The organism is Rhizobium sp. RSm-3, assembly GCF_001854685.1.
GTDB classification, from domain to species: domain Bacteria; phylum Pseudomonadota; class Alphaproteobacteria; order Rhizobiales; family Rhizobiaceae; genus Rhizobium; species Rhizobium ecuadorense.
This window is the reverse complement of record NZ_MAWZ01000024.1, coordinates 338,710-393,623: the sequence shown is the minus strand read 5'-3', so window position 1 is coordinate 393,623 and position 54,914 is coordinate 338,710. Positions and strand designations below refer to the sequence as shown.

The window sequence follows — 54,914 nt, the reverse complement described above, 5'->3', positions numbered from 1 at the left end:
GAGACGATCGGCATTGCCCGCAAGGTCGAACTCAGTGCGCTTTCGGTCGACGGCGTCCGCCATGTCCGCAACAGACTGCAGCTGACCGGCGTCGACGCGCATATCCCGAACGAAGACTGATCAGGCATCAGAAACGATAGTCGGCGGAGGGCGGCAATGCCTTCCGTCGCCGCGGTCTGTCCTTTGCAACATTACCAAAAGTTAACAATTACAGATTGCATCGCAATGTGTGTTCGGCGATACGGTATTTTATGATTTTGCTTAGGCGGCTGGCGTAACGCGAACGTCAATTTCGGTGACAACACTGTGATTTCATTTGGACAAAAGGTCGCGGCTGCGCCGCCGTTCCATCACAAAATTGCCTGAATTGCGGCGCGAACTTGGATGCGCCAGGGGTTGGTTTTATGTTGTGAAATTCAACAGCAGATTGAGGAGATAAACCCATGCGCATCAAATTTGCCCTTGCCGCGTCCCTGTTCGCCGTCAGCCTTGCAGGCGCCGCCTTCGCCCAGCCGACCTATTCGGACGACTATACCAACGATAGCGACGGCTTCTCACCGAGCCCGATGGCCAAACCCGCCCCTGTTCACTACACGAACCGTAAGGCCCCGGCCTATTCCAGCGACTACACCAACGACAGCGACGGCTTCGCCCCGAGCGCCATGGCCGCCCCTGCCGTCGACAAGACCGCCACGGCGAGCATCGCTCCCCTGCCCCCATGCCATAGCATGATTGGCCCGAAGGGCTCTCACACCAAGGGTGCCGACAGCGGCGCCTCCCGTACCGAAGCGTGCCGCGCCACGCATTGATCCAACGAGAAGGGGCCGGAAAATCGGCCCCTTCCTGTTAATCCGCTTCCATTACCTCAGAACACGAATGGAACGAGCCGGTAACGGGTCCTGGCCATGAAGGCGGTATAGGCGGGATCCTCTTTGAGCAGACGTTCCTCCGCCAGAAGGCGCAGACATTGCGCGGCAAGAGCCGTCGCATAAATGGCGAAATTCAAGATCGCCGGATTGGCCAGGAAAAAGCTGACATGCGTCATCAAATAGCCCGCATACATCGGGTGGCGGACAAACCTGTAGGGGCCGCCGATCTTGACGCCACGATTGGCCGGCACCAGACCGAAGCTTCGCCGCAATACCAGCTTTGCCGATATTTGCAGGATGAAGCCGAGGCACATCACTACTCCACAGAGCCAAAGCGGTACAAGCGGCTCCAACGTCGTTGGCGAGACGAGCAGTGGGAAGAGCGTGCCGATGGCGGTGACAGTCCAGTCATAGACCCGTAGGGACGCATTCCTCGTCGGTCGGCGGGTCAGGATCAGAAAGGCGGCGGCTCCTTCCGAAACGATCAGCAGGCCATCGATGATCGCCCTGTTGCCCTGCATCTGGGGCAAGATACGCATGACGATCGCAACGAATAAATAGCAGATCAGGACCTTTTCGACGATATCCAGAACGAAATGGATATCGAGAAACGACCAGTTTGCCGCTGCTTTTTTTTTCATATTCCGCAAGACTTCCACATCATAAGATGTTGCAAGCTATATCTGCGTTGTCGATAATTATGGGTTAAGGCGTTCGCTCATATCTGAGGGAGCGGCGGTTGTTGCTTTGCCGATTCTGACTGCAGAGCGCCGCAGCAATGACAGGCCGGATCGGCGTCAGCTTTCGCGCACCGTTTCACCGAAAACCGCCTCAAAGGCGGTGCGCAGCCGGATATCGACATCGGCCATCATCACCGGCAAGCCGAGATCGACCAGGCTGGTCACGCCATAGGCCGAGATCCCGCAGGGCACGATGCCGCCGAAATGATCGAGATCGGGATCGACGTTGAGCGACAGTCCGTGGAAGGTCACCCATTTCCGCAGCCTGATGCCGAGGGCGGCGATTTTGTCCTCGGCCATCGTTCCATCGGCAAGCAATGGCTTTTCCGGCCGCCGCACCCAGACGCCGACGCGATCTTCACGCCGCTCGCCACGCACATTCATCATGTCGAGCGTGCGGATGACGACGTCCTCGAGGGCGGCGACGAAGGCGCGCACGTCCTGGCGCCTGCGTTTCAGGTCGAGCATGACATAGGCGACGCGCTGGCCGGGTCCATGATAGGTATATTCACCGCCGCGCCCCGTCGCAAAGACCGGGAAACGGTCAGGCTGGACGAGATCCCCGGCATTGGCGCTGGTACCGGCGGTATAGAGCGGCGGATGTTCGACGAGCCAGACGAGCTCGTCGCCGCCGTCTGATATCACCGCCACCTCGCGCTCCATCGTCTCCACCGCCTCCTCATAGGCAACGAGGCCGTCGGCGATGCGCCAGCGCACCGGGCGGGTACCGGGATTCGGGAGCATGGAGAATTCGAGATCGGTGCGCAGCATGGCCATTCCTTGCCGCTCTCCCCGAAATGCCTGATAAAAAGGGGCGGCAGGAGACCTATATGGACCCGTTTCAGGGCCAATTCAAATGCTGTGACCGGTTTTGAAAAAAACTGTCACATCGCCCTTGTGCACCCCAAATCCTTTTGCTACATGCTGCCCCGCCGACGCAAATCGGCACCTACCACGATGCGGTCGTGGCGGAATTGGTAGACGCGCAGCGTTGAGGTCGCTGTGGGGCAACCCGTGGAAGTTCGAGTCTTCTCGACCGCACCATCTCCCTTCAGGGAAACGCTTTCGAAGCGACGATTTCGATTTTTCCTCGACGCTATTTGCGGTTGCTCGGCTTGATCGGCCGGCCGTCGCATGGTTGATGGCGTCATCCCCGTCACGAATCGGCCGCCATGTCAGAGCATCCAGCCCATCAAAACTCCCTGCAGGGCATGGCGATCATGTCCGGCGCCATGCTGATCCTGCCGACCATGGATGCCATCGCCAAATATATGGCGACTTTCGAGGCGATGTCGCCGGGTCAGGTAACCTTCTACCGATTCTTCTTCCAGATCGCCTGCACCCTGCCGATTCTCCTCGGCCTTTTCGGACTGAAGGCGCTTTCGGCCAAGCGGCCATGGATGAACCTGCTGCGCGGCGTGCTGCATGGCGCCGCCAGCCTGCTTTTTTTCGTTGCCGTCAAATACATGCCGCTTGCCGACGTCTTCGCCATCTATTTCGTCGAGCCCTTCATGCTGACGGCCATGTCGGCGCTGTTCCTCGGGGAGAAGGTCGGTTGGCGGCGCTGGATGGCGATCGTCGTCGGTTTCGGCGGCGCGATGATCGTCATTCAGCCGAGTTACGAAATATTCGGCCTAAAGGCGCTGCTGCCGGTCGCCTGCGCCTTTCTGTTCTCACTCTATCTTTTCCTCAACCGCGCCATCGGCGAGGCCGATTCGCCGCTGACCATGCAGACGATGGCCGGCATCGGCGGAACGGTTTTCATGGCCGCCGCCCTTCTCGTCGGCAGCGGTTCCGGCAATGCCGATTTCGCCGTCTCCCTGCCCGGCTCCGGCCTTGGTCTTGTCCTGCTTCTCGCGCTGGGTTCGATCTCCGGATATGCGCATATGCTGATCGTCCGGGCTTTTCGGCTCGCGCCGCTGTCGCTGCTTGCGCCGTTCCAATATTTCGAGATCATCTCGGCGACCGTTCTTGGCTATGCGCTGTTCAACGATTTCCCGAACTTTTCCAAATGGGTCGGCATCTTCATCATCGTCGCATCGGGCCTGTTCATCATCTGGCGCGAGCGGCTGCAGGCACGATCGCTAAAATCCTCCTGATCCCGGGAAGATTGGATTAACTCCGCTTCTTGAGGGATCGTCAATTCGCAGACGGTAAAACTGTACCCGGCTTCATGATGAAGCCTGGAGCTAAAACATGAGCGAATTCCGTCTCGCTTTCCCGGCCTGTGTGGTGGCCGGCAAGCATCGGCTGACAGCCGAAGATATAGTCCTGTTGCGCAAACATGCTTTCCCGGAGGGAATCCGGACATCCGACGATGTCGTGGCGATGTTGGCGCTCAACAATTCCTGCCCTGAAAAATGCGCCGCCTGGAACATCTTCTTCGTCGAGCAACTCGCCGGCTTCATCGTCCATTACACCTATCCGCAAGGCTCGCTCGACGAAATCAACGTCGCCTGGATCATGCGCATGTTCACGACCGATGGTGTCGTCAACTCGGCGCTGGAACTCGAGCTCATTCTCCATGTGATGGAGCTTTCGGCCGATGTCCCGGGTGAATTGCGAGCGCTGGCACTGGATCAGCTACGCCTGGCGATCACCGACAATATCGGTGGCTACAAGCTGTCGCGCGCCGTCGATCGCCGGGGCATTACCCGCCAGGATGTCGATTTCGCCATGCGCATCTTCAGAAGCGTCGCTGAAGGCGGTGTCATCCCCGTCTCCGCGGTCGAATACGGCGTGCTCCAGCAGATCGATCAGGCGACGCTGCCCGGCGCCAATCACCCGCATTGGGCCGGCATCATGGCCGCCGCCGAGCTGCGCGACTATGCCGAGCCGCGGCGCAGCCGCTGGCTGCGCATCGTCGACGAGGAACCCGTCTCGGAAGCGGCCGTCGCCTGAAGCTCCTCAAGCCTGCCACTCCTCAAGCATGATTGTGCGTTCCGGTGTTTTGTGCGTAAAACTCCGGAACGCATTTCTGGGTGGAGTCTCGATGTTCAAGAAAATCCTGATCGCGAATCGCGGCGAAATCGCCTGCCGCGTGATCAAGACTGCGCGCCGCATGGGCATTTCGACCGTCGCGGTCTATTCGGATGCGGACCGGGACGCGCTGCATGTCGAGATGGCCGACGAGGCCGTGCATATCGGCCCTGCCGCCGCCTCAGAGAGTTACCTGGTTGCCGAAAAGATCATCGCCGCCTGCAAGGCGACCGGCGCCGAGGCGGTGCATCCCGGTTATGGCTTCCTGTCCGAGCGCGCCTCCTTCTGCGCCGAGCTGGAAAAACAGGGCATCGTCTTCATCGGCCCGAAGCCGAAGGCCATCATGGCGATGGGCGACAAGATCGAATCGAAAAAATTCGCCAATGCCGCCGGCGTATCCACCGTGCCAGGCCATCTCGGCGTCATCGAGGATGCCGCCCATGCGGAAGTGATATCGGGCGGCATCGGTTATCCCGTCATGATCAAGGCATCGGCCGGCGGCGGCGGCAAGGGCATGCGCATCGCCTGGAATGAGGCGGAGGTGCGCGACGGTTTCGAGCGCGCCCGCTCCGAGGCGAAGAGCTCCTTCGGCGACAACCGCGTCTTCATCGAGAAATTCATCGTCGAGCCGCGCCACATCGAGATCCAGGTGCTGGCCGATGCGCATGGCAAGGTCGTCTATCTCGGCGAACGCGAATGCTCGATCCAGCGGCGGAACCAGAAGGTGGCGGAAGAGGCGCCCTCGCCCTTCCTCGACGAAAAAACCCGCAAGGCGATGGGCGAACAATCGGTGGCGCTGGCCAGAGCCGTCGATTACCAGAGCGCCGGCACCGTCGAATTCATCGTCGACCGCGACCGCAACTTCTATTTCCTCGAAATGAACACCCGCCTGCAGGTCGAACATCCCGTCACCGAACTGGTCACCGGCATCGATCTCGTCGAGCAGATGATCCGTGTCGCCGCGGGCGAGCCGCTTGCCCTCGCCCAGGACGATATCAGGCTCGACGGCTGGGCGATCGAAAGCCGGCTCTATGCAGAAGACCCCTACCGCAACTTCCTGCCCTCGATCGGCCGCCTGACGCGCTACCGCCCGCCGGCCGAAGGCCGCACCGGCAATGTCGTGGTCCGCAACGATACCGGCGTTTTCGAGGGCGCCGAGATCTCGATGTATTACGATCCGATGATCGCCAAACTCTGCACCTGGGCGCCGACGCGGCTGGAGGCGATCGAGGCCATGGGCCGGGCGCTCGACGGCTTCGTCGTCGATGGCATCGAGCACAATGTCCCGTTCCTGTCGGCGCTGATGAAACATCCGCGCTGGCGCGAGGGCCGGCTTTCCACGGGCTTCATTTCAGAGGAATATCCCGACGGCTTCGCGCCGATGAAACCGGACAGGACGGAAGAGGCTGTGCTGGCTGCCATTGCGCTATCCGCCTGCCTGATCGAGGCGAACCGGCGCGAGCGTTTCGCCGATCGCTTGCGCGCCGCCTCGGGCGCCCTGCGCGAGCACTGGGTGGTCAAAACAGGCGACAGCCATGTCGCCGTCCGATTGCTCGACGGCCTCGTCACCATCCCTTTCGATATGGAGATGGCGATGGAGGGCGAAAACAGCAGCGTTGTCACCGATTGGAGACCCGGTGATCCCGTCTGGAGCGGCAAGGTCGGCGGCCGGGATATCACCGCACAGATCCGCCCCGTGCTCAATGGGCTGCGCATCGACTGGCAGGGGCTTTCGGTGACGGCCAAAGTCTTTTCGCCGCGTCATGCCGAACTCGAACGGCTGATGCCGGTGAAGCTGCCGCCCGATACCTCCAAGCTGCTGCTCTGTCCGATGCCCGGCCTCGTCGTGTCCATCGCAGTCGCCGAGGGCCAGGAGGTCAAGGCGGGTGAGACGCTGGCGATCGTCGAGGCGATGAAGATGGAAAACGTGCTGCGCGCCGACCGCGATCTCATCGTTTCGAAGATCAATGCCGCGGCCGGCGAAAGCCTGGCGGTCGATGCCGTGATCATGGAATTCGCCTGAGAGCAAAAGACCGCCGGGCCGTTTTCGCTTGAGCGCGGCTTGCCAGCCATGCCAAGGTCAGCCCCAATAAAATTGTCAGGGAGATTGTGAAAATGGACGTTCGCGCCGCCGTAGCCGTTCAGGCCGGAAAACCGCTCGAAGTGATGACCGTGCAGCTGGAAGGCCCGCGGGCCGGCGAAGTGCTGGTCGAGGTCAAGGCGACCGGCATCTGCCACACCGACGACTTCACGCTGTCGGGCGCCGATCCGGAAGGCCTGTTTCCGGCCATCCTCGGCCATGAGGGCGCCGGCATCGTCGTCGATGTCGGCCCCGGCGTCACCTCGGTCAAGAAGGGCGACCACGTCATTCCGCTCTACACGCCGGAATGCCGCGAATGTTATTCCTGCCTTTCCCGCAAGACCAATCTYTGCACCGCGATCCGCTCGACCCAGGGCCAGGGTCTGATGCCGGAYGGYACCTCGCGTTTCTCGATCGGCAAGGACAAGATCCATCATTACATGGGCTGCTCGACCTTCGCCAATTWCACCGTGCTGCCGGAGATTGCCCTTGCCAAGGTCAATCCCGACGCCCCCTTCGACAAGATCTGCTATATCGGCTGYGGCGTCACCACCGGCATCGGCGCGGTGATCAACACCGCCAAGGTCGAGATCGGTTCGACGGCGATCGTYTTCGGTCTTGGCGGCATYGGYCTCAACGTGCTGCAGGGCCTCAGGCTCGCCGGYGCCGACATGATCATCGGCGTCGACATCAACAATGACCGCAAGGAATGGGGCGAGAAGTTCGGCATGACGCATTTCGTCAATCCGAAGGAGGTCGGCGACGACATCGTCCCCCACCTCGTCAACATGACCAAGCGCAATGGCGACCTGATCGGCGGYGCCGACTACACCTTCGACTGCACCGGCAACACCAAGGTGATGCGCCAGGCGCTTGAGGCCTCCYATCGCGGCTGGGGCAAATCGATCATCATCGGCGTTGCCGGCGCCGGTCAGGAGATCTCCACCCGTCCGTTCCAACTGGTCACCGGCCGCAACTGGATGGGCACCGCCTTCGGCGGCGCGCGCGGCCGCACCGACGTGCCGAAGATCGTCGACTGGTACATGCAGGGCAAGATCCAGATCGACCCGATGATCACCCACACCATGCCGCTCGACGACATCAACAAGGGCTTCGACATGATGCACAAGGGTGAAAGCATCCGCGGCGTGGTGGTCTACTGACCACACATGGATTTCCTGAAGAATTGGAGATTGAAGTTGCGATACGGAAAGCTGAAAACGGCTTTCCGTCATTTTGCCGTCATTGCAGACGGAGAGGTCGTCACATCCAATGTCGATTTCGGCACGACGGCCGGCTCAGCAGCTTTTTTCTCCATGCAGGCTTGGGCGATCGACAGCGAACAGGCCACTGATATGGTTGTGACGATTGGCCGGGACGTAGGATTTGAAGCATCTGGACGAGTGTATGTTTACTCGACCGAGCCACAGCAGCCTCCAGGACAAAATCCCTATGCCTACGGCCTGAACTTTAATCAATACCTGCGCTAGGACGAGCCGGTCTGCAGGCAACCGGCCGCATCCGGCAGCAACCATTTCCTTTCTTGAAGTCAGCCGTTCTGTCGTACATATACGGAAAGCCTAACAGCTCCCGCATTCCGGCGGGAGCATTCCTGGCGTGGTTTTATCAATGGCTTCGATTCCCTACACGGCCGACCTCAAGGGCCTCCACGAGCTCTCCCCGCGGGAGCTCTACGACCTGCTCAAGATGCGTGTCGATGTCTTCGTCGTCGAGCAGAACTGTGCCTATCCCGAACTCGACGGCAAGGATATCGATGCCCTGCATCTACGGCTGCTGGAGAACGGCGAACTCCTGGCTTCGGCGCGAATCCTGAAGCCGCGCGGGCTGCAGGATCCGTCAAAGATCGGCCGCGTCGTCGTCTCGCCGGCCCATCGCGGCCGGCGTCTCGGCGATGCATTGATGAGCGAAGCGATCTCCGCTTGCGGGCGGCTTTATCCGGCAAGCCCCATCGCCCTGTCGGCGCAGGCCCATCTGCGACGCTTTTATGAAACCTTCGGTTTCATCGTGGCATCCGGGGAATATCTGGAAGACGGCATTCCCCATCTCGATATGGTCCGCCAAGTGTCAATTCGGCCGGCGAGTATATTGTCATGATCTACGTCGATGCCGATGCCTGCCCGGTAAAGCCGGAAGTGCTGAAGGTCGCCGAACGACTCGGCCTCGAAGTCACCTTCGTCGCCAATTCCGGCCTGCGCCCATCGCGCGATCCGATGATCCATAACGTCATCGTCTCCAACGCCTTCGACGCCGCCGACAATTGGATCGCCGAGCACGCCGGTCCGGGCGACGTCGTCGTCACCGCCGACGTGCCGCTCGCCGTGCGCTGTGTCGCCACCGGCGCCTTCGTCAGCGGCCCCACGGGCCGCGTCTTCGACGAGACCAATATCGGCATGGCGAGCGCCATGCGCGATCTCGGCGCGCATTTGCGCGAAACCGGTGAGAGCAAGGGCTACAACGCCGCCTTCAGCCCGAAAGACCGTTCGCGTTTCCTGGAAACCTTCGACCGCCTCTGCCGCCGCGCCAAGAGCCTTTCCAAGGAGGCTGGCGGGCAGCCCTGATCCGCGCGGCATGAAACGGGTGGCATAGCGGCCATGCGGATTCCCACCTTGAACACAGCCGTTCTCTCGCGCATATAGACACGATCGCAGACGACTGCGGCGTCCTGAGGATGCAACGTCGCGGGGACGGCCTCGCTCTTGAACAAGGAGAGTCGTATGGCTTGGTTTCTGCTTTTTCTCGCTGGTCTTTTCGAATGCGGCTGGGCGATCGGCCTTAAATACACCGATGGGTTCACACGGCCGCTGCCGACCGCATTGACCGTCATTTCAATGGTGGTGAGCATCGTGCTGCTCGGCCTGGCGGTGAAGCACCTGCCGATCGGCACCGCCTATGCGGTCTGGACCGGCATCGGCACGGTTGGCACCGTGCTCCTCGGCATCTGGCTGCTTGGCGATGAGGCAAGTGTCTCCCGTCTTGCCTGCATCATGCTGATCGTCGGCGGCATCGCCGGTCTCAAGCTCACTGCCTGACGAAGGAAATGCTGCGGGGCATCGTAACGCCCCGCAGCTAGAGCAAATTCCAGGAAAAGTGCGAAGCGGTTTTCCGTCCGGAATTGCGTCAAAACAAAAGGTTAGAGCGGTTCTACGCTTCCATGAAAAGTTGAACCGCTCTCGGCTCAGGCTGCCTTACGATTATCGACGGCGAACGCGCCGGGACCGGAGAAGAACAGGTAGAGGAAGACGAAGCAGAACAGGATCGCGGCATCGCCCTGGTTGACGGCCGGGAAGAAGCTGCTCGGAGCATGCGCCATGAAATAGGCAACCGCCATTTCGCCGGCGAGCAGGAAGGCGACGGGGCGCGTCAGCAGGCCGATGAGAATGAGGATGCCGCCGACAAGCTCGAGAACAGCCGCGAAAAGCATCAGCGGCGGCAGCGAGCCGGACATCTGCGACGCCGGGAAGCCGAAAAGCTTCATCGTGCCGTGTTCGATGAACAGCAGCGCAGTGATGATTCTGAGAGCGGCCAGCCCATAGGGGCGATAGGCAGCAAGACGCTCGAAAGTTGACATAAAACCTCTCCATTAAAAGAATACTGGCGAGCGTTAGCTCGTCACCGACAGGGATTGAACACACGGATCACTGACGGCCGTTCACTTTTTCGACAGCAGGCAAACAGCCGAGCCGGCAGCTTTATTCATTTTCGAATATCAGAGCGGAATGTTGTCGTGTTTCTTCCACGGATTGGCGAGGTCCTTGTTGCGCAGCATCTTCAGCCCCCGCGCCAGCCGCCGCCGCGTCGAATGCGGCATGATCACCTCATCGACATAACCGCGCTCGGCGGCGACGAAGGGCGAGAGGAACCGGTCCTCGTACATTTTCGTATGGGCAGCGATCTTTTCCGGATCGGCGATATCCTTGCGGAAGATGATCTCGACCGCGCCCTTGGCCCCCATCACGGCGATCTGCGCCGTCGGCCAGGCATAGTTGAGATCACCGCGCAGATGCTTCGACGCCATCACGTCATAAGCGCCGCCGAAGGCCTTGCGGGTGATGACGGTGAGCTTCGGCACCGTCGCTTCGGCATAGGCAAAGAGCAGCTTGGCGCCGTGCTTGATCAGCCCGCCATATTCCTGCGCCGTGCCCGGCAGGAAGCCCGGTACGTCGACGAAGGTGACGATCGGAATGCTGAAGCAGTCGCAGAAGCGCACGAAGCGCGCCGCCTTGCGCGAGGCGTCGCTGTCGAGCACGCCGGCCAGCACCATCGGCTGGTTGGCGACGAAACCGACGGTGGAGCCTTCGACGCGGCAGAAGCCGCAGACGATATTGCCGGCAAAGCTTGCCTGGATCTCGAAGAAATCCCCCTCGTCCGCCACCTTCCGGATCAACTCCTTGATATCGTATGGCTTGTTGGCGCTGGCCGGCACCAGCGTATCGAGCGACATGTCGACTTCTGTCACCGACTGGTAACATTCGATCTCGGGCAGCGGCGCGGTATTCGAAAGCGGCAGGAAATCGATCAGCCGGCGCACCTGTAGCAGCGTTTCCACATCATTCTCATAGGCACCGTCGGCAATCGAAGAGCGCGTCGTGTGGACCACGGCGCCGCCGAGTTCTTCCGCCGTCACCGTCTCGTTGGTGACGGTTTTCACCACATCCGGTCCGGTGACGAACATGTAGGAGGTATCGCGCACCATAAAGATGAAATCGGTCATGGCCGGCGAATAGACGTCGCCGCCGGCGCAGGGACCCATGATCACCGAGATCTGCGGGATGACGCCGGAAGCGAGCACATTGCGCTGGAACACTTCGGCGTAACCGCCAAGCGCCGCCACGCCCTCCTGGATGCGGGCGCCGCCGGCATCGTAGATGCCGACGATCGGCGCGCGGTTCTTCAGCGCCATGTCCTGCACCTTCATGATCTTCTCGGCATGCGCTTCCGAAAGCGAGCCGCCGAAGACGGTGAAATCCTTGGCGAAGACGAATACCGTGCGGCCGTTGACCGTGCCCCAGCCGGTGACGACACCGTCGCCGGCAACACGGCTCTTGTCCATGCCGAAATCGGTGGAGCGATGTTCGACGAACATGTCGAACTCCTCGAAGGAGCCTTCGTCGAGGAAAAGGTCGATGCGCTCGCGCGCCGTCAGCTTGCCGCGCTTGTGCTGGGCGTCGATGCGCGCCTTGCCGCCGCCGAGGCGGGCGACGCCGCGGCGCCGTTCCAGTTCTTCGAGAATTTCCTTCATGCGATCTCCCTCGCCTTTATTTCTAGCATGTCGTTATCGCCGCGACATGCTTTAGAACAGGATGATTTCAAGCCAGTCGGCTTAAATCCTGTTCCAAATTAATTAGTTAGAGCGTGATGTCACCCGAAAACCGCTGACACTTTTCGGCATCATGCTTTAGTGCCCACGCCCGCTGAGCGAGAAAACCGAGCGTATTCTTGCTGCGACGTCCTCGGCCAAAATCTCGTCGGCAAGCTTGGGATCGGCGGCGATGCTGGTCACGTCGAAAGCGCTGACGGCGATGACCGAGCCGTCCTCGACCGAGGCTGCGTCGATACTGACCTTGGCGATGTTGCGGTCCTTCTGGAAGCCGAGACCCTTCTCGATGGCGACGACGCGGATCGTCAGCACCACCCGCGGCAGCACGGTGTCGCGCACCGTGGCATTGATCGCGGCGTTGACGCGGTCGTTGATGCCGGAAAGCAGCTCGGCCGGCATGTTCGGGCCGGAGACGACGACGGCGCTGCGCACATCATAAACCGGCGATGCCGGCTTCGTGCCCGTGAGGCTGACGCAGGCCGTAAGCGCGACACAGACGAGTGCGGCCCGGCAAAAACACGACCTCAGCCAATTCATTGCAAAATCCCGCACGACCCCGTTGGAGTCGCAGATTTCGTCATAATGGCGGGGAAGGCAATATGTTTCAGGCGCTTAGGGCTAAAAAAACGTCCGTCGCCGCCTTGAAGTCGGCAAAGCGCTTGGCCCGCCGCTCCTCGGCTTCCTCGTCGCTGCCCCAATGCTCGATCGTCCAGTCCTCGTCGAGATGGGCAAGCGACCACGCTTCCTCCATCGTCACCCGGCCGCAGGCGAAGGCGAGCGCCAGGATCGCCGAACCAGTGAGCGTGGTGACGGTGTGGAGTGCTGCGAGCGCGATCGGGTTATCATATCTGGCGAGCGTGACGGCGAAGGCGGCGGTCGCCTCGCGCGGCTGCTCACGCGGCATCACGCCTTCGATGAGGATGAAGCGGGCGCCGAGATCGTTCGCCGCCCAGTCGATGACCGGATCCCAGCGCTCGGCCTGGCGCTCGACCAGCAGTTCCGGCCCATCGGCGCGGTAGCAGATAAGATCGCTTGAGGAAAAGCGCAGGATATCTTCAAGGATCGCCTGCGTGTTGCCGGTAATGCCGTCGAGCGCGGTGTTGACGAGCCGCGTCATGGGCATCGTCATGGGATCGATCTCCTCACCCTGCGCCTGCCATTCGGCGGCGACAAGCCGCGCCAGCGCCTGCGTGGGAACCGCGAGAATCACCCGTGCCGGCGTGCGCACCATTTTGCCGTCGAGCGTGATCGCAAAACCACCCTCGTGCCCGGCAATGGCGACATCAGTGTAAAACCGCTTCGGCAGCGGCTTCTTCATCTGGATCTGCGCCCGGCGGATCGGATCGGGATGGCTCAGGCCTTCGGAAAGATCGTTCAGCAGATCGCGCATGGCATTACCTCAGGAAAAATGGCGCAATATTTCGTTTGGATGATAGGCGATCGCATCGGCGCCGTTGGCGATCAGCTCATCCACGCTGGCATAGCCCCAGGCAACGCCGATCGCCTTGGCGCCGGCAGCCTTAGCCATCTGCATATCGTAAATCGCATCGCCGATGACAATGGCATCCGCGGCATTCATGCCGGTTTCGTCGCAGCATTCCGTCACCATGGCCGGATGCGGCTTGGAAGGGCAATCGTCGGCGGTGCGCGCCACGGTGAAATAGCGGTCGAAGCCGTGCGTCTCCATCACCAGGTTCAGCCCGCGTCTGGATTTGCCCGTCACCGCACCGATCAGCAGATCCTCGCGCCCGGTAATCACGTCGATCATCTCGCGAATGCCGGGAAACAGCGGCTCCCGGTAGTCGAGATCCTGGCGCACGACCGAGAACAGCGATTTGTAATGCGCCGTCATCTCGATATCTTCCTGCTCGACATGCGGCCTGCCCTGCATGCGGGCGATCGCGATATCGAGCGACAGGCCGATAATCGCCTTGGTGTCCTCAAACCGAGGTGCCGGCTTGCCGAATTTCCCGAAGGTGCGGCGCATGGTTTCGTGGATCAGGCCGGCGCTGTCGACCAGCGTGCCGTCGCAATCGAAAAGAGCGAGTTTCATTCGCTATCCCTTTCGGCGCCGGCAAGGTCGAGGCCGAGCAGGTTCCAGGTCTGCACCATATGCGGCGGCAGCGGCGCGCTGACGCGCAGGCGGCCGCCCGATGGATGCGGGATGTCGATGTGGCGGGCGTGCAGATGCAGCTTCTTCTGGACGCCGCCCGGAAAATCCCAATTCGGATCGTCGTCGAAATATTTCGGGTCGCCGATGATCGGGTGACCGATATGCAGGGCATGGACACGCAGCTGATGGGTACGGCCGGTATAAGGCTCCATCTCAAGCCATGCGAGGTTCTGAGCCGCCGTCTCCACCACGCGGTAGAAGGAAATCGCATGGTCAGCGCCGTCCTCGCCGTGTCTGGCGATGCGCATGCGGTCGCCATCGGCTGTCGCTTCCTTGACGAGCCAGGTCGAGATCTTGTCCTCGTGCTTGCGCGGCACGCCCTTGACCAGCGCCCAATAGGTCTTCTTGGTGTCGCGCTCGCGGAAGGCGGCCGTCAGCTTCTGTGCGGCGCCGCGGGTGCGGGCGATGACCAGAACACCTGATGTGTCGCGGTCGAGGCGGTGAACGAGCCGCGGCTTTTCGCCCTTCGGACTGGTCCAGGCCTCAAGCATCTGGTCGATATGCCGGGCCACACCGGAGCCGCCCTGCACCGCGATACCGGGCGGCTTGTTGAGCACGATCACCTTATCGTCCTCATGCAGCACCATGCGCGACAGGAGCTCGAAATCCGACGAATGCTTGAGATCCTTGCCGGCGATCGGCCCGGACTTCTTCGCATCGACATCCAGCGGCGGCACCCGGACCGTCTGGCCGGGCTGCACCCGCGCATCCGATTTGACCCGGCCGCCGTCGACGCGCACCTGGCCGGAGCGCAGGAGCTTCTGCAGCGGGCCGAAGCCGAGCCCGGGAAAATGCACCTTGAACCAGCGATCGAGCCGCATGCCCGCTTCGTCGGCTTCAACCTTGATATGTTCTATGCCAGCCATAAAAAATCTTTCGGAAATTGCAGCACGGGCCAAGCCGGCGTTCTTGCCGCAGCCTTTAGAGCATTTTCACGCAAAACGGAAACCGGAAAAGAAATCAGGCCCAAGTGCGCATGACGGCGAGGCCCGCCATGACGGCTGCCATCGAAAGCCCGACGCTGGCAACGATGTAGACGCCGCCGGCCACCGCCTCCCCGCGCTCGAACAGCGAGATCGCATCCAGCGAGAAGGCCGAGAAGGTGGTGAAGCCGCCGAGAAAGCCGGTGATCAGCAACAGGCGCAATTCCACCGACGCGTTGAACCGGCGCGCGATCAGCTCGGCGAAGACGCCGATAACGAAACAGCCGACGATATTGACGGCAAGCGTGCCCCAGGGAAAGGCCGGGCCCATGAGCCGCAGAGACCACTGGCTGACATAATATCTGAGAAGGGAACCGATGGCGCCGCCGACGGCGACGAGGAGAGCCTGGATCATCAGCCGGATTTATCGCAACTCCGCTAGGATTCCAATCGTCACGGAATGAATTCTTACCATCCGGTAAAATGCCAATGATTTTCTTATGATGGCGCCAAGATCATGCCGATACCGTGACACTATGACCCAGCTCCTATCCATATCGGCCAACACCGCTGCCGTTGCCTTCGAATCGCTGCGGATTCCCCAGCGCGTCGCGACAAGCACCGCCGCCCGCGATGCCCGCCGCATTGCCGACCGGCAATTGAAGGCCGATAGCCCCGATCAGGTCGAGGAGCCCTCCAACATTATCCAGTCTACGGAAGTGGCGCTCGACCTGATGGCCAAAGGCAACCGCCAGCCACAGGCCGGCCTCAGGCAGGCACTGCAATCCTACGAAGACGTCTGAGGCGACCGCCTTCCAAATGAAAGCCCGCGGCTGCGATCACAGCCGCGGGCTTTGCTGTTTCGATCGGAACGCGCTTATTTGCCCTGCGCCGACAGCACCTGCAGCACCAGCTCGACCTTCCCGGCCTTTTCGAAAGTCAGCGTCACCGGCACCGTATCGCCCTGCTTGAACGGCGTCTTCACCTTCTGGAACATCAGATGCAGGTTGCCGGGCTCGAGCTTGAGCGTCTGGCCGGCGGCAATGGCGATACCTTCATTCAGCTGGCGCATCCGCATGACATTGTCCTTCGTCACCATCTCGTGGATCTGAACCTCGCCTGCTGCGGGCGATGTCACCGACACCAGGCGGTCATCCGTCTGGCCGTTGTTCTTCACCGTGAAGAAGCCGCCGCCGACCGGTTGGCCGGGCAGCATCGCCTTGGCGAACCCGCCGGAGACTTCGAGATCGCCGGCCTTGACCGCTTCGCCGGCCGGCGCCGCAGTCCCCATGCCGCTCATACCGGACATGTCCATGCCGGTTTTACCGGTCATGTCCATGCCGGCCATATCGTCATGATCGTGACCATGGTCTTCGCCGGCAATGACCTTCAACAGCGGCGCCGGGCTTTTCATTCCATGCGCGTCACCGCCCTCCTTCGCCACCTGATCCCAGGCCTCGACCGTGTCGCCGCATATCTGCGTCACCGGAAAGGCGAGCGAGGTGCCGGCCTCGACGCCCGATACCTTACCCTGGATGACGAAGGTGTCGTAGAAATCGTCGGAGAGATTGCCGTTCTTCCAGCGGATCTCGACCGCGCCCGTCTTCACCTTGTCGCCGTGATTGTCGTAGCTCTTCTGGTAGTCGCCCTTGATCACCTCGAGCTCCCAGCCGGTCTTCGGCTGCGGCTTGGCGAAGACGAAACCTTCCGGCAGCTTGACCCGCACCTCAGTGGTCGCCTTGCCGTCGCAACCATGCGGCAGCTGCAGCGTGGCGAGAATAGTGGCCTCTGCAGTCGCCTCCTTGTCCAGGAAGGTCACATGCGCCTCGGCGCCGGCAATGGCGGTCGCGGAAAGAAGGGCGGCAAGCGCGAACGTCTTGCCATATGTCTTGCTAATCTTCATCGGATATCTCCTCGCCGGCCGCAAACTTCTCTCTGGCGGACCGGCATGCTGCATCATCGGTGCGAAGGCAGATCAGGCGAGGATGGGCGGCGCGCGGGAGTTCGGCCGGCTGACGGCAGAGGCGCCGGCAACGGCCGACGTTTCGACCGGCGAGTTGACGAGCGAGGCAAACTTGCCTTCGAGCCAGAAGCCCGCAGCCGGTGCAGGCAGGATGACGGAGGCCGACAGCCGGCAGGCTTCGCAATTCGGCTTGAAGGCGACGCTCCTGCCATCGGCGTCCTTTACCGTGACGCAGAGCGAGGCGAAGGTGCCGTCGGGCAGCACATAGGCGCTCGCATCGTAACCTTCGGCGGCAACAGCCTGTGGCGGCTGATGGGCAAGGCCGAGCAAAGCCAGGCTCAAGGCGCAAAGCATGCGCAGGAAGAGCGTCGCTTTCAATCCGGTCCGCCGCATGAGATCCCCTTCAACAGCAAGCCGCGATAGCCGGTTTCGTCCCCGAATGCAAAAGCAGATTTGCCGCAGTTCAAGGCCTGATCGGAATAAGACGACAAAAATTTGCTCGCCGACGACATTTGCCGCTTGCCAAGTGCCGCTGCCGCCGGATAATTGCGCCAACCTTGTTGGGAGAATCCGGTGCTTGTCACCACCGGTGCCGAAGGAGCAACCGCCCCGGAAACTCTCAGGCCAAAGGACCAGCAAGGGGCAGACGGAACTCTGGAGAGAAGCGTTCTCGAAACGCTCGCCGAAGGGATAACAATCTCAGGCGTCAAGGACAGAGGGGGCTCAGGAGAGAAGTGCGCAGCCGCGCCTTCAGATTTGAGCCCGCGCCTTCGTGAAGAAGGCGCAAACCCCGGAGGCGTCTTTTGGACGATACTGCTGCCCTGAAGAAAACCCCGCTGCATGCCCTGCATCTCCAGCTCGGTGCCCGAATGGTGCCGTTTGCGGGTTACGACATGCCGGTGCAATATCCGGCAGGCGTGATGAAGGAGCACCTTCATACTCGCACCGAAGCCGGCGTCTTCGATGTCTCCCATATGGGCCAGGTCATCGTGAAGGCGAAATCCGGCAGCTACGAGGATGCCGCTCTGGCGCTCGAAAGCCTGGTGCCGGTCGATATCCTGGGCCTTGCCGAAGGCCGCCAGCGCTATGGCTTCTTCACCGACGACAGCGGCTGCATCCTCGACGATCTGATGATCACCCATCTCGACGACCATCTTTTCGTCGTCGTCAACGCCTCCTGCAAGGAGGCCGACCTCGCCCATCTGCAGGCCCATATCGGCGACACGTGCGACATCACCCTTCTCAACCGCGCACTGATCGCGCTGCAGGGACCGCGTGCCGTCGAGGTTCTTGCCGAGCTCTGGGCCGATGTTGCGGCGATGAAATTCATGGATGTGCGCCACTGCCGGCTGCACGATGTTTCCTGTCTTGTCTCGCGTTCCGGCTATAGCGGCGAGGACGGTTTCGAAATCTCGATCCCGGCTGATAAGGCCGTGGATGTCACCATGCGGTTGCTCGAGCATCCCGATGTCCAGGCAATCGGCCTCGGCGCCCGCGATTCGCTGCGCCTGGAAGCCGGTCTCTGCCTCTACGGCAACGATATCGACACCACCACCTCGCCGGTCGAGGCGGCGCTGGAATGGGCGATGCAGAAGGCGCGGCGCGCGGGCGGCGCCCGCGCCGGCGGCTTCCCGGGCTCCGGCCGCATCCTTTCCGAACTCGAAAACGGCGCCGCCCGCCGCCGCGTCGGCCTGAAGCCTGAGGGAAAGGCGCCGGTGCGCGGCCATGCCAAGCTCTATGCCGATGCCGAGGGCAAGGTTGAAATCGGCGAAGTCACCTCGGGCGGCTTCGGCCCCAGCGTCGAAGGCCCCGTCGCCATGGGCTATGTGCCGATCTCCCATGCTGCGGCCGGCACGCTCGTCTATGCCGAGGTGCGCGGCAAATATCTGCCGATCACCGTCAGCGCCCTGCCCTTCGTCACACCGACCTACAAACGCTAAATCTTTTCCAGAGAGGACGAACAATGCTGAAATTTACCGAAGAACACGAATGGCTGCAGATCGAAGGCGGCGTTGCGACGGTTGGCATCACCAACTATGCCGTCGATCAACTCGGCGACCTGGTTTTCGTCGAACTGCCGGAAGTCGGCGCGACCTTCTCCAGGAACGGCAATGCCGCGACCGTCGAATCCGTCAAGGCGGCGTCCGACGTCTATTGTCCGCTCGACGGCGAGATCACCGAGGTCAATCCGGCCATCGTCGCGGATCCGTCGCTGGTCAACTCCGATCCTCAAGGGTCGGGCTGGTTCTTCAAGCTGAAGCTTGCCAATCCCGCTGATGCCGACGGCCTGCTCGACGAGGCCGCCTATAAGGAGCTCACCGCGTAATGACGACGCCGACCGAATTCCAGTTCACCGACTATCAGCCTTACGATTTTGCCAATCGCCGTCACATCGGCCCGTCGCCGGCCGAGATGACCGACATGCTGAAGGTGATCGGCTATAACAGCCTCGACGGCTTGATCGATGCGACGCTGCCACCCGCAATCCGCCAGAAGGCGCCGCTCGTCTGGGGGGCGCCGATGACCGAACGCGAGGCGCTCGACAAGCTGCGCGAGACCGCCAACAAGAACAAGGTGCTGGTCTCGTTGATCGGCCAGGGTTACTACGGCACGATCACGCCCCCCGTCATCCAGCGCAACATCCTGGAGAACCCCGCCTGGTATACGGCCTATACGCCCTACCAGCCGGAGATCAGCCAGGGCCGCCTGGAAGCGCTGCTCAACTACCAGACCATGGTCTGCGATCTCACCGGCCTCGATGTCGCCAACGCCTCGCTGCTCGACGAAGCGACCGCCGCCGCCGAAGGCATGGCGATGGCCGAGCGCGTCTCCAAATCGAAGGCCAAGGCCTTCTTCGTCGACGCCGACTGCCATCCGCAGACCATTGCCCTGATCCGCACCCGCGCCGAGCCGCTCGGCTGGCAGGTCATCGTCGGCAATCCCTTCACCGATCTCGATCCGGTCGACGTCTTCGGGGCGATCTTCCAGTATCCCGGCACGCACGGTCATGTGCATGACTATACCGGCCTAATCTCCCGCCTGCACCAGACGGGCGCGATCGCCGTCGTTGCCGCCGATATTCTTTCTCTGACGCTTTTGAAGTCGCCGGGCGAAATGGGCGCCGATATCGCCGTCGGCTCCTCGCAGCGCTTCGGCGTTCCCGTCGGCTATGGCGGCCCGCATGCGGCCTATATGGCAGTCAAGGATGCCGTCAAGCGCTCGATGCCCGGCCGCCTTGTCGGCGTTTCCGTCGATGCCCGCGGCAACCGCGCCTATCGCCTGTCGCTGCAGACCCGCGAGCAGCATATCCGCCGTGAGAAGGCGACCTCCAACATCTGCACCGCCCAGGTGCTGCTCGCCGTCATGGCCTCGATGTATGCGGTCTTCCACGGTCCTGATGGCATCAAGGCGATCGCCCAGCAGGTGCACCAGAAAGCCGTGCTGATGGCCAAGGGCCTGGAAAAGCTCGGCTATAAGGTTGAACCCGAAAGCTTCTTCGACACCATCACCGTCGATGTCGGCCACATGCAGGGGCTCATCCTGCGCGCCGCCGTCGCCGAAGGCGTCAATCTGCGCAAGGTCGGCGAAACCGCAATCGGCATGAGCCTCGACGAGCGCACGCGGCCGGCAACACTCGAAGCCGTCTGGCGCGCCTTTGGCGGCAATTTCACCATCGCCGATTTCGAGCCGTCCTACCGGCTGCCGAAGGGCCTGCTTCGGACCAGCGACTACCTCAGCCATCCGATCTTCCACATGAACCGCGCCGAAAGCGAGATGACGCGTTACATCCGCCGGCTCTCCGACCGGGATCTGGCACTCGACCGCTCGATGATCCCGCTCGGCTCCTGCACGATGAAGCTCAATGCGACGGCGGAGATGCTGCCGATCACCTGGCCGGAATTTTCCGACATCCATCCCTTCGTGCCATCAGACCAGGCGCTCGGCTACCGCGAGATGATCGACGACCTGATCGAAAAGCTCTGCGCCGTCACCGGCTACGACGCCTTTTCCATGCAGCCGAATTCCGGTGCGCAAGGCGAATATGCCGGCCTGCTGACGATCCGCAACTTTCATATCGCCAATGGCGAGGGTCATCGGGACGTCTGCCTGATCCCGACCTCGGCGCATGGCACCAATCCGGCCTCGGCCCAGATGGTCGGCATGAAGGTGGTGGTCGTCAAGGTGCGCGAGAACGGCGATATCGATCTCGACGATTTCCGCGCCAAGGCCAAGGAGCATGCGGCAAACCTCTCCTGCTGCATGATCACCTACCCCTCGACGCACGGCGTCTTCGAGGAGACCGTCAAGGAAATCTGCGATCTCGTTCATCAGCACGGCGGCCAGGTCTATCTCGACGGCGCCAACATGAATGCCATGGTCGGCCTGTCCCGTCCCGGTGACATCGGCTCCGACGTGTCCCACCTCAACCTGCATAAGACCTTCTGCATCCCGCATGGCGGCGGCGGTCCCGGCATGGGACCGATCGGCGTCAAGGCGCATCTGGCGCCCCACCTGCCCGGCCATCCCGAGACCGACGGCCGTCCCGGCGCGGTTTCGGCCGCAGCCTTCGGCTCCGCCTCGATCCTGCCGATCTCGTGGAGCTACTGCCTGATGATGGGCGGCGAGGGCCTGACGCAGGCGACCAAGGTGGCGATCCTCAACGCCAACTACATCGCCGCCCGGCTGAAGGGCGCCTATGACGTGCTCTACAAGTCGAAGACCGGCCGCGTCGCACATGAATGCATCATCGACACCCGCCCGTTGGTCGACAGCGCAGGCGTCACCGTCGACGACGTCGCCAAGCGACTGATCGACTGCGGCTTCCATGCGCCCACAATGAGCTGGCCGGTGGCCGGCACGCTGATGATCGAGCCGACCGAGTCTGAGACGAAGGCCGAACTCGACCGCTTCTGTGAAGCGATGCTGGCGATCCGCGAGGAAGCCCGCGCCATCGAAAACGGCAGCATGGACAAGGTCAACAACCCGCTGAAGAACGCTCCGCACACGGTGGAAGACCTCGTCGGTGAATGGGACCGTCCCTATTCGCGCGAACAGGCCTGCTTCCCGCCCGGCGCCTTCCGCGTCGACAAATACTGGTCCCCGGTCAATCGCGTCGACAATGTCTACGGCGACCGCAACCTGATCTGCACCTGCCCGCCTGTGGAAAGTTATGCCGAGGCGGCGGAGTAACGGCGCCGCCCGCTGTCCGGCTCGTACCCAGTATCTGCCCCTCACCCTAACCCTTTCCCCGTTTTACGGGGAGAGGGGACGTTCCCTGCGAGAGGCTGGTGAGGGCCGAGAGGTTGCGGCATATCCCCTTCGCCCCGCGCGCGGGGAGAAGGTGCCGGCAGGCGGATGAGGGGCGACCTCGCCGGTTGTAAGCGTTGCCGTAAGCGATTTCAAATGCCACTTTCACGACAATAGGTTCAAATTTAACCTTTCTTAGCAAGTCTCTGTTAGCAATTGAAAATGGGCGGTTTTTCTCCAGCGGGAATATTGCCGTCGACCTTTTGTTTTGCGTGCAGGTTCTCATGCGTCCATCGGCTTTGCCAGCAATCCTCCTTGCCGCCCTGGTCCTGTCGGGATGCGCCGCCAGTTCCGGCGCCGAAGATGTGCTCACGCCTGTGCCTTCGGCGGAAACGACCAATGCAATCACCAAGCCGAATGGCCCGATACCGGCCGCCGCCGTCGGCGACACGGCACAGACAGGCGCGCCGCAGGAAGCGTTGAGCTGGACCGGGCCGATTCCCGAACCACAGGCGCTCGTCCCCGCGGACAGGCCGGTCGGCATGCCGATGCCGACGGAAAGACCTGTGGCGATGCTGATGCCCGCCAACCCGGAAGCCGATCCCGATGCCGGCAGGAAATCACCGTCACGCGGCCAGATCTACGGCCACCGCTTCCGCGACGCCAAGCCGATCAACTTCGGCTCCACCTCACCGAGAAAGCTTGCCGTGCACGGCGTCGACGTATCGCGCTGGCAGGGTGAAATCGACTGGGAGACGTTGAGGAAGCAAGGCGCAAACTTCGTCTACATCAAGGCGACGGACGGCGGCGATCACCTCGATCCGATGTTCAGGAAGAACTGGCGCCGGGCCAAGGAAGCCGGCCTGAAACACGGCGCCTATCATTTCTTCTACTGGTGCCGGACGGCCGGCGAACAAGCCGACTGGTTCATCCGCAACGTGCCGAGAGAAGCAAACGCGCTTCCACCCGTCATCGACGTCGAGTGGAACGGCGAATCGAGCTGCAAGCGGCGCATTTCCCCCGCCCGCGTCCGGGAAAAGATGCAGGTGTTCATGGACAAGCTGGAGCGCCATTACGGCCAGCGCCCGATCATCTACACGGCGCCGGATTTCTACCGCGACAATTTGAAGGGCCAGATGCTCGACTATCCCTTCTGGCTGCGTTCGGTCGCAGCACACCCCTCCAAGGTCTATCCGGGCCGCAAGTGGCTGTTCTGGCAATATTCCGGCTCCGGCCTTTCCGACGGTGTCGACGGCAAGATCGATCTCAACGTCTTCAACGGCAACGAAAGCGATTGGCACGACTGGGTAGCGTCGCGCTAGCGATGGTCTTTCGTGCCAATCCGGAACAGCCGGCACGGCAGGACGCACTCCTGTAGGTCTTTGCTAAGGCAACGCCTTCAGCATTCTCTAAATCCTTGCGGGTAAAAGACGATCATCCAGTTCTGGGGAAACGGCTGATGAGCATATCCGGCATTACGAATACTGCTCTTTCGGGAATGCGGGCGCAGACGACGCGGATCGGCGCGATCGCCAACAACGTCGCAAACAGCAGCACACCTGACTACGCCAGGCTGAACACCAGCCTCACTTCAGATGCATCAGGCGGCGTCCAGGCAACCGTCAGCCCGACGGCGTCGGATGTGGATCCGGCCACCGAACTGACCGACTTGCTCGAAGCCGAACAGAGCTACAAGGCGAACGCCGTGGTCTTCGAGACCGGCGCCGACATGTGGGAAATGTTGATGAGCATCAAGCGGGACTAAGCGCGCTTTCGTAACATGACGCGCCGCCACTGACGTAGCGCCGGTGGCCAATTTAACGGCTTAGGAATGCACCGGCTCGCTTTGGCGCTGCGCGGCAAGGGCCGCGAGATCGGCGGGCTTCAGTTCGACGGATTCGCCGCAGCCGCAGGCCGATGTCTGGTTCGGGTTGGTGAAGGTAAAACCGGAGCGCAGCGTCGTCTGCTCGAAGCCCATTTCAGTGCCGAGCAGATAGAGCACGGCCGATGGTTCAACCCAGACCATGGCGCCATCGCGCTCGATCAGGTCGTCCTTGGCATTGGGCTCGGTCACCAGATCGATGGTATATTCCATTCCGGCGCAGCCGCCCTTCTTGATGCCGACGCGCACGCCCTTGGCCTCCGGCCCGGAATTTTCGACGATCGCCTTGACGCGGGCCGCAGCCCCGTCCGTCATGCTCATCACTGCAAAGCCCATGGGCTCGATCTCCTTCCACAACCGGGGTCAAGATCCGGCGCTTCGTGATTCAAATGTAGTCGTCGCAAGTAAACGGATCAATACCACGGTACTGGATCAGTACCAGCCGACCGCGACCTGCGCCTCTTCGGACATGCGATCAGGCGTCCACGGCGGATCGAAGGTCATTGCCACTTCGACGCCGGACACGCCTTCGACGGCGCCGACGGCATTTTCAACCCAGCCCGGCATCTCGCCGGCAACCGGGCAGCCGGGGGCGGTGAGCGTCATCATGATCTTCACCATCCGGTCGTCCTCGATGTCGATCTTGTAGATCAGGCCGAGTTCGAAGATATCGGCAGGAATTTCCGGATCGTAGACGGTCTTCAGCGCGCTGATGACGTCGTCGCTAAGCCGCGCCAGTTCATCGGCCGGAATGCTGGAATGCACGATGCCTTCGCGCACGTCGATCTTCTGTTCGCTTTCGTCCAGGCTCATCACGGACACTCCTCAAGCAAAGAACTTGCGCGCATATTCAAGCGCATCGGCCAGGGCATCGACCTCGGCGCGGGTATTGTACATGCCGAAGGATGCACGGCATGTGGAGGTGACGCCGAAGCGTTTCAAGAGCGGCATGGCGCAATGCGTGCCGGCCCGCACCGCAACGCCCTGCCGATCGATCACCATCGAGACGTCGTGCGCATGAATGCCGGCAAGCTCGAAGGAAAAGATGCTGCCCTTGTCGGGCGCCGTTCCGAACACCCGCAGCGAATTGACCGATTTCAGCCGCTCGACGGCGTAGGCCGCAAGATCGGCCTCATGCCGGGCAATCGCCTCACGGCCGACCTTCTCCATATAGTCGAGCGCGTAGCCGAGCCCGATCGCCTGGACGATCGGCGGCGTGCCGGCCTCGAAGCGGTGCGGCGGGTCATTATAGGTGACTGCGTCCTCAGCAACTTCGAAAATCATCTCGCCGCCGCCCTGGAAGGGACGCATCTGGGAAAGCCGCTCCTTCTTGCCGTAGAGCACGCCGATGCCGGAGGGCCCGTAAAGCTTGTGGCCGGTCATCACGTACCAGTCGCAATCGATGTCCTGTACATCCACAGGCAGATGCACCGCACCCTGGCTGCCGTCGATCAAGACCGGAATGCCGCGCTCATGCGCAATGCGGCAGACCTCCTTGACCGGAACGATCGTGCCGAGCGCGTTCGACATATGGGTGATGGCGACGAGTTTGGTGCGCTCCGTCAGGCTCTTTTCGAAATCCTCGATATGGAAGGCGCCCTCGTCATCGACGGGCACCCAGACGAGCTTGGCGCCCTGCCGCTCGCGGATGAAGTGCCAGGGCACGATATTGGAATGGTGCTCCATGATCGTCAGGACGATCTCGTCGCCTTCGCCGATCTCAGGCATGCCCCAGCCATAGGCGACGGTATTAATCGCCTCCGTCGAATTCTTGGTGAAGACGATGTCGTTGACCGAAGGGGCATTGAGGAAACGGCGCACCTTCTCGCGCGCCGCCTCATAAGCATCCGTCGCCGCATTGGAGAGATAATGCAGGCCGCGATGCACATTGGCGTATTCGTGGCTATAGGCACGCGAGATGGCGTCGATCACCGCCTGCGGCTTCTGGGCCGAGGCGCCGTTATCGAGATAGACCAGCGGCTTGCCGTGCACCTTCTCCGCCAGGATCGGAAAATCCCGGCGGATGGCTTCGACATCGTATGGCGTGGCCGGCACGATCTTGTCCATTGTTATATCCGATCAGGCGTGCTTTTCGAGCCAGGCCGAAATCACGCCTTCCAGCGCCTCGACCAGGGCCTCGTCTTCCAGTTCCTCGACGATCTCGGCGACGAAAGCGTTGACGAGCATCGCCCGCGCCTTGTTCTCCGGAATGCCGCGCGCCATCATATAATAGAGATGGTTCGCGTCGATATCGGTCACCGTCGCGCCATGGCCGCACTGCACGTCGTCGGCGAAGATCTCAAGCTCGGGCTTGACCGAGAATTCGGCATCGTCGGACATCAATAGCGTGTTGCAGGCCATCTTGGCGTCGGTCTTCTGCGCATCGGGCGCCACCCGGATCATGCCCTGGAAGACACCCTTGGCACGGTCGAAAACAACGTTGCGGATCACTTCGGTCGAGCCGGTGTGGGGCACGTCGTGGCCGAGCACCATCGTCACGTCCGTATGGCTGTCAGCCCCGAGCAGGTTAATGCCGCGCAGCGTCAGGTCCGCACCCTCGCCCGTCACCTTGATATGCAGCTCCTGGCGCACCAATTTGCCGCCGGCATTGATGACGAACAGGCGAAGCTTGGCGTCAGCACCGAGATCGATGCGGATCTGGCCGAGATGCGTATCCTCGGCCCCCTGCTGCTGCAGGATGATCCAGGTCAGCTCTGCGCCCTCGCCGACTGTGATGTCACTGACATGGGACACCAGCGCCGCGTCACCGGTCACCGCACGGTGACGCTCGATGACGGTTGCCTTGACACCGGCGCCAAAGGCAACGGGAAGACGTGTATGCGCCTGCCCGCCGGCATGGAGGAACTGGATTTCGAGCGGAGCATCAAGCTCGGTCTCGGCGGGCACGTCGACGACATAGCCGTCGCGGACGAAGCTGCCGTTGATGCGGCCGACCGCGTCGTCGCTGCCGAGCGCATCGAGCCCCTCTGCGGCCGAGCCGTCGAGCAGCCGCTCTGAATAGGCTGCAATGCCAAGACCGTCGGCGGCAGCCTTCTGGTCGGCATGGCCCTGGATCACCGCCAGCGCCGTCGAGCCGGCAACCAGCGGCTCAAGCGCGTCGGAGCCGGCGTCACCGGCCTGCGGCGGCAAGGCGCGCAGCAGATTTTTCAGATCGGTGTAGTGCCAGGCCTCGATGCGGCGCGTCGGCAGGCCGGCCTTCTTCAGATCGTCGAGAAGCCGGTCGCGCAGCGCCGTCACCGCGCCATTGCCCGGCAGATCGCCGATCTGATGGTTGAAGGCCTCGATCAGCGCCGTTTCGGCCGCAGTCAGGCGGCTCGTCGTCTGCATGTTCATGGACGTCGTCCTTTCCACCTGAACTCAGGCCGCCGCGCCGATGATGTCGGCATAGCCGTTGGCCTCGAGCTCATGCGCCAGCGTCTTGTCGCCCGACTTGATCACCTGGCCCTTGTAGAGCACGTGGACGGTATCCGGCACGATATAGTCGAGCAGACGCTGGTAGTGGGTGATGACGACGACGGCGCGATCAGGCGAACGCAGCGCGTTGACGCCGTCGGCGACGATCTTCAGCGCGTCGATGTCGAGGCCGGAATCGGTTTCGTCAAGCACGCAGAGCTTCGGCTCCAGCAGCGCCATTTGCAGGATTTCGGCGCGCTTCTTTTCGCCGCCGGAGAAGCCGACATTGAGCGGCCGCTTCAGCATCTCGGTGTTGATCTGCAGTTTGCCGGCAGCATCCTTGACCCGGCGCATGAAATCCGGCGTCGTCAACTCGTCCTCGCCGCGCGCCTTGCGCTGCTCGTTCATCGCCACCTTCAGGAACTGCATGGTGGCGACACCCGGAATTTCCACAGGATACTGGAAGGCGAGGAAGACGCCCTTAGCGGCGCGTTCGGCCGGATCGAGCTCGAGAATGCTCTCACCATTGTAAAGAATGTCGCCCTCAGTGACTTCATAGTCGCTGCGGCCGGACAGCACGTAGGAGAGCGTCGACTTGCCGGAGCCGTTCGGTCCCATGATCGCGGCAACTTCGCCGGCCTTCACCGTCAGGTTCAGGCCACGGATGATCTCGGTGCCGTCTTCGGCAATGCGGGCATGGAGGTTTCTGATTTCAAGCATCTTTGTCTTTCCTGTTATCCGGCGGATTTCAAGGACCCGCCCAATTGACCGTTCGCACCGGTCTAGATCGTCATCCTCGGGCTTGTCCCGAGGATCTAAGCCCTCAATTGTAATCGCTCCACTCCCGCGTATTCGGATGCGGCCGATAGACATTCTCAATTTCATCAATCCGCTCGTAGAGGTCCATCCAGGTCGGATTGAGTTCCTCTATGAGCTTGATTTTCCATTCACGCAGGTAGCGCTTCAGAGACTTCTCTCGCTGGATCGCCAACACGATATTCGGATGGTACTCAAACCAGACGAGATTTTTTGCTTTGTACCTCTGCGTGAAACCCTTCTGGATTTCGTTGCGGTGCTCCCATATGCGACCGTGCAAATCACTGGTGACGCCGGTGTAGATCACGCCACGAGGCTTATCGGACATCATATAGACGAAACCAGTCATCCTTGTCCTCTGGCCGCAGCAGATCCTCGGGACAAGCCCGAGGATGACGGAGGTTGTGTTAGCCGACACTCCCCTCAAGCGAAATGCTGATCAGCTTCTGCGCCTCGACGGCGAATTCCATCGGCAGTTCCTGCAACACTTCCTTGACGAAGCCGTTGACGATCAGCGCGATCGCCGCTTCTGTCGGGATACCGCGCTGCAGGCAGTAGAACAGCTGGTCCTCGGAGATCTTCGAGGTCGTCGCTTCATGCTCGAACTGCGCCGTCGAGTTCTTCGCCTCGATATAAGGCACCGTATGGGCGCCGCACTTGTCGCCGATCAACAGCGAATCGCACTGGGTGAAGTTGCGCGCATTCGAGGCCTTGCGGTGGGCCGAGACCTGGCCGCGATAGGTGTTGTTGGAAACGCCGGCGGCGATGCCCTTGGAGACGATGCGGCTCGACGTGTTCTTGCCGAGATGGATCATCTTGGTGCCGCTGTCGATCTGCTGGTGACCGTTGGAGACGGCGATCGAGTAGAACTCGCCTCTGGAGTCGTCGCCGCGCAGAATGCAGGACGGATATTTCCAGGTGATCGCCGAGCCGGTTTCGACCTGCGTCCACGAGATCTTCGACCGGTCGCCGCGGCAATCGCCCCGCTTGGTGACGAAGTTGTAGATGCCGCCCTTGCCTTCCTTATCACCAGGATACCAGTTCTGGACGGTGGAATATTTGATCTCGGCATCGTCGAGAGCCACGAGCTCGACCACGGCGGCATGCAGCTGGTTTTCGTCGCGCTGCGGCGCCGTGCAGCCTTCGAGGTAGGAGACGTAGGCGCCCTCTTCCGCGATGATCAGCGTGCGCTCGAACTGGCCGGTGCCCTTCTCGTTGATGCGGAAATAGGTGGAAAGCTCCATCGGGCAGCGAACGCCCTTCGGCACGAAGACGAAGGAGCCGTCGGTAAAGACCGCCGAATTCAGCGTCGCGTAATAATTGTCCGAAGTCGGCACGACCGAGCCGAGATATTTCCGGACGAGATCGGGATATTCACGGATCGCTTCCGAGATCGACATGAAGATCACGCCGGCCTTCTTCAGCTCGGCCTTGAAGGTGGTGACGACCGAGACACTGTCGAAGACGGCGTCGACGGCAATCTTCGGCTTCTCGACGCCGGCCAGGATCTCCTGCTCACGCAGCGGAATGCCGAGCTTCTCATAGACCTTCAACAGCTCCGGATCGACCTCGTCGAGCGACTTCGGACCCGGCGTGCTCTTCGGTGCCGCGTAATAATAGATGTCGTTGAAATCGATCTTCGGATAGTCGACGCGCGCCCAGGTCGGCTCTTCCAGCGTCAGCCAGCGGCGATAGGCCTCGAGACGCCATTCCAGCATCCATTCCGGCTCCTGCTTCTTGGCCGAAATGAAGCGGATGATGTCCTCGGACAGGCCTTTCGGCGCCTTGTCCATTTCGATGACGGTCTCGAAACCGTATTTGTACTGGTCGACATCGATCAGGCGGACCTGGTCGATCGTTTCCTGCACGGCAGCCATTTCGTTCTCCAATCTCGCCGGATACAAGGTCCGGCAGCTTGTAACGTACGGGCAATTTCTTGCCCTTGATGTCGGGCAAGCTCTTGCCCTTGATGTAAGAGGCCAAAAGGGACTTTTCAGCCCGGTTGGCAAGCAGAAATTTGCGTTTCCGCAAGTTTATGAGGCGATCAGGCCGCCTCGCCCGCCGACCTGCGCCGGCAGGCGATCTTCGCAAAAGCGGCAATCGCCCGGTCGATATCTTCTTCCGTCGTCGAAAAGCCGAGCGAAATGCGCAAGCCCCCGAGCTTGGCGTCGCGGCCCATCGCCGTCAGCACATGGCTTTCGCCGAGCCGGCCGGATGAGCAGGCCGAGCCAGCCGAAAGCGCCACGCCTTCGAGATCGAAGGCGATCTGTCCGGTCTCGGCCTTCAGCCCCGGCAGAGTGAAGAAGATCGTATTGGCGACCCGCTCGCCGCCCTCGCCATGGATCACGACATCGGCTGCCGCCTGACGCATGCCGGCTTCCAGCCGCTCGCGCAGCACAGCGATCGCCGCATTGCGCGCCTCGACTTCGTCGGCCGCGACTTCCGCCGCCGCGCCGAAGCCGATCAGCGCCAGTGAATTCTGTGTCCCCGAGCGGTGACCCCGCTCCTGCCCGCCACCCTGGATCAGCGGCCGCGGCATCAGCGCTTCGCCGCGGGCAATCAGCGCCCCGGCGCCCTTCGGTCCGCCGATCTTGTGCGAGGAAACGATCATGAAATCGGCGCCGATCCTGCCGATATCGAGCCCGATACGGCCGGCCGCCTGAACGGCATCGACGACGAAGAGCCCGCCATGGGCGTGGACGATCTTTGCCGCCGCCTCCACAGGCTGGACGATGCCGGTCTCGTTGTTGACGAGCATGATGGCGACCATCGGCAGGCCGGCGGCCTTGTCATGCGTATCAAGCAACGTGCCCAGCGCATCGAGATCGACGATGCCGGCCGAAGTGACCGGAATCTCCGTCATCTTCTCCCTGGCAAAACGGCCGCCTTCGCGCACCGCCGGATGCTCTATTGCTGAGAAGTAGAGGCGGCCGAGCTGAAGCGGCGTGCGGCCCATGCGGAAATCCGGCGTCAGCACCAGATTGGCGGCCTCGGTTGCGCCGCTGGTAAAGATCACATTGCCGGCGTCGGTGCCGACCAGCGCCGCCACTTTGCGCCGTGCACATTCGATTGCGGCGCGGGCGGCACGGCCTTCGCCGTGAACGGAATTCGGATTGCCGAAAATGTCGATGGCGCGCATGATCGCCTCGCGGGCTACGGGGTGCAGCGGCGCTGTGGCATTCCAGTCGAGATAAAGGCGTGGCGGCGCCATGATCTTCAGTCCTGCGCTTGACGAGCTTGCTTCAGCACCCGCGGCTCATTTTTCTTGAAATTTCGGCCGGGCTTGCCTTATGACACATTCACGATGCGTGGATCGCCATGCAAGTTTCGAATTGTTCTAAACTGCGTTTTAGAAAAGCTGACAACACTAGTCAAGTCATGTTGTCGTCTGACGCAGCGCGAACGCGAAATAAAACCCGGAGTACCAATGCCCGAAGTTATTTTCAACGGCCCAGCCGGCCGTCTTGAAGGCCGCTACCAGCCCTCCAAGGAAAAAAGCGCGCCCATCGCCCTGATTCTGCATCCGCATCCGCAGTTCGGCGGCACGATGAACAATCAGATCGTCTACCAGCTCTTCTACATGTTCCAGAAGCGCGGGTTCACGACGCTGCGCTTCAATTTCCGGGGCATCGGCCGCAGCCAGGGCGAATTCGACCACGGCGCCGGCGAACTTTCGGATGCCGCCTCGGCGCTCGACTGGGTGCAGAGCCTGCATCCTGATTCGAAGACCTGTTGGGTCGCCGGCTATTCCTTCGGCTCCTGGATCGGCATGCAGCTTCTGATGCGCCGGCCGGAGATCGAAGGCTTCATGTCGATCGCCCCGCAGCCGAATACCTACGACTTCTCCTTCCTGGCGCCCTGCCCCTCCTCCGGCCTGATCATCAACGGCGAGGCCGACAAGGTGGCGCCCGAAAAGGACGTCAACGGCCTGGTGGAGAAGCTGAAGACCCAGAAGGGCATTCTCATTACCCATCGCACCGTTTCCAACGCCAACCACTTCTTCAACGGCCAGGTGGAAACGCTGATGGGCGAATGCGAGGATTATCTCGACCGCCGCCTGAACGGCGAACTGGTGCCGGAACCGGCCGCCAAGCGAATTCGCTGACGCCATAGCGCTCACATCTATCTCATGCGGCGCGATCCGGGCCGCATGGGTCGATTGTCCCGAAACAGATCATCTACCGTGTTGCAATACATATTGCAGTGCGGTAGGTTCCTCGCGATCCTAACTAAAGCGAGGTCCGCAATGACCAAGTCGTTCGGGGAAGTCCTGGATAAGTATAGGGGTATTGGTCCGGGGTTCGACTTTCTTCGAATTGGGCTCGCCTTTTCTATCGTATTGACCCATTCCTTTTTGCTGACAAGGAATGATGCCTTCATCAGGGGCTCGGTATTCTGGTTCACCGAATACGCTCTTGTTCCGATGTTTTTCGCGTTGAGCGGATTTCTGATCGCCGGCAGCGCCCAGCGCCTGAGTCTACGAAATTTCCTGATCAATCGCGGCTTGCGCATCGTCCCGGCACTGGCCGTCGATATCGTCGTTTGCTCGCTGATCATCGGGCCGATCGTCACGATCGTCTATCACGCCGACTATTTTACCGATCCGCGATTTTTCAAATACTTCCTGAATATCGTCGGCTGGATCCATTACGAGCTGCCGGGTGTTTTCCAGGACAATCCCAGCCAGCGTGTCAACGGCGCTCTCTGGACGGTTCCCTGGGAAATCTTCTGCTACATCATCATGTCGTTCCTGATGATCACCGCCATCGTGAAGACGCGCTACAAGCTGCTCGCCGTAACGGCCGCCTATATCGTCCTCGGCCTGATCGTGCAGAAGATGCCCTATCTGTTCCCGGGCTCGATCAAGCCGATCGCGCGCTTCCTGTTCATGAGCCGGGGCTCGCAGCTGATAACGGCGTTCATGATGGGCATCGTCGCCTTTCAGTTCAAAGCGGTCATTCCGCATTCCCGCTGGCTATTCGCCGCCGCCTGCCTGGTCTGCATCACCGCCATTCTCACCCTCGACAGCCGCGCGGTGGAGTCGGTGATTAACCGGCCGATCGTCATCACTTCCCTTGTTTATATCACCGTCTTCATCGGCCTGTCGGAGGTGCCGATCCCAGCCTTCTTCAGGAAAGGCGATTATTCCTACGGCGTCTATCTGTACCACGATCCGTTCCTGCAGATCTGGATCAGCGCGTTCCCCTCGGTCTTTCTCTTTCCGAAATATGGGGCGCTGGCGCTCTATCTCGTCGGCCTGCCCTCGGCTCTCGCCGTCGCCGTTCTGTCCTGGCACTTCATCGAGAAGCCGATCCTCGGCCTTCGCAAGAAGTTCTCGTTCATCGCCCAGGTCAGAGGCGTCGAGGACGGCAATCAGGCTGGGCGCGGATCCAATGTCCGGCCAGTCGCCGTAAAAAGCTAGGGCCTTGCCGGCCGCATATCGGCGGTTAGCCGCGGCGTCTTCGGGATGATCGTTGCGCTCATGGCCTTGCGAGCATTCCCCCACTGACAGGAGCGCCGACCCCCGTCGTGCCGGGAAACGTCAATGGAAGCCCGTCCAGCGAGCGGACAGCGAGATAGGCCCAGGCCTCGGCCTCCATCGCGTCGCCGTCGAAGCCAGCCTGCTCGGCGGTCAATACCTTCGATCCCAGCGCTTCGGCCATGGCCGAAAACTCCGCCATCAAAGTGACGTTCAGCCGCCCGCCACCGCAGACGATATAGGTCGACGGGCTCTCGGGCAGAAAACCGGCGCATTTGACGATCGAGGCGGCGGCGACATGCGCCAGCGTCCGGGCGCCGTCTTCAAGGCTCGCCTCGCCCCGATGAAGCGGCGCAAAATCGCCGCGATCGAGCGAGCGGCGGACATTTCCGCGGAAGAATGGGTTATCAAGATAGCGCTCAGCCAGCGCGACCACGACCTTGCCGCGTCCGGCGATCTCGCCGCCGGGATCATAGGTTCTGCCGGTCTGCATCTCCACCCACTGGTCGATCAGCGTATTGCCCGGGCCGCTGTCGAAGGCCGATATCCGCCCGTCCGTGCCGATGAAGGTCAGATTGGAGATGCCGCCGATATTGACGAAACAGACAGCCTCCCCGGCCTGCTGGAATTTTCCGGCAAGTGCAGCATGATAGGCCGGCACCAGCGGCGCGCCCTGGCCGCCGTGGACCATATCGTTGGCGCGCATATCATAGACCACCGATATGCCGGTTCGGCGCGCCAACTCCCCGCCGTCGCCGATCTGAATCGTCAGCCCCTCATCGGGTCGATGCAGCACCGTCTGACCATGGAAGCCGAGAACATCGACGGCATCGGTAGCAAACCCGAAATGCTCCAGGAATGCCGTAACGGCAATTGCGTGCCGTTGGGTCAACTCAAGCTCGATGTCGCGAAGTTCAGCGGGGCGGCCGTTCCTGTCGGTCAGCGGCCGCGCCACTTCCAGCGCCCGTTTGAGCCGCCCACGGAAATCGGCCTCATAGGGCACGCCCATGAACGGGCCGCGCTCGATAAAGCCGCGGCCGTCGGTCCTGATCAACGCCACGTCGATTCCGTCCATCGACGTGCCGCTCATCAGGCCGATCGCGGTTCTGATGACATCCATGCGGCTTGCCTCCCATGCGATTCCCGGATGCACTTTTATAAAAACAGTGCTAAACGCGCCGCGACAGATCAACAACAACGAACTTGCGCGAGGCCACCGGTCAAGCGCAGACACCAAGAGACGAAAGCCATGTCCGAGTTCAAGTCCGATTTCCTCCGCACGCTGAAAGAGCGCGGCTTCATTCATCAGGTCTCTGATGAAAGCGGCCTCGACGACCTGTTCGCCAAGGAAACCGTGACGGCCTATATCGGCTTCGATCCCACGGCGCCCAGCTTGCATGCCGGCTCGCTGATCCAGATCATGATGCTGCATTGGATGCAGAAGACCGGTCATCGCGCCATCTCGCTGATGGGCGGCGGCACCGGCATGGTCGGCGATCCCTCCTTCAAGGAAGAGGCCCGCCAGCTCATGACCGTGGATACGATCGAAGGCAACATCGCCTCGATCAAGCGTGTGTTCTCCAGCTACCTGAACTACGGCGACGGTCCCAAGGACGCGCTGATGATCAACAATGCCGAATGGCTGCGCTCGCTGAACTACCTCGAATTCCTCCGCGATGTCGGCAAGCACTTCTCGGTCAATCGCATGTTGTCCTTCGACAGCGTGAAGACACGCCTTGACCGCGAACAGTCGCTGTCCTTCCTGGAATTCAATTACATGATCCTCCAGGCCTACGACTTCGTCGAGATCGCCAAGCGCTACGACTGCCGTCTGCAGATGGGCGGTTCGGACCAGTGGGGCAACATCGTCAACGGTATCGACCTCGGTCACCGCATGGGGACACAGCAGCTCTATGCATTGACATCACCGCTGCTGACGACGTCGTCGGGCGCCAAAATGGGCAAGTCGGCGACGGGCGCTGTCTGGCTGAACGCCGACATGCTGTCGGCCTATGATTTCTGGCAGTACTGGCGCAACACCGAGGACGCCGACGTCTCGCGCTTCCTGAAGCTCTACACGACGCTGCCGATGGATGAAATCGCTCGTCTTTCGGCACTCGGCGGTTCGGAGATCAACGAGGTCAAGAAGATCCTCGCGACCGAAGTCACTGCGATCCTGCACGGCCGTCCGTCCGCCGAGCAGGCCGCGGAAACGGCGCGCAAGACCTTCGAAGAAGGCGGGCTCTCGGAAAACCTGCCTTCGGTCGATATCCCCGCCACCGAACTCGACGGCGGCATCGGCCTGCTCTCGCTGATGGTCCGCGCCGGCCTTGCCGGCTCGAACGGCGAAGCCCGCCGCCACGTTCAGGGCGGCGCGGTGCGCATCAACGACGAGGCGGTCAGCGACGAGCGCCGCTTGATCGGCAGCAACGAAATCAGCGCCGACGGCGTCATCAAGCTCTCGCTCGGCAAGAAGAAGCACATCCTGATCCGCCGCGCTGCGTAAGCGGATTCAATCTGAACAGATATCAAAGCCGGCGTCCGCGCCGGCTTTTCCTTGCCCAACTCCCGAGTTGGCGCGCAAGCCTCACTCTACTCCGGGCCGCGATGTCGCATCCGTTCGTTCGGCCTCCCGGAAGACATAGGGTGGCGGATTGACGCCGGGTGCGCGCGTCACGCGTGACCACCAGCTGATCGAGAAAGTCGGCGGTGTCACTGTCGCGTCGAGGGGAACGAGGAGGATGTGGCCGGAGCGGATGTTCTCGGGCTGCTTCAGACGCTGACCTTTCTCCGCGGAATACGAAGCCTGATGGCCGACCGTGACGACGATCATGGCGGCCGATGCAAGAGAGACTGTCCGGGAGCACTGCATGGCATTCTCCGCCGGCCATTGTTTCCGGGCCGAATGCGAATACTACATCAGAACTCCCTAAAATACGTCATGCGTCGATGACAAAAATTGCCTGCCGGGCGCAACCTGCGCAATAGCCTTGCCCGCCTCACTGGAATTCGAAGATCTGCCGGAAGACACCCGGCGCGATAATCGACAGCGGATTGATCTGCAGGTTCGGATGGTCGAACTTGCCTGTCAGCTTGAAGGTGATGCCGATCAGGCCGCGGTCGCTGCCATTGCCGAGGATGATGCCGATCAGCGGCAGTTCGGCAAACAGCCGGTTGAGGCCATAGGCCGGCATGAAGGTGCCGGTCATGTCCATGTTGCCCTTGCCGTCCCGCACTATGCCCTGGAATGTCGCGCCGATTTGGTCGCCGCGCAGCACGCCGTTTTCGATGCCGATCATGCCACCCCGCGAAACGACCCGGGCAAAGCCACGCTGAAAGCGCTGCGACGAGGTGTCGATGTCGCGCTTGACGGCTTCGTTGAGGCTGCGCTGTTCATTTCCGACAGGCGTCGATACGATCGATTGCAGCCGTTGCTCGTTGACGATCGAGAAACGGCGCACGTCGAGCGAGCCGTCCCAGCCGCCCTGCGCCGAAAGCCGGATCGCCAGATTGAGCAGGCCGCCCTGCATGTGCTGGTAGAGGTCGGCGAAACGCGAGACTGCGCCGGCATCGCCGCTGGTAATGTTGATGACGCCGCCGTCCTTCATCTGGCTGACCACGGCCTCGCCGCTGTCGGTCACGGCCGAAAAGTTCAGCGCCTGCAGTTTGTCGCCGCGCAGTGACACCTGCGCCTGGAAATTGCCGATCTTCTCATCGTTGAAGCCGATGACGTTTTTCAGCCTGGCGCGCACCGATACGCCGGTGTCGCCGCCATCCCCGTCATCATCCCCATCGCCCGAGCCCGATTTCAACCGTGCGATCACCGGCCGCGCATCGGCGCTGTCGCCGGAGACCGAAACGTCGAAATTCCCCTTGCTGCGTTTCACCGACAGGGCGAAATCGTCAAGTGAGGAGAGTTTGACACTGTCGAAATCGGCCGAGATCAGCCCGCCTTTGCCGATGTTCATCGAACCGTTGGCGCCGAAACCGTCGCCCTTCAGCCGGAAGTTCTTGATCTGGGTATTTTCGGCCGGGCCGGAGGTTTCGAATTCGGCCGAAGCTGCAATGCCGCTGCCCTTCGACCAGCCGATCCACGGCAGGTCGAGTTGCGAGCGGGTGAGGTCGAGCTGGACGTCCTGCCGGTCGTCGTCGATCCGCGTCAGCACCATCTTGACGCTGCCGCCGACGATACCGGAAAGGCCAGGTATCAGCTTGTTGCGCTGCTCCTCGGAAAGCGTCGCGGTGATCACCCGCTGCCGCTTCGCGCTGTCGGACGCCTCGACCGGCTCTGTAAGATCGATATCGGCTGGGACGCCGTCGATCTGGGCCTTGGCGTCGAGGGTGATCTGTTTCGGATTGCCGTTCAGCGTCCCGTCGAGATTGCTGATCGTGCGGCCCGAAAACGGCTTGGCAAGATCGATATCGCTGAGCTTCATCGCCGCCGTCCACTCGGCCGGCGGCGGGTTCTGCGAGGAGAGCAGGCCGAAATGCGCCTTCACATTCGCCTCGATCCGCCCCTTGAAATCGTCGGGCGTAAAGCCGGCGCGCTGCAGCACCCGGATCGGCCGGTAGGTCAGAAGCTCGCCGACGGCGTCCGCTGTCCCTGAGATCGCCAGATCGATATCGGCCATCAGCGGCTTGTCGTAGGTTGCCGGTATGATGAAGGTTCCCTGCCCGAGACCGACGGACCGGCCGGAGGGGAAAAACGACGCGCCGCTCTTGATCGCGATCGTCGCAGTGGGGCCGGTCAGGTCGAAATGGGCCGCCATGTCGCGAACCGGCGGAATGTCGCCGGCGACGTTCATCCGCGCGTCCGCAATGTCGAAGCCGATGCGGATCTGGTTGGCGTCGAGCTTCAATCCCTTGCCGCCTGCCGCCTCGTCCAGCCTGCCGAAGGGAATGAAGACGGAGATGGAGGCGTTGGTGACAGTGCCGCCGAAGAGGTTGCCGTGCACCCAGGTGCGCACCTTGGGCGCCATCCAGAATGGCCACAGCTGCTTGATCGCCGTTGTCTGCATCTGTGCCGACTGGCCGGCAAAGCTGATCTCCGGCGATTTGCCGCCGAGCTTGACGTGCAGTGCTCCGTAAAGCGCGCCGAGCGGGCTGGAGACGGTCATGTTGGGAAACAGGAACTCTCGCCCGGCAACCAGGTAGCGCCCGGTCGCCTGGATGTCGAAGGCGACCGGCTGCTCGCCGGAGCCGCCGGGGGCTGCCGTGCCGCCGCTGACCAGCAGGTCGATGCCGAAGCCCTTTCCGGCCTGCGGATCGAGCTTGTCGAGATCGATCAGCGCGCCGTTGATCGGAACGGTGGTGGCGCCGAACCGGGCGTTCGACCGGGCGATTTCGAGCGTCTGTTTGGCGAAATCATAGACGAGGTTGATCTGTCCGCCCGACAGTTCCTGCGGATCGCCGTCCGCATAGATCAGGCCGGGATCGATGTCGAGCGTCGCCGCAAGCGCCGGCTGCACGCCATCGCGCGCCCTGGTGGCCGATACCGTCAGGTCGGCAAAGGCGCTGAGCCCCTGCCGGATCGCCCCCTGATCATTGCGTTTCAGCGCAAAGGGCGTGAGATCGGCATGCTTGAGCGTCGCCACGACCTTCGACACGTGGCCATCTTCCTTCTCGGCCAGCACCTCGAGCTCGGCCACCTCGCCGTTCAGCGCCACCTCGCCGGTCAATTGCAGCGAGGATGGGCCAGCATGGGCAAAGACGAGGTTGTCGATGACCAGCGACAGCGGGCCGTTGGCGGTGTCGGCAAGCTTGATGTTTAAGCCGGAGATGCGCACCGAACTGGTCGATCCGCGCGTCACAATACTGTCGAACATGTCCAACTGCGAAAAGATCTTCTCCATCGCCGTCGGCATGGCGTCGATGCGCAGATCGTCGAGCGTCACGGGATTGCCGGAGGGCAGAAGCGCGGTATCGAGCGCGATATCGTCGGCTTCGATGTCGCTGACGGCGATGCGTCCGCGGAAAAGCTGCAGCGGATCGAGCCCCAGGCGCACCGAACCCGTCGTAGACAGGTGCTGGCCGCTCTGCTCATCGATCATATTGACGTTGCGCGCTTCCAGCGCCAGCCGGAAATCCGAGGTGAAGCGGATGACGGTGGAGCCGACCTGGGCGCGGTAGCGCGGTCCAGCCACGCCGTTCAACGCCGCCTGCGCCTGCTGCGACAGCGGCTTGTCGAACATGCCGCTCTCGACGGTGAAGACGATCGCGGCGAGCACAAGGAGAATTACGCCCAGAAATCCTGCGGTCAGCTTCGCCGTACGCCGCACCGGCGAACGCGGCGGCGGGCAATGGACGATGATCGGATCCTCGGCCTGGGCGGACGGCAAGCGGTCCAGCGCAACGATATCCTTCTTGCGAAACGTGACCTTTTCGCCGCGGATGGCTGACATGCGCCTTCGGGCTCTCCCTTTAAGTGAAGAATTGAACCCGGCCATGCTGGACGGGTTACCGTCCACTATATAATTCGGGGAGAGAAAGTGTCATCCACAAACCCGGCAAAAGAAAGGTTTTCCCAATGGCGGTTCCCGGCATCGGCGCCACGGCTCCTGATTTCAACCTTCCCCGCGACGGCGGCGGCCGCGTCTCGCTGGCCGAATTCCAGGGCAGGCCGCTCGTGCTGTTCTTCTATCCCAAGGACGATACGACAGGCTGCACCGCCGAATCATTGGCTTTCACCGCGCTGGCAAGCGAGTTCGAGGCAGCGGGTGCGGCCGTCATCGGCATGTCGCCCGATTCGGCCGCCTGCCATGACAAGTTCATCAGGAAACACCGTCTCTCGGTGGCGCTGGCCTCGGACGAGGAAAAGACGACGCTGCAGGCCTACGGCGTCTGGAAGGAAAAGAGCATGTACGGCCGCAACTTCATGGGCGTCGAGCGCACCACCTTCCTGATCCGCCAGGACGGCACGATCGCCACCATCTGGCAGAAGGTGAAGGTGCAGGGCCATGCCGAAACCGTGCTCGAGGCCGTGCGGAATCTGGCCGCGTGACCGGCGACCTCGCGATAACTTCGCTGCGCGGCGGCGCCATCGATGCCATCTGCTCCGCCGATCTCGACCGCAAGACGGCGCTTGCGCAGGAAAGCGCCACCCGCTGGTTCGCCCGCCGGGTGTCGCTGCGCTCGCCGCTCGACGCGGCCCTGCCGGAGAGGCCCGGCCGCCCCGACAGGCCGGTGCTGACGCCGCCGACCCAGGTGGAAAAGCGCTCGCTGCATACGCTGAAAGGCCGGATCGCCCTGCTCCATGCCATCGCCCATATCGAACTCAATGCCGTCGATCTGGCGCTTGATATCGTTGCTCGATTCGCCACCGAACAGGTGCCGAATTCCTTTTTCGACGGCTGGATGCAGGTTGCCTTCGAGGAGGCGAAGCATTTCCGCATGGTGCGCGCCCGCCTCAACGATCTCGGCGCCGATTACGGCGATCTTCCCGCCCATGACGGGCTCTGGCAGGCGGCCCATTCGACGCGCAACGACCTGACGGCAAGGCTCGCCGTCGTGCCGCTGATTCTCGAGGCCCGCGGCCTCGACGTCACGCCGTCGCTGCAGGCAAAGATGCGCCAGACCGGCGATCTCGAAAGTGCCGCGGTCCTCGACGTCATCTACAACGACGAGAAAGGCCATGTCGCCGTCGGCGCCAAGTGGTTCCGCTTCCTCTGCGCGCGGGAGAAGCGCGACCCGGCAAAAGCCTTCCAGGAGCTGGTGCGCGCCAATTTCCGCGGGCCACTGAAGCCGCCCTTCAACGATCTCGCCCGTGCCGAGGCGGGGCTGACTCCGTCTTTCTACCGCACGCTCGCATCGATCAGCCATGCCTGAAATCGCTGGTATTTTCTACACGGACAGCGACAAAGAAAGCATTCGTTAACCATAAACGTGTCTAATTTTCCGAAAGAGGCGTAGTGCATCAATCGGGAGAGCCTGCGTGAACAGCGGACATCAGCACCGGGTATTCGGCAGGCGAGCGCAGGAACACATCCTGATCCTGGCAAGCGGCGACAAGGTCCGCCACATGACGGTGCGGCCGTGGATGGCAGCCGTTGCCTTCTGCTTCGTCGGCGTCTTCTCGATCGGCTATCTCCTCGCCACCTCTTATCTCGTCCTGCGCGACGACCTGATCGGCGCCACCATGGCGCGCCAGGCCCGCATGCAGCACGACTATGAAGACCGCATCGCCGCGCTTCGCTCCCAGGTCGACCGCATCACCTCCCGCCAGCTGCTCGACCAGCAGGTGGTCGAGGATAAGGTCGACAAGCTGATGGAGCAGCAGATGGCGCTGACGTCGCGCCACGGCAAGCTCGACAATCTGCTCGACCGGGCCGAAAGCTCCGGCCTGACGGATAAGGACGGCGCCCTGCCCGCCCCGTCTTCACCCGCCCTGTCTTCGCCTGTCCAGTCCTATGCCCCCGATATCAAGGACAAGCGCGCTGCGCTGACCGGCGGCGGCATCGATGCGATCGAGAAACAGCTGGCGAGCGGCGCGCCGGCCGATGCGACGCCCGACAATTCGACGCTTGCCTATGTGCCGTCCGCCGAGACGGTCGGCGACCGCGCCGACCGGATCTTCTCCAACGTGACGCTGTCGCTGAAGGGTGTCGAACAGGATCAGCGCAACCGCGTCGAGCAGCTGACCAGCGACGCCGGCAATGCCGCCAATGCCATTGGCAATGTGCTGACCCGCTTCAAGATTCCGGTGCCCGAGGAGACTGCGGCGAGGCAGGACGACGATGCCGTCGGCGGCCCCTATATCGAACCTGAAAGCAACGACGATTTCAACAATTCGCTGGCAGCGCTCGACGGCGCGCTGACCCGGCTGGAGGCCGTGCGCAGCACCGCCGAATCCCTGCCCTTCCGCAATCCCGCCATCGGCAGGGACGTGACCAGCCCGTTCGGCAATCGCCGCGACCCTTTCCTCGGCCGCCTCGCGCTGCATTCCGGCATCGACTTCCGCTTCTCGCCGGGTGAAAAGATCCGCCCGTCGGCGCCGGGCAAAGTTATCTCCGCCGGCTGGACCGGCGGTTACGGCAATATGGTCGAGGTCGATCACGGCAACGGCATCTCGACGCGCTACGGCCATATGTCGCAAGTGCTGGTCAAGCTCGGCGACACGGTCGGCCGCAACGACGTCATCGGCCTTGCCGGCAGCACCGGCCGCTCGACGGGGACGCATCTGCACTATGAAGTGCGCCAGGATGGCCACGCGGTCGATCCAGTATATTTCATGAATGCCGGCCTTAAACTCGCCACCTATATCAAGTAACAGCCGTCAGGTAACCATCGCTTCACTCTGTACGGGGTGCGGCCTCTCTATTTCTTGACTTGCCGGCCATTCGGGGCTATGTCGCGCTGCATTGCGGCATGCAATCCCGCCGACTCGTTCAGAGCTCGGCCGAACCGGAACGGAAACAGTTTTCCCTTTGACGACATTCGCTGACCTTGGCTTGAGCCAAAAAGTGCTATCCGCTGTTACCGACGCGGGCTACACGATACCCACGCCTATTCAGGCGGGAGCCATCCCCTTTGCGCTCGAGCGTCGCGATATTTGCGGCATCGCGCAGACGGGCACCGGCAAGACGGCATCCTTCGTTCTGCCGATGCTGTCGCTTCTGGAAAAGGGCCGCGCCCGCGCCCGCATGCCCCGTACGCTGATTCTCGAGCCGACGCGCGAACTCGCCGCCCAGGTCGCCGAGAATTTCGAAAAATACGGCAAGAACCATCGCCTCAACGTCGCCCTTTTGATCGGCGGCGTTTCCTTCGAGGACCAGGACCGCAAGCTCGAGCGCGGCGCCGATGTACTGATCTGCACGCCCGGCCGCCTGCTCGACCATTTCGAGCGCGGCAAGCTGTTGATGAGCGGCGTCGAGATCCTCGTCATCGACGAGGCCGACCGCATGCTCGATATGGGTTTCATCCCCGATATCGAACGCATCGCCAAGATGATCCCGTTCACCCGCCAGACGCTGTTCTTCTCGGCAACCATGCCGCCGGAGATCCAGAAGCTCGCCGACCGCTTCCTGCAGAATCCCGAGCGCATCGAAGTGGCCAAGCCCGCTTCGGCCGCAAAGACCGTGACGCAGCGCTTCGTCGCCTCGCACAGCAAGGATTACGAGAAGCGCGCGGTTCTGCGTGAACTCGTCCGCGCCCAGACTGAACTGAAGAACGCCATCATCTTCTGCAACCGCAAGAAGGATGTTGCCGATCTTTTCCGGTCGCTGGAACGCCACGGCTTCTCCGTCGGCGCGCTGCATGGCGACATGGACCAGCGCTCCCGCACGATGACGCTGCAGAGCTTCCGTGACGGCAATCTCCAGCTGCTGGTTGCCTCAGACGTCGCCGCCCGCGGCCTCGACATTCCCGATGTCAGCCACGTCTTCAATTTCGACGTGCCGATCCATTCCGAAGATTACGTCCACCGCATCGGCCGCACCGGCCGTGCCGGCCGCTCGGGCGCCGCCTTCACGCTGGTCACCAAGCGCGACAGCAAATTCGTCGATGCGATCGAAAAGCTGATCGGCGAGAAAGTCGAATGGCTGAGCGGCGATGTGAATTCCCTGCCGCCGGCAGAAGAAAGCGCCGACAGCGAACGCCCGCGGCGCAACAGCCGCGAGCGTGGCGCAAAGGGTGAGCGCGGCGAGAGGGATCGTGGTCGCGGACGCGGCAATCGCAGCGCCACAGGTCATAAATCTGATATCGACATCCAGGATAATGACGTCCAAGTGATCCAGGCAGCACCAGTAAAGGCCGACATCGTGAAGAACGAGCGCAGAGCAGAGCAGAAGCCGCAAAACAATGCGCGTAACACCCGGCCCTATCCGGCAAATGATGACAGCCGCGACCGCCGCCGCCATCGTGACCACGACGACGGCCCGACCCCGGTCGGCTTCGGCGACGATATCCCTGCCTTCATGCTGATCGCCGGCAGCGCCAAGATCTGATCGCGATGGCGAAGCCCGGTCTCGATTTTCCGGGCTTCGGCGTCGGTCTGGTCATTCTGCGCGACGCCAAGGTTCTGCTCTATAAACGCATGCGCCCACCGGAAGCCGGCTATTGGAATATCGTCGGCGGCAAGGTCGATCATATGGAGCCGGCCGAGCAAGCCGCGCGCCGCGAGGCCGAGGAAGAAACCGGCCTCAGGATCGGCCGGATCGAGCGGATCGGCATGACCGAACAGATCATCGACACCGACCGCCAGCACTGGATTTCCCTTCTCTATCTCGCCCGCGACGTCGAAGGCGAGCCGCAATTGACCGAACCGGACAAGCTTTCCGATTTCGGCTGGTTTGCGCTGACGGATTTGCCGGAACCGCTCTCGGCCTTCACCAAGGCGGCGATAGCGGCTTTGCCGATTGCCGAAGAGAGTCAGCCATCGGCGCGCAGCGACGCCTCATAGGCAAGCCGTACCCATTTCGCCATCAGATCGGGATCGTCATAGGCCTCGTCGGGGATCGTCCAATAGGGCATCTTCACCGGCTTGCCCTTCTTGCCCTCGTAGCTCCACTGCGTGGCGCCGGCGGCGGCAAATTCCGGAGCGCTCGTTTCATCCGCCTTCAGCAGCATCTCGTCGCGCACTTCGAGCGCGACGATGCGGCCGAGGTGATAGATGCCCTTGCCGCCGAACATGCGCTTGACCGTGACCGGGCCAAGCCCCTGAAACATTTCCTCGATGCCGGCATTGTCCATTCGCTATTCCCTTGAGATCCTGAAAATCACAGCGCGTGATAATCTCGGTTCATATAGATGAGCGCCGGGTGCTTTTCACTGAAACGCACGGCCGCGACCTCGCCGAAGATGACATTATGCGTCGGCATTTCCTTGATGTCTGTCACCCGGCAATCGAAAGCGGCGAGCGCATCGGCAAGCACCGGCGCACCGGTGACCAGCGTCTCGAAACGGGCGCTGGCGAAACGCTCGCCATCGCCAAGCGATGTCCGTCCGGAAAAGGCGTCGGCAACGCCCTGATGATGGGCGCCGAGCGTGTTCAGCACAAAGACGCCGCTGCGGAAAAAGATTTCGTTCTTCGGATTGGTGTTGTTGAGGCAGATCAGCACCGAGGCCGGATTATCCGAGACCGAGCAGGCGGCGGTGATCGTGACACCGCGGCGCAAGCCTTCCATCGCCGTCGTTACGAGCTGCACATGGCCGGCATAGCGGCTCATGGCGTCTCGATAAAGACCGGGATCGATATGCTGCCTGTTCAACACCTGCTTCTCCCGTGCTTTTCTGCATGGATCATCTTGTTATCGCGCCAATATGGCGAGCATCGGTTACCTTTTCTACAATAGGACCGGTGAAAAGCACTGCTTCACGCTTGTTTTTCTTTGACGATCGCGGCCTTGCGGATAAAAGGGCATGGACGATGGCTAGGGGATCTCCGCCTTTCATGATCAACCTGCGAGGGATAGCAGCCTTTCTTGCGCTGCTGGGAGCGGCGGCGCAAGGCCATGCGGCCGGCGTGACGATCGGCGTCGTCGCCCCTCAGAACGGTTCACTCGCTTTGCTCGGTGCCCAGATTGCCACCGGGGCCGGTTTCGAGATCCAGCAATCCGGAAATACCCTCGTCGCCATCAACGAGACCTGCGAGGACAATAGCGGTGCTGCGGTTGCCGATGCGCTGGTTGCGGCCAAGGCGCAGGTCGCGATCGGCTTTCTCTGCAGCGAGACGCTGGAAGGCGCGCTGCCGAAGCTGAAGGACGCCGGCATTGCCGCAATCACCGTCTCGGTTCGCTCCCGCATCCTGATGGAGGATACGCTGAAAAACGGCTGGCTGCTCTTCCGCCTGGCGCCCGCCGATGGCACCGAGGCGGCAAAGATCAACGAAGTGATCCTGAAGGACTGGGCCGCCGATCCGATTGCGCTGATCGAGGACGGCACCATACATGGCCGTGAACTGACGGAAGCGGTGCGCAATGCGCTGGAGCAGAACGGCCTGAAGCCGGTCTTTACCGATACCTATCGCCCGGGACAGGAGCAGCAGGTTGCCCTTGTCCGCCGGCTGAAACGCGCCGGCGCCACTAGGGTCTTCATCGGCGGCGACCGCAACGATGTCGCCGTCATCGCCCGTGACGCCAAGGCGGAAAACATCCCGCTCTCCATTCTCGGCGGCGATGCCATGCGCGCCGCCGACCAGCCGCTGCCGCTTGCCCCCGGCGTACGCGCCGTCGCCCTGCCGGAATATGCCCTTCTGCCGGAAGGCACAACGGCGGCCGACGCGCTGCGCGCCAAAGGCATCGAGCCGGAAGGCTATGTCCTGCCGTCGCTCGCCGCGGCACTGATTGCCGGCAAGGCAGGGGAAGCCGCCGCAGCGGCCGGCAAGCCTCTCCAGGACGCACTTCTCGGCACGACGTTCCAGACACCGGTCGGCGCCATCGCCTTCACCGCCGCGCACGAACTTGCGCAAAACGCCTACCGCCTGCTCGAATGGCGGGGCAACGGCTTTTTTCCACCTGCCGCGCCGACGGAGTGAGCGGCCGCCAGTCTTGAAATCGGAGACCGCGCTCAAATGGCGGCCCACAGGGAGTAAAACTTGATGACGCTGCCCATTCGCATTGCCCCTTCGATCCTCGCAGCGGATTTCGCCCGGCTCGGCGAGGAGGTGCGCAACGTCACGGCCGCCGGCGCCGACTGGATCCATCTCGACGTCATGGACGGACATTTCGTGCCGAACATCTCCTTCGGCCCCGATGTCATCAAGTCGCTGCGCTCCTATACCTCGGCCACTTTCGACTGCCACCTGATGATCTCGCCGGTCGACGACTATCTCGAAGCCTTCGCCAAGGCCGGCTGCGACCGCATCACCGTCCATGCCGAAGCCGGGCCGCATCTGCACCGCTCGCTGCAGACCATCCGCAATCTCGGCAAGAAGGTCGGGGTGACGCTCAATCCTGCCACCCCGCTCAGCGCCATCGAAAACGTGCTCGACGATGTCGACCTCATCCTCATCATGTCGGTCAATCCCGGCTTCGGCGGACAGAAATTTATTCCGGCAATGGCAGCCAAGATCGCAGCGGCAAAGTCACTGATCGGTGACCGTCCGATCGAACTCGAGGTCGACGGCGGCGTGACGGTGGAAACGGCGCCGGCAATCGCGCGCGCCGGCGCCAACGTCTTGGTCGCCGGTTCGGCAATTTTCAAGGGCGCGACGGTCGAGGATTATCGCCGGACCGTCACCGATCTGCGTCAGGCAGCCGAAGGGACACGAGGATGATGAAGCGTCTACTCATCGGCGGCATGCTTGCCGCTGCATTGCCCGGCCTGTCACTGGCTGGCGACATCGCAAATATCCAGCCGATCGGCTTTTCCGCCGATGGCAAGGTGTTCGGATTTCAGGAATTCGGCATCAAGGAGGAAGGCGGCGCCCCCTACTCCAACACCTATTTCGTCGATACCGAAAACGGCCAGTATCTCCAGGGTACGCCCTTCCGCACCGAGATGACCGAGAAGGACGCCAATCTTTCCAAGGCGCGGCGGCAGAACCTGACGGCGGCGCGCAGCCAGATGGACAAGTACGATCTCTTGACCAATCCCGGCCTGATCGCCGCTTTCAATCCGCCGACCGAACTCGGCTCCCCCTCGAAGACCATCCGCTACACCACGCTTGCGACCGATGGCCCGCCGAAATCGCCCTATACGCTGTCGCTCAGCGAGATGCCGGTGGCAACGCCGAAGGATTGCGCCGCCGTCGACAAGCGGGTCCTCGGCTTCAGCCTGCAGATGATCGAGAAACAAGGCGCTCCGAACCGCCAGGCGGCGCGGCAGGCGACGGCGGTTCCGACCGAGCGCGCCTGTTCTGTGGAATACCGGATCGGCGGAGCGGTGGTCTATCAGCCGGAAACGGGAGACCAGGTTCACATCGCCCTGGTCCTGGCTTTCGACGCCGACAGGAACGGACGCTGGATCGCCGTTCCGGTTCGGCCCTGAACCCGGCTCGCCCAAGGATGGATGGCCCGAGCCCGGATCGCCCCAAGACGGATCGCCCGAGGATGGATCGTCTCAGAGCCGCGCGGCCGCCCTACCCCGATCTGATTGCCGGCGCATTGTTCTGGGGCACGCAGATGCTCGCCTCCGCCATGCTAGGCCTTTACCTCCGCAACGGCCTGCAGACGAGCCGGCTTGCAGAAGTCGCGGTGCTCTATTTCGCCGGCGGCCTGTTCGCCTGGCCCTTCGCCCTGCCGGTCGCCCGCTTCTTTGCCTATGACAGGCCGCCGGAAGCGCGTTTTGCCGCCTTCTTCGTGACGCTGACGGCGGCGACGATCGCAATGACGGCCTTTCTCTTCGCCATGGAATACCGGCTCTTCTATTCGCGCTGGCACGCACCCTTCGGCAGTTTCGTCTGGGCTTTTCAGTTCGTCTTCACCAGCATCAGCGCCGTCTACCAGTTCCTGGTGATCGGCCTGCGCCTTTTCCTGCCGCTCGGCCTCGTCTGCCTTGTCGTCAGCAGCTATCATCTTGCCAAACGCATGCGTTGAGATTGCCGCCCGTCTTTGCTACAGGGGCACTGAAGCAATTCCAGGAGAAGTGCCCCGCGGCTTTCCGTCCGGAATTGCGCAAAAACGAAACGCTTAAACCTCTTGAAGTGAAGGCAGCCGCCCATGATCCCGCGTTACTCCCGGCCCGAAATGGTCGCCATCTGGTCTCCCGAAACCAAGTTCCGCATCTGGTTCGAGATCGAGGCGCATGCCTGCGACGCGCTGGCCGAGCTCGGCGTCATCCCGAAATCGGCGGCAAAGACGATCTGGGAAAAGGGCGGCGCGGCCACCTTCGACGTCGACCGCATCGACGAGATCGAGGCCGTCACCAAGCATGACGTCATCGCCTTCCTCACCCATCTCGCCGAAATCGTCGGCCCGGATGCGCGCTTCGTCCACCAGGGCATGACCTCATCTGATGTGCTCGACACCTGCTTCAACGTCCAGCTGGTGCGCGCCACCGACATCCTGATTGCCGATATCGACCGCCTGCTCGCAGCGCTCAAAACCCGCGCCTTCGAACACAAGGACACCGTCACCATCGGCCGCTCGCACGGCATTCACGCCGAGCCCACCACCTTCGGCGTCAAGCTGGCGCTTGCCTATGCCGAATTCGAGCGCTGCCGCCAGCGCCTCGTCGCTGCCCGCGAGGAAATCGCAACCTGCGCCATCTCGGGCGCCGTCGGCACCTTCGCCAATATCGATCCGCGCGTAGAGGAACACGTCGCCGCGGCGCTTGGCCTGAAGGCCGAGCCGGTCTCGACACAGGTCATCCCGCGCGACCGCCACGCCATGTATTTCGCCACCCTCGGCGTCGTCGCCTCGTCGATCGAGCGCCTGGCGACCGAAATCCGCCACCTGCAGCGCACCGAAGTGCTGGAAGCCGAGGAATATTTCTCCCCCGGCCAGAAGGGCTCCTCGGCCATGCCGCACAAGCGCAACCCGGTGCTGACCGAAAACCTCACCGGCCTCGCCCGCATGGTCCGCTCCTACGCCCTGCCGGCCATGGAAAACGTCGCCCTTTGGCACGAACGCGATATCTCCCACTCCTCCGTCGAACGCATGATCGGCCCCGACGCCACCGTCACCCTCGACTTCGCCCTCTCCCGTCTCGCCGGCGTCATCGAGAAGCTGCTCGTCTACCCTGAGAACATGGAGAAGAACCTCAACAAATTCCGCGGCCTCGTCCACTCCCAGCGCGTCCTCCTGGCCCTCACCCAGGCCGGCGCCTCCCGCGAAGACGCCTACCGACTGGTGCAGCGCAACGCCATGAAGGTCTGGGAACAGGGCAAGGATTTTTTGGAGGAGCTGCTGGCGGATGCGGAGGTGCGGGCTGCGCTGTCCGAGGAGGATATTCGCGAGAAGTTCGACCTAGGCTACCATACCAAGCATGTGGACACGATCTTCCGGCGGGTGTTTGGTCAGGCGTAACGGTTCGGAATTGCCATTGAGAATGGAAGCAGATGTGGGATCAATGTTCGCGTCAAAAGCGAGGGCGTGAGATCCTCGCGACGAGGATAGCTCGTTGTCGACTATGCGGACGCCCGATTTCTCCATTGGCTCAGGCTAAGCAATAAAAAAGTCTCGGGGCAAGTGAGCAGTTCAGATTGCGCTGAGATAAACAATTTTCTTGTCCGGATCACCAATGAATACACTGAAGAGCGCAGTTGAAAAGGAAGAAACGTCGGACAAATACATGCGGCGACAGCTTTTGGCGCTTCTCGGTGCAGTGCTAATTGCATTTATTATTGCAGCCTTAGCGTATATTTTCTTTCTGTTTCATGCTGATGTGGCATGTTATTTGGCACATAACAGTATATACATGGGATTGTGGCCCCGAAATCTCCACGATGCCGATGTCCTTTTAGGCGCTGGGTACCCGGTGCCAGATAGCTGCATACTGCTTTCCATGCGCTCCATTATCAGCGCGGTCATGCTGATCTATGTTTTTTACCTATTTTTCAGCCAGATTTGGGGCAAAGATACCAAATATATCCCTAACCTTATCCTGATATCTGCGTTTTTGACTTTGGGTTATCTTTACACGTCTATGAAGGAAATTTCCACTGAACCGGCCAGCATCTATTCTATTAGTACACACTCCAATGTTGCCGTAAATCTAATTAAAAGTTACGTCAAGATATGCGGATTATATCTGGGGTTTTCTTTACTCATCCAAAGGATATTCGCATTACTTCGCCTTAAATACAACAAGGACAATTTTCAGTAGAATTATCAAAAAATACTTTTCTTGTGGAAACACAATAGTCATTGATTCACGCATTCAATGCTATGAATCCTAATTGATAATTCAATTCAATCCTTCTCAAGCGGCCGTTGCTTCATCTTCGAGGCTTTGGCGCTCACCGGGCGTTTACGCGCCTCGGTCTTTTTCGGCGCAACGGTTTCCGCGGTCTCCATCGTCCGGCAAGCCTCCGTCTCACCCCTGCCCTTCGCGGCCTTGGCGACCAGCTCGTCGAGGCGCTTCAGTTCTTCCTCGTCGAGGTTTTCGATGCCGATGAAGCGGTTTTCGGCGTGGCTCGTCAGGATGATTTCGTTGAGTTTGGCCTGGATCGCCCTGGTGTCTCGTGTCTGGGCGTTCTGCAGCACGAAGACCATCAGGAAGGTAATGATCGTCGTGCCGGTGTTGATGACCAGCTGCCAGGTTTCCGAATAGTCGAAGACGGGGCCGAGTGCCGCCCAGATGATCACGGCGGTCAGCGCCAGAATGAAGATGACGGGTTTGCCCGCCCATTCCGAGATCTTGGTTGCGAAGCGGGCGAACAGATGCTTCATCGTCACCTCTGAAATCCTCCCCAAAAGCCGGTCACAAATAACGCGGCGGGAGGTCTGAGGTTCCGGGAACCGGGGAAGGTTTGAATTCCGGGGATCGCGAGAATTCGAGATCCCCGGAAACTTTCGACTACGCGGCTTCCCGCGCAATCAGCTTGCGATAAAGATGCCAGGTCGCATGGCCGAGGATCGGAATGACAAGCGCAAGCCCGGCAAAGACCGGGATCGTGCCGATGACGAGCAGTGCAGCGACGATCAGGCCCCAGAGCAGCACCGGCACCGGATTGGCGATCGTCGCGCGGATCGAGGCGACGACGGCGGCCACCGCACCGACATCGCGATCAAGCAAGAGCGGAAAGGTGATGACGGTGGTCGCCAGCACGACGAGCGCGAAGACGAAGCCGATCAGATTGCCCCAGATGATCAGCTGCATGCCCTCGGGCGTGCCGAAGACCTGGCGGAAGAAATCCGCCATGCTGCGGGGAAATACTTCGCCGAGCAGATTGCTGTAAAGCGTCTGCGCCGTCACCAACCAGACGACGAAAATGCCACAAAGCATCAAGCCGACTGCGACGATCGACGGCAGCGCCGGCGAATGGCGCACGTCGAGCGCATGCGTCCATGAGGTGTCGAGACCGGCCTCGCGCCGGCGGCTGATCTCGTAGAGGCCGATTGCTGCGATCGGGCCGATCAGCACGAAACCTGCCATCAGCGGAAAGACCATCGGCAAAAGATTGGCGCCCGATGTCCACAACGTCAGGAAGACGCCGGCGATCGGGTACATCAGGCACAGGAACACATAGTGGGACGGTTTCTCCATGAAATCGTCGTAACCGCGCTTCAGCGCGTCGAAGACGTCGGCGATACTGATGCGATTGACAACGGGCCGCGCGAAGTTTTCGCCTGCACCCGTCATGACATGAAATGCCGCCATGGCTTTCTCCTCCTCAGCCGAGACCTGGTCGGCGGCGGACACGCAATCGGCGGGCAAGCCGACACGAAATCCGCAACCGGCACTGGAGCAATATAGCAAACCAAAACGCCCGTGTCGCTCTCTCCCTTCACATCCCCTCTTGACATCTTGGGCGCGCCTTCTCACATCGGCGGCACTATGAAAGCCTCAGACGCAGATATCCTCATCATCCCCGGCTACACCAATTCCGGCCCTGGCCACTGGCAGAGTCGCTGGGAGGCAAAGCTCAGCACGGCGCGGCGCGTCGAACAGGCCGAATGGACAAAGCCGGTCCGCGAGGATTGGATTGCCCGCATCGCCGAGGAGGTGAACGCCTCGACCCGTCCGGTCGTGCTCGTCGCCCATTCGCTTGGAGTGACCTCGGCAATCCACGCCATCCCGCATTTCCGCAAGCCGGTGGCGGGCGCCTTCTTCGTCGCCCCGCCCGATGTCGCCAATCCCGATATCCGCCCGAAGCACCTGATGACCTTCGGCCCCTATCCGCGCGATCCGCTGCCTTTCCCGTCGATCACCGTGGCCAGCCGCAACGATCCGTTCGGCAGCTACGAACATGCCGATGATATTGCCAGCAGCTGGGGCTCCTTCCTCGTCGATGCCGGCGAGGCAGGCCATATCAACGCCGATTCCGGTCACGGTCCCTGGCCCGAGGGCACAATGGTCTTCGCACAGTTCCTCAGCCGGCTCTCCGCCTGAGCAGGGAAAACCGCTTCTCGTTAATTAAGCCAGTGCTTTCTAAGTCTTTCTTAATCGAATGACAGCAGACTGCACCGAGGTGAATTAAGCGAGAATGCCCGTGAAGAAAGCCCATCCACAGGCCGATGATCCCGCAGCGGCCGAGGCAGGCGTCGGCAACGAGGCGAACGACGATTCCGACCTGGCGGAGCGCGAGAGCCGGTGGAACCATGCGCTCGTCGGCTCCGGCCTTGGCGTCTGGGATCACAATTACCGTCTCGACCGGAAATATTATTCTGAGACGTGGAAGACCATGCGCGGCATGGCGCCCGACGAGGAGGCCGCCGGCGATTACGACACCTGGCTGGCCCTCGTCCATCCCGACGATCGCGATTTCGTCGTCCATGCCATCGACAGGCAGAATGCCGGCGATCCGGATTACCAGATCTTCGAATATCGCGAGCGCCACAGGGACGGCCACTGGATGTGGATCGACTGCCGCGGCGCCTGCGTGGAATGGGACGAGAGCGGCGTGCCGACCCGCATCGTCGGCACGGATACCGATATCACCGCCCGCAAGGAAGCCGATGAGACGCTGTCGCGCCTGTCGCGCCGGCTCGATCTGGCGCTGGAGATTTCCCGCATCGGCGTCTTCGAGGCGGATATCGAAAATGACACCGTCGAATGGGACGACCGCCTCATCGCCATTTACGGGCTGAAGGGCGTCTCGCGTCAGATCGCCGGCGACGTCTGGGCGAAAAGCCTGCATCCCGACGACCGCGAGCGCGTGCTGGGCTTGTCCGACCGCAGCGTCGAAAGCGGCAGCGATTTCCAGCAGGAATACCGCATCATCCGCGGCGACGGCGCCGAACGCGTCATCCGCGCCCGCTCGGCCTTCTTCGTCGACGGCAACGGCCACCGCAAGCTGATCGGCGCCAATTGGGATGTCACCGAGGAAGTCGCGCTCCGCAACGAGCTTCAGCGTGCCAAGGATCTGGCCGAAGCGCGCAACCGCGAACTCGAAGCCGCCAAGGAGAGCATCGAGCGCCTGGCGCTGCACGATTATCTCACCAGCCTGCCGAACCGCCGCTATCTCGACAAGA

At 61.7% G+C, this 54,914-nt stretch carries 58 protein-coding genes, 1 tRNA gene and 1 riboswitch (2 of these 60 only partly in view); of the genes, 33 read left to right on the top strand and 26 right to left on the bottom strand.

The window, feature by feature from the left end:
• Together BBJ66_RS20950 and BBJ66_RS20945 are read left to right on the top strand one after the other, a co-directional pair.
• Positions 1-120, top strand: partial view of a BON domain-containing protein gene (locus BBJ66_RS20950; RefSeq protein ID WP_049735379.1) — the end only. The gene continues 411 nt to the left of window position 1, outside the view; the window shows 120 of its 531 coding nt (coding positions 412-531); its start codon lies off the left edge, out of view; it ends in the stop codon at positions 118-120.
• Positions 121-443: 323 nt separating this feature from the next.
• Positions 444-809, top strand: coding sequence for a hypothetical protein (locus tag BBJ66_RS20945; RefSeq protein WP_071089479.1), 366 nt, complete (start codon positions 444-446; stop codon positions 807-809).
• A 56-nt stretch (positions 810-865) separates the two neighbouring features.
• Here BBJ66_RS20945 and BBJ66_RS20940 read toward each other — a convergent pair whose 3' ends face one another.
• Positions 866-1,510 carry a methyltransferase family protein gene (locus tag BBJ66_RS20940; RefSeq protein WP_071089476.1) on the bottom strand — a complete coding sequence of 215 codons (645 nt, stop codon included), beginning with the start codon at positions 1,508-1,510 and terminating at the stop codon, positions 866-868.
• A gap of 156 nt (positions 1,511-1,666) precedes the next feature.
• Positions 1,667-2,386, bottom strand: a complete 720-nt coding sequence (lipB, locus tag BBJ66_RS20935; RefSeq protein ID WP_049735376.1) for a lipoyl(octanoyl) transferase LipB — start codon at positions 2,384-2,386, stop codon at positions 1,667-1,669.
• A gap of 182 nt (positions 2,387-2,568) precedes the next feature.
• Between lipB and BBJ66_RS20930 the strand changes: the two genes are divergently transcribed.
• From BBJ66_RS20930 to sugE, 9 genes are all read left to right on the top strand, one after another.
• A tRNA-Leu gene (locus BBJ66_RS20930) sits at positions 2,569-2,653 on the top strand.
• A 128-nt stretch (positions 2,654-2,781) separates the two neighbouring features.
• Positions 2,782-3,708, top strand: a complete 927-nt coding sequence (locus BBJ66_RS20925; RefSeq protein ID WP_049735375.1) for a DMT family transporter — start codon at positions 2,782-2,784, stop codon at positions 3,706-3,708.
• Between the two features lie 97 nt (positions 3,709-3,805).
• A complete protein-coding gene (locus tag BBJ66_RS20920; RefSeq protein ID WP_071089472.1) occupies positions 3,806-4,510 on the top strand; it encodes a hypothetical protein in 705 nt (234 codons plus the stop codon).
• A 91-nt stretch (positions 4,511-4,601) separates the two neighbouring features.
• Positions 4,602-6,611 carry an acetyl-CoA carboxylase biotin carboxylase subunit gene (locus tag BBJ66_RS20915; RefSeq protein ID WP_071089469.1) on the top strand — a complete coding sequence of 670 codons (2,010 nt, stop codon included), beginning with the start codon at positions 4,602-4,604 and terminating at the stop codon, positions 6,609-6,611.
• Between the two features lie 92 nt (positions 6,612-6,703).
• Positions 6,704-7,831, top strand: coding sequence for an S-(hydroxymethyl)glutathione dehydrogenase/class III alcohol dehydrogenase (locus tag BBJ66_RS20910; RefSeq protein WP_071089466.1), 1,128 nt, complete (start codon positions 6,704-6,706; stop codon positions 7,829-7,831).
• 6 nt (positions 7,832-7,837) lie between these two features.
• The gene (locus BBJ66_RS20905; protein ID WP_049735111.1) at positions 7,838-8,158 is read left to right on the top strand and encodes a hypothetical protein; all 321 of its coding nucleotides are present in this window, start codon (positions 7,838-7,840) and stop codon (positions 8,156-8,158) included.
• A 139-nt stretch (positions 8,159-8,297) separates the two neighbouring features.
• Positions 8,298-8,783: a GNAT family N-acetyltransferase gene (locus tag BBJ66_RS20900; RefSeq protein ID WP_071089462.1), complete on the top strand. Its 486-nt coding sequence runs from the start codon at positions 8,298-8,300 to the stop codon at positions 8,781-8,783.
• Positions 8,780-9,247 (top strand): YaiI/YqxD family protein, encoded by a 468-nt coding sequence (locus tag BBJ66_RS20895; RefSeq protein WP_071089459.1) that lies wholly within the window; start codon positions 8,780-8,782, stop codon positions 9,245-9,247. Before BBJ66_RS20900 ends, BBJ66_RS20895 begins: the two co-directional genes overlap by 4 nt.
• Positions 9,248-9,403: 156 nt before the next feature.
• A complete protein-coding gene (gene sugE / locus BBJ66_RS20890) occupies positions 9,404-9,718 on the top strand; it encodes a quaternary ammonium compound efflux SMR transporter SugE (RefSeq protein WP_064838579.1) in 315 nt (104 codons plus the stop codon).
• A 146-nt stretch (positions 9,719-9,864) separates the two neighbouring features.
• Here the strand turns inward: sugE and BBJ66_RS20885 are convergent, their stop codons facing one another.
• The 7 genes from BBJ66_RS20885 to crcB all read right to left on the bottom strand — a co-directional run bounded on the left by BBJ66_RS20885 (position 9,865) and on the right by crcB (position 15,517).
• Positions 9,865-10,257 carry a DoxX family protein gene (locus tag BBJ66_RS20885; RefSeq protein ID WP_049735107.1) on the bottom strand — a complete coding sequence of 131 codons (393 nt, stop codon included), beginning with the start codon at positions 10,255-10,257 and terminating at the stop codon, positions 9,865-9,867.
• Positions 10,258-10,395: 138 nt separating this feature from the next.
• Positions 10,396-11,928 (bottom strand): acyl-CoA carboxylase subunit beta, encoded by a 1,533-nt coding sequence (locus BBJ66_RS20880; protein ID WP_071089456.1) that lies wholly within the window; start codon positions 11,926-11,928, stop codon positions 10,396-10,398.
• A gap of 156 nt (positions 11,929-12,084) precedes the next feature.
• The gene (locus tag BBJ66_RS20875) at positions 12,085-12,543 is read right to left on the bottom strand and encodes a hypothetical protein (protein ID WP_049735105.1); all 459 of its coding nucleotides are present in this window, start codon (positions 12,541-12,543) and stop codon (positions 12,085-12,087) included.
• Positions 12,544-12,610: 67 nt separating this feature from the next.
• Positions 12,611-13,396: an ATP12 family chaperone protein gene (locus BBJ66_RS20870; protein WP_071089453.1), complete on the bottom strand. Its 786-nt coding sequence runs from the start codon at positions 13,394-13,396 to the stop codon at positions 12,611-12,613.
• A gap of 9 nt (positions 13,397-13,405) precedes the next feature.
• Positions 13,406-14,059, bottom strand: coding sequence for an HAD-IA family hydrolase (locus tag BBJ66_RS20865; RefSeq protein WP_071089450.1), 654 nt, complete (start codon positions 14,057-14,059; stop codon positions 13,406-13,408).
• Positions 14,056-15,045 (bottom strand): RluA family pseudouridine synthase, encoded by a 990-nt coding sequence (locus BBJ66_RS20860; RefSeq protein WP_049735102.1) that lies wholly within the window; start codon positions 15,043-15,045, stop codon positions 14,056-14,058. The genes BBJ66_RS20865 and BBJ66_RS20860 overlap by 4 nt, the downstream gene beginning before the upstream one ends.
• 94 nt (positions 15,046-15,139) lie before the next feature.
• A complete protein-coding gene (gene crcB, locus BBJ66_RS20855; RefSeq protein WP_049735101.1) occupies positions 15,140-15,517 on the bottom strand; it encodes a fluoride efflux transporter CrcB in 378 nt (125 codons plus the stop codon).
• Positions 15,518-15,638: 121 nt separating this feature from the next.
• On the opposite strand from crcB, the gene BBJ66_RS20850 reads away from it, so the two are divergent.
• Positions 15,639-15,905: a hypothetical protein gene (locus tag BBJ66_RS20850; RefSeq protein ID WP_049735100.1), complete on the top strand. Its 267-nt coding sequence runs from the start codon at positions 15,639-15,641 to the stop codon at positions 15,903-15,905.
• 74 nt (positions 15,906-15,979) lie between these two features.
• Here BBJ66_RS20850 and BBJ66_RS20845 read toward each other — a convergent pair whose 3' ends face one another.
• On the bottom strand, positions 15,980-17,005 hold the full coding sequence (locus BBJ66_RS20845) for a copper chaperone PCu(A)C (RefSeq protein WP_071089447.1): 1,026 nt from the start codon (positions 17,003-17,005) through the stop codon (positions 15,980-15,982).
• Between the two features lie 72 nt (positions 17,006-17,077).
• Positions 17,078-17,458: a hypothetical protein gene (locus BBJ66_RS20840; RefSeq protein ID WP_071089445.1), complete on the bottom strand. Its 381-nt coding sequence runs from the start codon at positions 17,456-17,458 to the stop codon at positions 17,078-17,080.
• Positions 17,459-17,616: 158 nt separating this feature from the next.
• Positions 17,617-17,710: riboswitch (glycine riboswitch) on the top strand.
• A gap of 158 nt (positions 17,711-17,868) precedes the next feature.
• Here BBJ66_RS20840 and gcvT point away from each other — a divergent pair.
• The 5 genes from gcvT (at position 17,869) to BBJ66_RS20815 (ending at position 24,077) form a co-directional block, all read left to right on the top strand.
• A complete protein-coding gene (gene gcvT / locus BBJ66_RS20835) occupies positions 17,869-19,005 on the top strand; it encodes a glycine cleavage system aminomethyltransferase GcvT (RefSeq protein WP_071089442.1) in 1,137 nt (378 codons plus the stop codon).
• A 23-nt stretch (positions 19,006-19,028) separates the two neighbouring features.
• Positions 19,029-19,391 carry a glycine cleavage system protein GcvH gene (gcvH, locus tag BBJ66_RS20830; RefSeq protein ID WP_049735096.1) on the top strand — a complete coding sequence of 121 codons (363 nt, stop codon included), beginning with the start codon at positions 19,029-19,031 and terminating at the stop codon, positions 19,389-19,391.
• On the top strand, positions 19,391-22,255 hold the full coding sequence (gene gcvP, locus BBJ66_RS20825; RefSeq protein WP_071089439.1) for an aminomethyl-transferring glycine dehydrogenase: 2,865 nt from the start codon (positions 19,391-19,393) through the stop codon (positions 22,253-22,255). Before gcvH ends, gcvP begins: the two co-directional genes overlap by 1 nt.
• Positions 22,256-22,596: 341 nt before the next feature.
• Complete coding sequence (locus tag BBJ66_RS20820) at positions 22,597-23,634, top strand: glycoside hydrolase family 25 protein (RefSeq protein ID WP_071089436.1); 1,038 nt, start codon at positions 22,597-22,599, stop codon at positions 23,632-23,634.
• Positions 23,635-23,771: 137 nt separating this feature from the next.
• Positions 23,772-24,077 (top strand): flagellar basal body rod C-terminal domain-containing protein, encoded by a 306-nt coding sequence (locus BBJ66_RS20815; RefSeq protein WP_071089433.1) that lies wholly within the window; start codon positions 23,772-23,774, stop codon positions 24,075-24,077.
• Positions 24,078-24,137: 60 nt separating this feature from the next.
• Here BBJ66_RS20815 and sufA read toward each other — a convergent pair whose 3' ends face one another.
• The 8 genes from sufA to BBJ66_RS20775 all read right to left on the bottom strand — a co-directional run bounded on the left by sufA (position 24,138) and on the right by BBJ66_RS20775 (position 31,635).
• Entirely contained in the window at positions 24,138-24,530 is a 393-nt protein-coding gene (gene sufA / locus BBJ66_RS20810; RefSeq protein WP_071089430.1) for a Fe-S cluster assembly scaffold SufA, read from the bottom strand.
• Between the two features lie 96 nt (positions 24,531-24,626).
• On the bottom strand, positions 24,627-25,007 hold the full coding sequence (locus BBJ66_RS20805; RefSeq protein ID WP_003559708.1) for an SUF system Fe-S cluster assembly protein: 381 nt from the start codon (positions 25,005-25,007) through the stop codon (positions 24,627-24,629).
• Positions 25,008-25,019: 12 nt separating this feature from the next.
• A complete protein-coding gene (locus tag BBJ66_RS20800; RefSeq protein WP_071089427.1) occupies positions 25,020-26,261 on the bottom strand; it encodes a cysteine desulfurase in 1,242 nt (413 codons plus the stop codon).
• A gap of 12 nt (positions 26,262-26,273) precedes the next feature.
• A complete protein-coding gene (gene sufD, locus BBJ66_RS20795; RefSeq protein WP_049735090.1) occupies positions 26,274-27,548 on the bottom strand; it encodes a Fe-S cluster assembly protein SufD in 1,275 nt (424 codons plus the stop codon).
• A gap of 24 nt (positions 27,549-27,572) precedes the next feature.
• A complete protein-coding gene (gene sufC, locus BBJ66_RS20790) occupies positions 27,573-28,328 on the bottom strand; it encodes a Fe-S cluster assembly ATPase SufC (RefSeq protein ID WP_037073856.1) in 756 nt (251 codons plus the stop codon).
• A 103-nt stretch (positions 28,329-28,431) separates the two neighbouring features.
• The gene (locus tag BBJ66_RS20785; protein ID WP_049735114.1) at positions 28,432-28,773 is read right to left on the bottom strand and encodes a GIY-YIG nuclease family protein; all 342 of its coding nucleotides are present in this window, start codon (positions 28,771-28,773) and stop codon (positions 28,432-28,434) included.
• A 58-nt stretch (positions 28,774-28,831) separates the two neighbouring features.
• Positions 28,832-30,301, bottom strand: coding sequence for a Fe-S cluster assembly protein SufB (gene sufB / locus BBJ66_RS20780; protein ID WP_003568892.1), 1,470 nt, complete (start codon positions 30,299-30,301; stop codon positions 28,832-28,834).
• 167 nt (positions 30,302-30,468) lie between these two features.
• Positions 30,469-31,635: a cysteine desulfurase family protein gene (locus BBJ66_RS20775; RefSeq protein ID WP_071089424.1), complete on the bottom strand. Its 1,167-nt coding sequence runs from the start codon at positions 31,633-31,635 to the stop codon at positions 30,469-30,471.
• Between the two features lie 216 nt (positions 31,636-31,851).
• On the opposite strand from BBJ66_RS20775, the gene BBJ66_RS20770 reads away from it, so the two are divergent.
• Complete coding sequence (locus tag BBJ66_RS20770) at positions 31,852-32,529, top strand: alpha/beta hydrolase (protein WP_003568896.1); 678 nt, start codon at positions 31,852-31,854, stop codon at positions 32,527-32,529.
• Between the two features lie 141 nt (positions 32,530-32,670).
• A complete protein-coding gene (locus BBJ66_RS20765) occupies positions 32,671-33,846 on the top strand; it encodes an acyltransferase family protein (protein WP_071089421.1) in 1,176 nt (391 codons plus the stop codon).
• 58 nt (positions 33,847-33,904) lie between these two features.
• Here the strand turns inward: BBJ66_RS20765 and BBJ66_RS20760 are convergent, their stop codons facing one another.
• Positions 33,905-35,023: an anhydro-N-acetylmuramic acid kinase gene (locus tag BBJ66_RS20760; RefSeq protein ID WP_071089418.1), complete on the bottom strand. Its 1,119-nt coding sequence runs from the start codon at positions 35,021-35,023 to the stop codon at positions 33,905-33,907.
• 129 nt (positions 35,024-35,152) lie between these two features.
• Between BBJ66_RS20760 and tyrS the strand changes: the two genes are divergently transcribed.
• Positions 35,153-36,409, top strand: coding sequence for a tyrosine--tRNA ligase (tyrS, locus tag BBJ66_RS20755; RefSeq protein WP_071089415.1), 1,257 nt, complete (start codon positions 35,153-35,155; stop codon positions 36,407-36,409).
• 81 nt (positions 36,410-36,490) lie between these two features.
• Here the strand turns inward: tyrS and BBJ66_RS20750 are convergent, their stop codons facing one another.
• Both BBJ66_RS20750 and BBJ66_RS20745 read right to left on the bottom strand, forming a co-directional pair.
• Positions 36,491-36,775, bottom strand: a complete 285-nt coding sequence (locus tag BBJ66_RS20750; protein ID WP_071089412.1) for a hypothetical protein — start codon at positions 36,773-36,775, stop codon at positions 36,491-36,493.
• Between the two features lie 127 nt (positions 36,776-36,902).
• The gene (locus BBJ66_RS20745) at positions 36,903-40,304 is read right to left on the bottom strand and encodes a YhdP family protein (protein WP_071089409.1); all 3,402 of its coding nucleotides are present in this window, start codon (positions 40,302-40,304) and stop codon (positions 36,903-36,905) included.
• 125 nt (positions 40,305-40,429) lie between these two features.
• Here BBJ66_RS20745 and BBJ66_RS20740 point away from each other — a divergent pair, with 125 nt between their 5' ends.
• From BBJ66_RS20740 to BBJ66_RS20720, 5 genes are all read left to right on the top strand, one after another.
• Positions 40,430-40,903: a peroxiredoxin gene (locus tag BBJ66_RS20740; protein ID WP_049735082.1), complete on the top strand. Its 474-nt coding sequence runs from the start codon at positions 40,430-40,432 to the stop codon at positions 40,901-40,903.
• A complete protein-coding gene (locus tag BBJ66_RS20735) occupies positions 40,900-41,727 on the top strand; it encodes a ferritin-like domain-containing protein (RefSeq protein ID WP_049735081.1) in 828 nt (275 codons plus the stop codon). Before BBJ66_RS20740 ends, BBJ66_RS20735 begins: the two co-directional genes overlap by 4 nt.
• 106 nt (positions 41,728-41,833) lie before the next feature.
• Complete coding sequence (locus BBJ66_RS20730) at positions 41,834-43,168, top strand: peptidoglycan DD-metalloendopeptidase family protein (RefSeq protein ID WP_071089406.1); 1,335 nt, start codon at positions 41,834-41,836, stop codon at positions 43,166-43,168.
• A gap of 157 nt (positions 43,169-43,325) precedes the next feature.
• Positions 43,326-44,843 (top strand): DEAD/DEAH box helicase, encoded by a 1,518-nt coding sequence (locus BBJ66_RS20725; protein ID WP_049735079.1) that lies wholly within the window; start codon positions 43,326-43,328, stop codon positions 44,841-44,843.
• A gap of 5 nt (positions 44,844-44,848) precedes the next feature.
• Positions 44,849-45,298: an NUDIX domain-containing protein gene (locus BBJ66_RS20720; protein ID WP_071089403.1), complete on the top strand. Its 450-nt coding sequence runs from the start codon at positions 44,849-44,851 to the stop codon at positions 45,296-45,298.
• Here BBJ66_RS20720 and BBJ66_RS20715 read toward each other — a convergent pair.
• Together BBJ66_RS20715 and BBJ66_RS20710 are read right to left on the bottom strand one after the other, a co-directional pair.
• Positions 45,268-45,588 carry a TfoX/Sxy family protein gene (locus tag BBJ66_RS20715; RefSeq protein WP_071089400.1) on the bottom strand — a complete coding sequence of 107 codons (321 nt, stop codon included), beginning with the start codon at positions 45,586-45,588 and terminating at the stop codon, positions 45,268-45,270. The genes BBJ66_RS20720 and BBJ66_RS20715 overlap by 31 nt on opposite strands.
• A 26-nt stretch (positions 45,589-45,614) precedes the next feature.
• Positions 45,615-46,109 (bottom strand): flavin reductase, encoded by a 495-nt coding sequence (locus BBJ66_RS20710; RefSeq protein ID WP_049735076.1) that lies wholly within the window; start codon positions 46,107-46,109, stop codon positions 45,615-45,617.
• 179 nt (positions 46,110-46,288) lie between these two features.
• Between BBJ66_RS20710 and BBJ66_RS20705 the strand changes: the two genes are divergently transcribed.
• The 6 genes from BBJ66_RS20705 (at position 46,289) to BBJ66_RS20680 (ending at position 51,603) form a co-directional block, all read left to right on the top strand.
• Positions 46,289-47,371: an ABC transporter substrate-binding protein gene (locus tag BBJ66_RS20705; RefSeq protein WP_071089397.1), complete on the top strand. Its 1,083-nt coding sequence runs from the start codon at positions 46,289-46,291 to the stop codon at positions 47,369-47,371.
• 63 nt (positions 47,372-47,434) lie between these two features.
• On the top strand, positions 47,435-48,112 hold the full coding sequence (gene rpe, locus BBJ66_RS20700) for a ribulose-phosphate 3-epimerase (RefSeq protein WP_071089393.1): 678 nt from the start codon (positions 47,435-47,437) through the stop codon (positions 48,110-48,112).
• Entirely contained in the window at positions 48,109-48,825 is a 717-nt protein-coding gene (locus BBJ66_RS20695) for a DUF2259 domain-containing protein (protein WP_049735073.1), read from the top strand. Before rpe ends, BBJ66_RS20695 begins: the two co-directional genes overlap by 4 nt.
• Before the next feature lie 62 nt (positions 48,826-48,887).
• Entirely contained in the window at positions 48,888-49,373 is a 486-nt protein-coding gene (locus BBJ66_RS20690; protein WP_190238025.1) for a hypothetical protein, read from the top strand.
• 123 nt (positions 49,374-49,496) lie between these two features.
• Positions 49,497-50,804, top strand: a complete 1,308-nt coding sequence (gene purB, locus BBJ66_RS20685) for an adenylosuccinate lyase (RefSeq protein ID WP_071089387.1) — start codon at positions 49,497-49,499, stop codon at positions 50,802-50,804.
• Between the two features lie 214 nt (positions 50,805-51,018).
• Complete coding sequence (locus BBJ66_RS20680; protein WP_071089384.1) at positions 51,019-51,603, top strand: hypothetical protein; 585 nt, start codon at positions 51,019-51,021, stop codon at positions 51,601-51,603.
• 86 nt (positions 51,604-51,689) lie between these two features.
• On the opposite strand, the gene BBJ66_RS20675 is transcribed toward BBJ66_RS20680, so the two are convergent.
• On the bottom strand, positions 51,690-52,169 hold the full coding sequence (locus BBJ66_RS20675) for a low affinity iron permease family protein (protein ID WP_071089646.1): 480 nt from the start codon (positions 52,167-52,169) through the stop codon (positions 51,690-51,692).
• A gap of 127 nt (positions 52,170-52,296) precedes the next feature.
• Positions 52,297-53,100 carry a DUF2189 domain-containing protein gene (locus BBJ66_RS20670; protein WP_071089380.1) on the bottom strand — a complete coding sequence of 268 codons (804 nt, stop codon included), beginning with the start codon at positions 53,098-53,100 and terminating at the stop codon, positions 52,297-52,299.
• A 177-nt stretch (positions 53,101-53,277) separates the two neighbouring features.
• On the opposite strand from BBJ66_RS20670, the gene BBJ66_RS20665 reads away from it, so the two are divergent.
• Positions 53,278-53,832: an RBBP9/YdeN family alpha/beta hydrolase gene (locus BBJ66_RS20665; RefSeq protein ID WP_071089377.1), complete on the top strand. Its 555-nt coding sequence runs from the start codon at positions 53,278-53,280 to the stop codon at positions 53,830-53,832.
• 94 nt (positions 53,833-53,926) lie between these two features.
• Positions 53,927-54,914: the start of a putative bifunctional diguanylate cyclase/phosphodiesterase gene (locus tag BBJ66_RS20660; protein ID WP_071089374.1), read on the top strand. Its footprint extends 1,298 nt past the window's final position; the window shows 988 of its 2,286 coding nt (coding positions 1-988); the start codon lies at positions 53,927-53,929; its stop codon lies off the right edge, out of view.

Excerpts from the sequence above, each read along its gene's own strand:
- BBJ66_RS20815 (WP_071089433.1), top strand. The coding sequence starts at position 23,772 with ATGAGCATATCCGGCATTACGAATACTGCTCTTTCGGGAATGCGGGCG.
- BBJ66_RS20720 (WP_071089403.1), top strand. The coding sequence starts at position 44,849 with ATGGCGAAGCCCGGTCTCGATTTTCCGGGCTTCGGCGTCGGTCTGGTC.
- BBJ66_RS20765 (WP_071089421.1), top strand. The coding sequence starts at position 32,671 with ATGACCAAGTCGTTCGGGGAAGTCCTGGATAAGTATAGGGGTATTGGT.
- BBJ66_RS20865 (WP_071089450.1), bottom strand. The coding sequence starts at position 14,059 with ATGAAACTCGCTCTTTTCGATTGCGACGGCACGCTGGTCGACAGCGCC.
- BBJ66_RS20690 (WP_190238025.1), top strand. The coding sequence starts at position 48,888 with ATGGATCGTCTCAGAGCCGCGCGGCCGCCCTACCCCGATCTGATTGCC.
- BBJ66_RS20760 (WP_071089418.1), bottom strand. The coding sequence starts at position 35,023 with ATGGATGTCATCAGAACCGCGATCGGCCTGATGAGCGGCACGTCGATG.
- BBJ66_RS20880 (WP_071089456.1), bottom strand. The coding sequence starts at position 11,928 with ATGAAGGAAATTCTCGAAGAACTGGAACGGCGCCGCGGCGTCGCCCGC.
- sugE (WP_064838579.1), top strand. The coding sequence starts at position 9,404 with ATGGCTTGGTTTCTGCTTTTTCTCGCTGGTCTTTTCGAATGCGGCTGG.
- BBJ66_RS20740 (WP_049735082.1), top strand. The coding sequence starts at position 40,430 with ATGGCGGTTCCCGGCATCGGCGCCACGGCTCCTGATTTCAACCTTCCC.
- BBJ66_RS20885 (WP_049735107.1), bottom strand. The coding sequence starts at position 10,257 with ATGTCAACTTTCGAGCGTCTTGCTGCCTATCGCCCCTATGGGCTGGCC.
- BBJ66_RS20785 (WP_049735114.1), bottom strand. The coding sequence starts at position 28,773 with ATGACTGGTTTCGTCTATATGATGTCCGATAAGCCTCGTGGCGTGATC.
- sufC (WP_037073856.1), bottom strand. The coding sequence starts at position 28,328 with ATGCTTGAAATCAGAAACCTCCATGCCCGCATTGCCGAAGACGGCACC.
- BBJ66_RS20715 (WP_071089400.1), bottom strand. The coding sequence starts at position 45,588 with ATGGACAATGCCGGCATCGAGGAAATGTTTCAGGGGCTTGGCCCGGTC.
- BBJ66_RS20820 (WP_071089436.1), top strand. The coding sequence starts at position 22,597 with ATGCGTCCATCGGCTTTGCCAGCAATCCTCCTTGCCGCCCTGGTCCTG.
- BBJ66_RS20745 (WP_071089409.1), bottom strand. The coding sequence starts at position 40,304 with ATGTCAGCCATCCGCGGCGAAAAGGTCACGTTTCGCAAGAAGGATATC.
- BBJ66_RS20875 (WP_049735105.1), bottom strand. The coding sequence starts at position 12,543 with ATGAATTGGCTGAGGTCGTGTTTTTGCCGGGCCGCACTCGTCTGTGTC.
- BBJ66_RS20870 (WP_071089453.1), bottom strand. The coding sequence starts at position 13,396 with ATGCGCGATCTGCTGAACGATCTTTCCGAAGGCCTGAGCCATCCCGAT.
- sufB (WP_003568892.1), bottom strand. The coding sequence starts at position 30,301 with ATGGCTGCCGTGCAGGAAACGATCGACCAGGTCCGCCTGATCGATGTC.
- BBJ66_RS20860 (WP_049735102.1), bottom strand. The coding sequence starts at position 15,045 with ATGGCTGGCATAGAACATATCAAGGTTGAAGCCGACGAAGCGGGCATG.
- BBJ66_RS20915 (WP_071089469.1), top strand. The coding sequence starts at position 4,602 with ATGTTCAAGAAAATCCTGATCGCGAATCGCGGCGAAATCGCCTGCCGC.
- BBJ66_RS20940 (WP_071089476.1), bottom strand. The coding sequence starts at position 1,510 with ATGAAAAAAAAAGCAGCGGCAAACTGGTCGTTTCTCGATATCCATTTC.
- BBJ66_RS20665 (WP_071089377.1), top strand. The coding sequence starts at position 53,278 with ATGAAAGCCTCAGACGCAGATATCCTCATCATCCCCGGCTACACCAAT.
- BBJ66_RS20805 (WP_003559708.1), bottom strand. The coding sequence starts at position 25,007 with ATGAGCCTGGACGAAAGCGAACAGAAGATCGACGTGCGCGAAGGCATC.
- BBJ66_RS20905 (WP_049735111.1), top strand. The coding sequence starts at position 7,838 with ATGGATTTCCTGAAGAATTGGAGATTGAAGTTGCGATACGGAAAGCTG.
- lipB (WP_049735376.1), bottom strand. The coding sequence starts at position 2,386 with ATGGCCATGCTGCGCACCGATCTCGAATTCTCCATGCTCCCGAATCCC.
- BBJ66_RS20920 (WP_071089472.1), top strand. The coding sequence starts at position 3,806 with ATGAGCGAATTCCGTCTCGCTTTCCCGGCCTGTGTGGTGGCCGGCAAG.
- sufD (WP_049735090.1), bottom strand. The coding sequence starts at position 27,548 with ATGAACATGCAGACGACGAGCCGCCTGACTGCGGCCGAAACGGCGCTG.
- BBJ66_RS20850 (WP_049735100.1), top strand. The coding sequence starts at position 15,639 with ATGACCCAGCTCCTATCCATATCGGCCAACACCGCTGCCGTTGCCTTC.
- gcvH (WP_049735096.1), top strand. The coding sequence starts at position 19,029 with ATGCTGAAATTTACCGAAGAACACGAATGGCTGCAGATCGAAGGCGGC.
- BBJ66_RS20840 (WP_071089445.1), bottom strand. The coding sequence starts at position 17,458 with ATGCGGCGGACCGGATTGAAAGCGACGCTCTTCCTGCGCATGCTTTGC.
- tyrS (WP_071089415.1), top strand. The coding sequence starts at position 35,153 with ATGTCCGAGTTCAAGTCCGATTTCCTCCGCACGCTGAAAGAGCGCGGC.
- BBJ66_RS20895 (WP_071089459.1), top strand. The coding sequence starts at position 8,780 with ATGATCTACGTCGATGCCGATGCCTGCCCGGTAAAGCCGGAAGTGCTG.
- rpe (WP_071089393.1), top strand. The coding sequence starts at position 47,435 with ATGACGCTGCCCATTCGCATTGCCCCTTCGATCCTCGCAGCGGATTTC.
- BBJ66_RS20695 (WP_049735073.1), top strand. The coding sequence starts at position 48,109 with ATGATGAAGCGTCTACTCATCGGCGGCATGCTTGCCGCTGCATTGCCC.
- BBJ66_RS20945 (WP_071089479.1), top strand. The coding sequence starts at position 444 with ATGCGCATCAAATTTGCCCTTGCCGCGTCCCTGTTCGCCGTCAGCCTT.
- BBJ66_RS20770 (WP_003568896.1), top strand. The coding sequence starts at position 31,852 with ATGCCCGAAGTTATTTTCAACGGCCCAGCCGGCCGTCTTGAAGGCCGC.
- BBJ66_RS20670 (WP_071089380.1), bottom strand. The coding sequence starts at position 53,100 with ATGGCGGCATTTCATGTCATGACGGGTGCAGGCGAAAACTTCGCGCGG.
- BBJ66_RS20750 (WP_071089412.1), bottom strand. The coding sequence starts at position 36,775 with ATGCAGTGCTCCCGGACAGTCTCTCTTGCATCGGCCGCCATGATCGTC.
- BBJ66_RS20775 (WP_071089424.1), bottom strand. The coding sequence starts at position 31,635 with ATGGCGCCGCCACGCCTTTATCTCGACTGGAATGCCACAGCGCCGCTG.
- gcvP (WP_071089439.1), top strand. The coding sequence starts at position 19,391 with ATGACGACGCCGACCGAATTCCAGTTCACCGACTATCAGCCTTACGAT.
- BBJ66_RS20680 (WP_071089384.1), top strand. The coding sequence starts at position 51,019 with ATGAATACACTGAAGAGCGCAGTTGAAAAGGAAGAAACGTCGGACAAA.
- BBJ66_RS20800 (WP_071089427.1), bottom strand. The coding sequence starts at position 26,261 with ATGGACAAGATCGTGCCGGCCACGCCATACGATGTCGAAGCCATCCGC.
- crcB (WP_049735101.1), bottom strand. The coding sequence starts at position 15,517 with ATGATCCAGGCTCTCCTCGTCGCCGTCGGCGGCGCCATCGGTTCCCTT.
- BBJ66_RS20705 (WP_071089397.1), top strand. The coding sequence starts at position 46,289 with ATGATCAACCTGCGAGGGATAGCAGCCTTTCTTGCGCTGCTGGGAGCG.
- BBJ66_RS20675 (WP_071089646.1), bottom strand. The coding sequence starts at position 52,169 with ATGAAGCATCTGTTCGCCCGCTTCGCAACCAAGATCTCGGAATGGGCG.
- BBJ66_RS20925 (WP_049735375.1), top strand. The coding sequence starts at position 2,782 with ATGTCAGAGCATCCAGCCCATCAAAACTCCCTGCAGGGCATGGCGATC.
- sufA (WP_071089430.1), bottom strand. The coding sequence starts at position 24,530 with ATGGGCTTTGCAGTGATGAGCATGACGGACGGGGCTGCGGCCCGCGTC.
- purB (WP_071089387.1), top strand. The coding sequence starts at position 49,497 with ATGATCCCGCGTTACTCCCGGCCCGAAATGGTCGCCATCTGGTCTCCC.
- BBJ66_RS20900 (WP_071089462.1), top strand. The coding sequence starts at position 8,298 with ATGGCTTCGATTCCCTACACGGCCGACCTCAAGGGCCTCCACGAGCTC.
- BBJ66_RS20845 (WP_071089447.1), bottom strand. The coding sequence starts at position 17,005 with ATGAAGATTAGCAAGACATATGGCAAGACGTTCGCGCTTGCCGCCCTT.